Genomic DNA, 56,041 nt, shown 5'->3' with positions numbered 1-56,041 from the left:
CCGTGCACCACGTGCGCGGCGTGCCGGGTCGCGCCGACGGATGAATATCGTTCACGCGTTCGATTCTAGTGAATTCCGGCCGGGCAGGCACCCACCCCCAGGGTCCTGTGACATCGAACCTTGACCGCGTGCCATCGAATTTTGATCACGCGCCGCACATGCCGTCCGTGCCGGTCATGTCCAGGCACTCGATCCGGGCAAACTCCGCCAGGTTGTCGTGCGGCGGGGAGTCACGCGCGTGATGATCGCATAGAAAGATCAGATTTCGCCCCATAGTTCCGCATGCAGTCGGCTCGCTGATGGAGTGTGCGCCGACGGAGGGATCGCGATGAAGGCCGTGACCGACGCCGACTTCGAAGCCGAGGTACTCAAGAACGACAAGCCGGTACTCGTCCAGTACTGGGCCCAATGGAGTGCACCCAGTCGCACGGCCACCGACCTCCCCACCCTGCTCCTCTTCCAGAACGGTGAGGTGGTCAAAAAGATCGTCGGGGTCAAGTCCAAGAGCGCGCTGCTCCGCGATCTGGCCGAGTTCATCTGACCGAGCCCGGTGCGCGGCCGCCGCTGGCCGAGCCGCTCACCTCGGGGCTCGGCGGACGCGTCAGGCCCCTGGCCAGCGCGCCCAAACTTCGATGGCACGTGATCATGGTTCACCGGCACAGGACACCCGGCCCCCTATGATCATGACCATGTCCGCCCTCCACGAGCGATCCGCCCTCAGCCAACTGTCCCCCGGTGAGCAGCTCTTGGGATACGGCACCGTCGTTCCCGCGAAGAGCGCCAAGGGCATCAGCGTGAACATCGGCGGGGCCATCGCCAACCAGCTGGTCGGCGCCGTCGGCGCTCGCTCCGGCGCAGCGGGCAGCATCGCCTCGGACATGCCACGCACCTCCGGCGCGCTGCTGCTGCGCGTGACCGACCAGCGCATCGGACTGGTCCAGCCCCTGAACGGCACGCCGGTGTGGGAGGTGCCGCGGACCTGGGTGGCCCGGGTCGAACGCCGCCCCCGCATGCAGCTGATGGCCCGCTTCCGCCTGCACTACGCCGACGGTTCCTGGCTCGCCTTCCTCACCATGCGGCGCCGCACGATCGAGCAGTTCCACTCCCTCATCGGCTGACCTCCGGGCGGACCGAGCCGGCCCTCGGCCGCGGGCTCCGCCGCGTCCGGGCTAGGCCAGATCGATGCCCAGTTCGGTGTCCGGTCGGCAGAACGCGCATGGCTGGACGGTCGGGTCGGCGAGCGCGGCGCGCGCCTCGTCGGCCCTGACGCGGTGGGGCGTGCCCTCGATCATGGCGCAGTCCGCCAAGTGGACGACGGCGGGCTCGGGCCCGCCCGGCGTCCGCTTCTGCTGGACGACGTAACCGGTGTTCGCGGGCGGCGGATTGAAGCCGGGCAGCGGACCGGCGCCCTTCGCCTTGCGCCCCGGCCGCCGCCGCTCCGCCGGGCGCTCGGCGCGGGCGAGTGCGGCGAGCACGGCGTCCCGCTGGAGCCGGAGGTAGACGGCGACGGTCTCGTTCGCGGCGAGCTGCTCGTCGATGTACGCGAGGATCGCCCTCAGCCTGCGCGGGTCAGGCGGCAGCAGGGACATGGCGCACACCGTCCGCGCCCGGCACGATGCCGCTCACCGTAGGCTCCGCCCTCCCCGAGGGGAGGCGAACAGTGCCGCCCTGGCCGCCGGCCCACGCTCCCGCCAGTACGGATGGAACAGCACCTCCGCCGACAGACGGATCAGCCGCCGCCGCAGCGTGGTGCCGGGACAGGCGGCGAGCCGCCGGTAGGTGACGTGCCACTCCTCTTGCGCGTGAGCGAGATCGTCGGGAATCCGTCGCATGACTGAATTCAAGCATGTGTTCGATTTTCTACGCGAGCATGGCGTCACCCGCGCACCGACTCCGGCTCCGGCTCCGGCTCCGGCTCCGGCTCCGGCTGGACGCGACGACGATTCCCCCTCGCAGGACAGCTCCACTCGCCCGGGACGGGTGCCGAGGTGGTGCGCTACGGCGGGCGGCATCGGAGGCCCTGGCGGCGGCCGGCCCGGCCAGCCCCTGAACCCTGCCCCGCGCGGGCTGGCCGACACCCGAGTCAGGGTGAGACAGAATGGAGAAAACGCCGCAAACCGGCATGGCGCCGCCTGAGAACGACGAAAGGGTCTGTGATCAGCATTGCTGCTGATCACAGACCCTTTCGGTCGTGTGGCGGCGCCAGGATTCGAACCTGGGAAGGTAAAACCGGCAGATTTACAGTCTGCTCCCTTTGGCCGCTCGGGCACACCGCCGGGTTGCGCTGCCGATCGAACCCGCTTTCGGCGGTGCTCCCTGGCAACGACGTAAACAATACCCGATGCAGAGGGGTGCTTCGCCACCCGATTGATCGCCACCTGTCGGGTCGCGGGGTGGCTAGGCTGGTGCGGATGCGGCCCGGCACGGTACCGGGCTCGTGGCCGCCGCCGCGCACGCCGGCATCGCACCGATACGCACCCCGATACAAGGAGCCACAGGACATGGCCGACTCCAGTTTCGACATCGTCTCGAAGGTCGAGCGGCAGGAGGTCGACAACGCCCTCAACCAGGCCGCCAAGGAGATCTCGCAGCGCTACGACTTCAAGGGCGTCGGTGCCTCGATCTCGTGGTCCGGTGAAAAAATCCTGATGGAGGCGAACTCCGAGGACCGGGTGAACGCAGTCCTCGACGTCTTCCAGTCCAAGCTGATCAAGCGCGGCATCTCCCTGAAGGCGCTGGACGCGGGCGAGCCCCAGCTGTCCGGCAAGGAGTACAAGATCTTCGCCTCGATCGAGGAGGGCATCTCCCAGGACAACGCCAAGAAGGTGGCGAAGATCATCCGCGACGAGGGCCCGAAGGGCGTGAAGGCCCAGGTCCAGGGTGACGAGCTGCGGGTCAGCTCCAAGAGCCGCGACGACCTGCAGGCCGTGATCGCCCTCCTGAAGGGCAAGGACTTCGACTTCGCACTGCAGTTCGTGAACTACCGGTAGGACACCGGGCGGCAGGCCGACAAGACCTCAACAAGCAGGAAGGGTGGGCTCCCCCCGAGCGGGTGCCCACCCTTCCGTGCTGCCGACGCCCTGTTCAGTCGCGTGAGTTGCCGAACAGGATGCGGTAGGCGATCAGCAGCACCAGGGAGCCGCCGATCGCCGCCGCCCAGGTGGCGCCGTCGTAGAAGTTCTTGGTGACGGGGTGGTGCAGCCAGCGGGCCGAGATCCAGCCGCCGATGAACGCACCCGCGATGCCGATGAGGGTCGTGCCGATGAAGCCACCGGGGTCCCGCCCCGGCAGGAGGAACTTGGCGATGGCTCCGGCCAGCAGCCCCAGGATGATCCAACCGATGATGCCCATACCGCGAACCTTCCCTTCCGCGCCGTGTCCGCACTGCCCGATCCCTGAGAACTCGGTGAGGACTTGCTGTCCGTAGCGCGCATGTTCGTGCCTTGTCGATGAACAGGACGTCGCGAGTCCACTACCCGGTTGCCGTCTCAGTAGGGTGCGATCCATGACACGCACCGACGCGGCCCTGCGGCGCACCCTGGGCGTGCGGGACGCCGTGGTCGTGGGGCTCGGCTCGATGATCGGCGCCGGTGTCTTCTCGGCCCTGGGACCGGCCGCCCGTGCGGCGGGATCCGGGCTGCTGCCCGGGCTGGCCGCCGCGGCCGTGGTGGCCTACTGCAACGCCATGTCCTCGGCCCGGCTCGCCGCCCGTTATCCGGCCTCCGGCGGCACGTACGTGTACGGGCGGGAGCGGCTGGGCGCCTTCTGGGGGTATCTCGCCGGCTGGGCGTTCGTGGCCGGCAAGACGGCCTCCTGCGCCGCCATGGCGCTCACCGTCGGCGCGTACGTCTGGCCGGGGCAGGCGCATGCCGTGGCGGTCGCGGCCGTGGTGGCCCTGACGGCCGTGAACTACGGCGGGATCCAGAAGTCCGCGTGGCTGACGCGGGTGATCGTGGCCCTGGTACTGGCGGTTCTGGCCGCCGTGGTGGTCGCGTGCCTCACCTCCGGGCAGGCCGGCGCGGGGCGGCTCGGCATCGGGCTGTCGTCGGGTGCGGACGGGGTGCTTCAGGCGGCCGGGCTGCTGTTCTTCGCGTTCGCGGGGTACGCCCGGATCGCCACCCTCGGGGAGGAGGTCCGGGATCCGGCGCGCACCATTCCGCGCGCGATCCCGCTCGCCCTGGGGATCACTCTGGTGGTGTACGCGTGCGTGGCCGTCTCGGTGCTGGCCGTCCTCGGTGCGGACCGGCTGGGGCAGGCGGCAGCGCCGCTGGCCGACGCGGTGCGGGCCGCCGGGGTGCCGGGGCTCGTGCCCGTGGTGCGGGCGGGAGCGGCGGTGGCCGCGCTGGGCTCGCTGCTCGCGCTGATCCTCGGGGTGTCCCGTACGACGCTCGCCATGGCCCGGGACGGCCATCTGCCGCGTGCTCTGGCGGCCGTGCACCCGCGGTTCCAGGTTCCCCACCGGGCGGAGTCGGCGGTGGGCGTGGTGGTCGCCGTGCTGGCCGCGACGGTGGACGTGCGCGGCGCGATCGGCTTCTCCTCCTTCGGGGTGCTGGCCTACTACGCCGTGGCCAACGCCTCCGCCTGGACGCTCGATCCTGCGCCGCTGTCCCGCGTGGTCCCGGTGGTGGGCCTGCTGGGCTGCGCCACGCTGGCGTTCGCCCTGCCCGTGCTCTCGGTGGCCGTGGGCACGGGCGTGCTCGTCGTGGGTGTGGCCGCCTACGCCGTACGGCGGTGGCGGCCGGGGCGGCACACGCCGTGACGGGCCGCCAGGAGGCCTGAGCCGGCCCGTACTTGCCCGCGCCGCCGGTCCGCCGCGCGGCTCAGCGGGGCGCGAACGGCTCGTCCGTGGGGACGATCTCGCGGCCCAGCGGCAGCAGGGAGACCGGGATCAGCTTGAAGTTGGCGATGCCGAACGGGATGCCGATGATCGTGACGCACAGGGCGATGCCGGTCACGATGTGCGCGAGCGCCAGCCACCAGCCGGCCAGGACCAGCCACAGGACGTTGCCGACACACGAGGGGGCGCCCGCGTCATGGCGCTCGATCGTCGTGTACCCGAAGGGCCACAGGGCGTAGACACCGATACGAAAAGCAGCGATACCGAACGGGATGCCGATGATCGTGATGCACAGCAGGACACCCGCGAACAAGTAGCCGAGGAACAGCCAGAAGCCGCTCAGGATCAGCCAGATGATGTTCAGGATGGTCTTCACTGGTAACGACCTGCCATCTTCTCGAGCCGGGCGATGCGGTCCGCCATCGGCGGGTGGGTCGAGAACATCTTCGACAGTCCCTGGCCCGGACGGAACGGGTTGGCGATCATCATATGACTCGCCGTCTCGATGCGCGGCTCGGGCGGCAGGGGGAGCTGCTGGGTGCCGGTCTCCAGCTTGCGCAGAGCGCCGGCGAGGGCGAGCGGGTCGCCGGTGAGCTGGGCACCCGACGCGTCCGCCTCGTACTCGCGGGAGCGGCTGATGGCCAGCTGGATCAGGGAGGCGGCGAGCGGGCCGAGGATCATGATCAGGAGCATGCCGAGCAGGCCGGGGCCGTCGTCGTCGTCCGAGCGGCCCACCGGAATGAGCCAGGCGAAGTTCACCAGGAACATGATCACCGAGGCGAGCGCGCCGGCCACCGAGGAGATGAGGATGTCCCGGTTGTAGACGTGGCTGAGTTCGTGGCCGATGACGCCGCGCAGCTCGCGCTCGTCCAGCAGGCGCATGATGCCCTCGGTGCAGCACACGGCCGCGTTGCGCGGATTGCGGCCCGTCGCGAAGGCGTTGGGCGCCTCCGTCGGGGAGATGTACAGCCGGGGCATGGGCTGGCGGGCCTGCGTGGACAGCTCGCGCACCATCCGGTAGAGCGTCGGGGCCTCGAACTCGCTCACGGGGCGGGCGCGCATGGCGCGCAGGGCCAGCTTGTCGCTGTTCCAGTACGCGTACGCGTTCGTGCCGAGCGCGATCAGCACCGCCACGATCAGCCCGGTGCGGCCGAAGAAGCTGCCGATGAGGATGATGAGTGCGGACAGTCCCCCGAGGAGTACTGCGGTCCTGAGCCCGTTGTGCCGGCGGTGCACGGTACGCCCTCCAAGTGGTGCGGCAGGGAACCCTTCGGTCCAGTGGACCCTCCCGCTCTGGTCAACGCCAGGCGGCGGTCACGAGTTCCCTGGTGGACACGGCTGTACGCGGCGGCCGTACGGGTGACGTGCCGTTTTCGGCCACGCGCGCGTGGCGGCACGGGTGCCCACGCGCGCGCGTGCCGAGTCCTCAGAACAGGCCGGTGGCGGCGAACCGGAGGACCAGCTGGGGCGCTCCGGACAGGGCGACGCCGACGACACCGGTGAGGGCGATCGCGGCCGTGAGGGGGGCCGGGACGTGGTGCCGCGCGGCCTCGCCCTCGGGGGCGCGGAACAGCAGGGCCGTCCACTGGAGGTAGTAGAAGAGAGCGATCACCACGTTGACGGCCATGACGACGGCGAGCCAGCCCAGGCCCGCGTCGACGGCGGCCGAGAACACGGTCACCTTGGCGAACAGGCCGATGACACCCGGCGGCAGCCCGGCCAGGCACAGCAGGAAGAAGGCCATGAGGAGGGCCGTCAGCGGGTTCGTGGCGTACAGGCCCCGGTAGTCGCTGATCCGGTTCAGGGCCCGGCTGCGGCCCACCACCGCGGCCACCGCGAAGGCGCCGAGGTTCACGGCGGCGTACATCAGGGCGTAGGCGACCGTGGAACCGATCGCCTTCTGGGCGTCCTTGGCGTATCCGGCGGCGGCGATCGGCACCAGGAGGTAGCCGGCCTGGCCGACGGAGGACCAGGCGAGCAAACGTACGGCGCTGTACGCGCGCGTGGCCCGCTGGCGCAGGGCGCCGACGTTGCCGACGGTCATGGTGAGGGCGGCCAGGGCGGCGAGCGCGGGCCCCCAGACGTCGGCGTACGACGGGAAGGCGACGACGGTGACGAGGATCAGGCCGGTGAAGCCGACGGCCTTGCCGACGACCGACAGGTAGGCGGCGACGGGCAGCGGCGCGCCCACGTAGGTGTCGGGCACCCAGAAGTGGAAGGGCACGGCGGCCGTCTTGAAGGCGAAGCCGACGAGGGTGAGGACGACGCCGGTCTGGGCGAGGGTGTGCAGCTGTCCGCCGACGTGCGGGAGGCGCTGGGCGACCTGGGTGAGGTAGAGGGTGCCCGTGGAGGCGTAGACGAAGCTGATGCCCATGAGGCTGACCGCGGTGGCGGTGACCGAGGACAGGAAGAACTTCAGGGCCGCCTCGGAGGACCGCTTGTCGCCGTGCCGGATGCCGACGAGGGCGAAGGCGGGCAGGGAGGCGACCTCCAGGGCCACGATCAGGGTGGCCAGGTCGCGGGAGGCGGGCAGCAGGGCGGCGCCGGCCGCGGAGGACAGCAGCAGGAACCAGAACTCCCCCGCCGGGACGCGCCGTCGCTCGTCGTCGAGGCTGGTGACGGACAGCAGCGCCGCCAGCAGGGCGCCGCCGAGGACCAGGAACTGGATGACGAGGGTGAAGTGGTCGGCGGTGTAGCTGCACGCGCGCGCGTTGCCGGTCACGCAGAAGGTGCTGCGGTCGCCGTCGAGGATCGGCAGCAGCATCAGCGCGGCCGCGGCGAGACCGGCGACCGAGATCCAGCCCAGGACGGGCTTGCGGGCCTCGGGCAGGAACAGGTCGGCGACGAGCACGACGATCGCCACGACGGCGGCGATGGTGGGCGGGGCGACGGCGAGCCAGTCGACGGACTGGACCAGCGACTCGGCGAGGGGCTGGGCGCTCATCGGGTGCCTCCTGCGAGGAGCTGGTGCACGGCCGGGTCGGTCAGTCCGAGCAGGGTCCTCGGCCAGAGTCCGGCGACGACGGTGAGGGCGACGAGCGGGGTCCAGGCGGCGAACTCGTAGCCGTGGACGTCGGCGAGCTTCGGGACCTCCCGCTCCACGCCGCCCATGCAGACCCGGCGGACCACGATCAGCATGTAGGCGGCGGTCAGCAGGGTGCCGAACGCGCCGATCGCCATGAAGGTGAGGAAGGCCGGGCGGCTGAGACCGGAAGCGGGCTCGAACGCGCCGAACAGGGCCAGCATCTCGCCCCAGAACCCGGCGAGGCCGGGCAGGCCGAGCGAGGCGACGGCGCCGAAGGCGAGCAGTCCGCCGAGCCGTGGCGCCCTGCCGTACAGGGCGGCGCCCGTCTCCTCGGCGAGGGTGTCGAGGTCGGTGCTGCCGGTGCGGTCCTTCAGCGCGCCGACCAGGAAGAAGAGGAGGCCGGTGATGAGGCCGTGGGCGATGTTGGCGAACAGGGCGCCGTTCACTCCGGTCGGTGTCATGGTGGCGATGCCCAGCAGGACGAAGCCCATGTGGCCGACGGAGGAGTAGGCGATCAGGCGCTTGAGGTCGCCCTTCGCGCCCCGTTTGGCGAGGGCGAGGCAGGCCAGGGATCCGTAGATGATCCCGACCACGGCGAACGCGGCGAGGTACGGAGCGAAGGTGTGGAAGCCGTGCGGCGCGATGGGCAGCAGGATCCGGACGAACCCGTACGTACCCATCTTCAGCAGGACACCGGCCAGCAGTACCGAGCCGACGGTCGGCGCGGAGGTGTGGGCGTCGGGCAGCCAGCTGTGCAGGGGCCACATCGGCGCCTTGACCGCGAGCCCGATCCCGATCGCCAGAACGGCGATGACCTGCACGGATGCGGTCAGTGACCGGCCGTTGTCAGTGGCGAGTGCCACCATGTCGAACGTGCCCGCCTTGATTCCGATCAGGAGCAGGCCGAGCAGCATGACGACGGAGCCGAGCAGCGTGAACAGGATGAACTTCCACGCGGCGCGGGTCCGGCCCTCGCCGCCCCAGCGGGCGATGAGGAAGTACATCGGGATGAGCACCGTCTCGAACGCGAGGAAGAACAGCAGCAGGTCGAGGACGGCGAAGGTCGCGAGGGTGCCGGACTCGAGCAGGAGCAGGAGCGCGACGAACGCCTTCGGGGACGGGCCCGTGGGCGGCTTGAAGTAGGAGTACAGCGCGCAGAGGAAGGTCAGCAGCGCGGTCAGGACGACGAGGGGGAGGGAGATGCCGTCGATGCCGAGGTGGATCCGCACGTCGAGTGCGGGGATCCAGCTGATGTCGGTCGTGGCCTGCATCCTCGACGGATGGTCGTGGTCGAAGCCGAGCGCGAGGGCGATCGCGGCGATGAGGATCACGCCGGTCACGGTCACGCCGTGGCGCAGCACGGCCTGCTCGGGCGACTTCCCCTTCAGTCCGGGGGGTGCCGGCAGGAGGGCGGCGACGGCGCCGAGGAGCGGGCCGGCGACGATGAACGCCAGAAGGAACTGCATCACGGACTCGTTGATATCGATCACGCCTGCTCACGCTCCCGTGGCGACGAGGACGACGGCGACCGCCAGGACGACGGTGCCGGCGAGCAGCGCGCTCACATAGGTCTGCACATTGCCGGTCTGGGCGCGCCGCACCGCGGCCCCGAGCAGCCGGGGCAGGGCGGCGGCGCCGCGCACGTAGGTCTCGACGACCTCGCGGTCGAGGAACCGGACGAGGCTCGCGCCGGCCTGGACCGGGCGGACGAACAGCGCCGAGTACACGGCGTCCAGGTGGAATCCGGCGGCCGCGTGCCGGCGCAGCGGGCCGAGCAGCAGCCGTGCGGGGTCCGCCGGGTCGGGTGCGTAGGCGATGTCGCCGTACGCCGGCTCGTGGGTGGCGATGGCCTCGGCCTCGACCAGTCCGGCGTCGGCCTCGGGGTGGGCGGCGACCGCGCCGAGCGGGGCGCGTGCGGCGAGCTGGGTGGTGCGCTGCCAGGCGCCGTAGGTGAGCAGTCCGCCGACCACGGCGAGGCCCGTGCCGAGGATGGACGTGAGGAGGGTCGGGGTCAGGTCGCGGCCGTCGAACCAGGCGGGCAGCGCGCGGTAGGCGAGCCCGCCGAAGGCGAGGGAGGGGACGGCGAGGACCCAGAGCACCACGGTCATGGACAGCGGCTGGCGGCCGTGGTCGGGGGCCTCGGCGCCCTTGCCGCAAAACGCCAGCAGCCACAGCCGGGTGGCGTACGCGGCGGTCAGCAGGGCCGTGGCCAGTCCGGCGACGAGGACGATCCAGCCGGCCGTGCCGGGCACGTGCGCGGTGTGACCGCCGGCCGCGTGCTCGGCGGCGCCGAGCACGGACTCCTTGGAGAAGAAGCCGCTGAAAGGCGGGATCGCGGCGAGCGCGAGGAGCGCCACGGTCATCGTCCAGTAGGCGTCCGGGATGCGGTCGCGCAGGCCGTGCATGCGGGACATGGCGGCCAGTGAGTTGGTGCCGGCGGCGTGGATGATCACGCCGGCCGCGAGGAAGAGCAGCGCCTTGAAGGCGCCGTGGGACAGGAGGTGGAAGACGGCGGCACCGCGGTCGCCGACGGCGAGGGCGCCGGTCATGTAGCCGAGCTGGCCGATCGTCGAGTAGGCGAGGACGCGTTTGATGTCGTCCTGGGCGAGCGCGGCCAGACCCGAGCCGGTCATGGTGACGGCGGCCATGACGGCGAGGACCAGCATCGCGGCCTGGGAGGCCTCGAACACCGGGAGGAGGCGGGCGATGAAGTAGACGCCGGCGGCGACCATCGTCGCGGCGTGGATGAGCGCCGAGACGGGCGTCGGGCCCGCCATCGCGTCCGGGAGCCAGGTGTGCAGCGGGAACTGGGCCGACTTGCCCGCAACGCCCGCGAGCAGCAGCAGGGCGACCACCGTCGGGTGGTGCAGGTTGCCGCTCGCGACGGTACCGAGGACGCGGGGGATGCTGAACGACCCGGCGTCGGTGCCGAGGGCGAACAGGCCGATGAGGAACGGGACGTCGCCGAGCTTGGTGACCAGGAAGGCCTTGAGGGAGGCGGCGCGGGCCTCGGGGGTCTCCCAGTAGTGGCCGACCAGGAAGTAGGAGCAGATGCCCATGACCTCCCAGCCGACCAGCAGCACGATCAGGTCGCCGGAGTAGACGACGAGGAGCATCGCGGAGGTGAACAGGGAGACGAGGGCGGCGTAGGAGGCGTAGCGCGGGTCGTCGCGCAGGTAGCCCGTCGAGTAGATATGCACGCAGGCCGCGACGAAGGCGACCAGGATCGCGACGAGGGCCGCGAAGCCGTTGATGTACAGGGACAGGTCGATCGGGACCGAGCCGGTGGGCGTCAGTTCGGTGTGGGCGTCGATGGGCCGGCCGCCGCCCTGGTGCACGGCGACGAGCGCGGCCAGCACGAGCGAGGCGAGGGTCGGCAGCACGGCGAGCGGGCGGACGAAGCCGGGAGCGGTGCGGCCGAGCAGCAGGCCGGCCGCGGCGCCCAGGAACGGCAGAAGGGGGACGAGGACGGCGAGGGTGGTCGTGGTCACGCGGTGGCCTCAGCCTTCTCGGCCGCGGAGGTGTCCGGGCCCGTGGTGTCGGGGCCTTCGGCGGTGTCGCGGAGCTTGTCGATGTCGGAGGTGCCGCGGTTGCGGTAGACGGCGAGCACGATCGCCAGGCCGATGCCGATCTCGGCGGCGGCGATGGCGATGGTGAACAGGGTCAGCGCCTGGCCGGAGTGCAGGGTGTCGCGGGCCGTGCGGCTGAGCCAGACGTCGAAGGCGACGAGGTTGAGGTTGACGGCGTTGAGCATCAGCTCGACCGACATCAGGACCAGGATCGCGTTGCGCCGGGCGAGGACGCCGTACAGGCCGGTGCAGAACAGGAGGGCGGAGAGCACGGCGGGATAGGCGAGGTGCATCAGCGGGCGCCTTCCTTCTCACCGGGGGCGTCGACGGCGGCGGGGACGGTGCCGGTGTCCGCGTCCGTGTTGGCCTTGCGGGACAGGACGATCGCGCCGACCAGGGCCGCGAGGAGCAGGACGGACAGCGCCTCGAAGGGCAGCACCCAGTTCCGGAACAGGCTCGCGCCGGTGACGCGGGTGCTGCCGGCGGCCGGCCCGCCGAGGTCGATCCAGGTGGTGCGGAAGGCGTCGACGACGACCCACACCAGGGCGACGGCGGCGGCGACCGCGACGGACAGCGCGGCCCAGCGGTTGCCGGAGTCGGCGTCCGGGGAGCGGCCGATGGGGGCCCTGGTGAGCATCAGTCCGAACAGGAGGAGGACGACGACGGAGCCGACGTAGATCAGGACCTGCACCCAGGCGATGAACTCGGCCGTGAGCAGCAGGTACTCGACGGCGAGGCCGCCGAGCGTGACGACCAGCCACAGGGCGGCGTGCACCAGCTGCCGGGTGGTTACGGTGACCAGCGCGGCGCCGAAGGTGACCAGGCCGACCAGGAGGAAGGCGATCTCGACGCCGGTCGGGGACAGGAAGCCGTGCGCGCCGGAGGCGGCCGCGGCTGTCGTTGCTGCGGCGAGGCTCACGACTCGCCCTCCTGGGGTTCGGCCTGCGCGGCGGCCAGCTTCTCGGCGGTCTTGCGGGCGGCGGCGATCTCCTTCGGCTCCTCCGCGCCCGGGTCGAGGGCGGGCGGGGCCGGGACGGTCCACATCCACTCGCGGAGCTTGTCGCGCTCGTGGGTGAGGTCGCGGATGTCGGTCTCGGCGTACTCGAACTCCGGGGACCAGAACAGCGCGTCGAAGGGGCAGACCTCGATGCAGATCCCGCAGTACATGCACAGGGCGAAGTCGATCGCGAACCGGTCGAGGACGTTGCGGCTGCGCTCGCGGCCGCCGGGGGCGGCCGGCGGGACGGTCTCCTTGTGGGAGTCGATGTAGATGCACCAGTCGGGGCACTCGCGGGCGCAGAGCATGCAGACGGTGCAGTTCTCCTCGAACAGGCCGATCACTCCGCGGGTGCGGGGCGGCAGTTCGGGCAGGGTGTCCGGGTACTGCTCGGTGACCGTCTTCCTCGTCATCGTGCGCAGGGTGACGGCCAGGCCCTTGGCGAGGCCGCGGCCGGGGATCGACGGGCGGGACATCAGGAGATCACCACCTTGACGATGCCGGTGAGGGCGATCTGGGCGAGGGAGAGGGGGACGAGGAGGGTCCAGGAGAACTTCTGCAGCTGGTCCTCACGCAGCCGCGGGTAGGTCACGCGGAGCCAGATGACGACGAAGGCGAGGATCGCGGTCTTCAGCAGCGTCCACAGCCAGCCGAGTCCGCCGGTGCCCCAGGGGCCGTGCCAGCCGCCCAGGAAGAGGACGGTGGTCAGGCCGCACAGGACGACGATGCCGGCGTACTCGGCGAGCAGGAACAGGGCGAAGCGCAGGCCCGTGTACTCGGTGTAGGCGCCGAAGATGATCTCCGAGTCGGCGACGGGCATGTCGAACGGCGGGCGCTGCAGCTCGGCGAGTCCGGCGACGAAGAAGACGACCGCGCCGACGATCTGCCAGGGCACCCACCACCAGTGGAAGGCGTGCAGGATGCCGGGCAGGGAGACGGTGCCGGCCGCCATCGCGACCGAGGCCGCGGCGAGCAGCATCGGGAGTTCGTAGGCGAGTAGCTGGGCGGCGGTGCGCAGGCCGCCGAGCAGGGAGAACTTGTTCGCGCTCGCCCAGCCCGCCATGAGCGAGCCGAGCACGCCGACGCCCATCACCGCGAGTACGAAGAACACACCGGCGTCCAGGACCTGCCCGACCGCGCCCTCGCTCGGGCCGATCGGGATGGCGAGCAGGACGAGGAGGTACGGCAGCAGAGCCACGGCGGGGGCGAGCTGGAAGACGCGACGGTCGGCGCCCGCCGGGACCACGTCCTCCTTCTGCGCGAACTTCACGCCGTCGGCGATCAGCTGGGCCCAGCCGTGGAAGCCGCCCGCGTACATCGGGCCGAGGCGGCCCTGCATGTGGGCCATCACCTTGTGCTCGGTCTGGCCCACGATCAGCGGGAAGGTGAGGAAGACGACGAACACGGCCAGGAGTCGCAGGGCGACGTCCAGCGTGTCGTTCACTGCGGGCCTCCTGTGGTGTCGTCGGGGGTGGGCTCTTCTTGCGGCGCACGGGGTTCGCCGGACGCGCCTGGTTCGCGGGACTCGCCGACTTCCCTCGGCGCGCCGGACTCCGTGGGCTCCGCGGACCCCGTGGGTTCGGCGGACTCCGTGGGTTCCGCGGACTCCGTAGGCTCCGCGGACTCCGTGGGCGTGCCGGTCTCCTCGGGTTCCTCAGCCGTGCCCGGCTCGCGGGGTTCCTCCGCCGCTGCCTCGGGCGTCCGCCGTTCCGGCTCGTCGAAGGCCGGGCGCGCGTGGTGCCAGGGGGCGTCCGAGCTGCGCGAGGCCGTGCTACGGCGGGCGGGCACGTCGGCGCCGCCGGGTTCCGCGGACGCGGCGGGAGCCGGGGCCGATTCGGCGGACTCGGCCGGCTCCGGCTTCGATTTCGCAGAACCGGTGGATTCCGCAGAGCCGGTGGGTTCCGCAGAGCCTCCGGGTGCCGGTTCCGCCTGCTTGGCCGGGGCCGGTTCCGTCGGCTCGGTCTCCGGTGGTTCCGCAGTCCGGGGCCGCTGTGCGGCCGAGCCCCCCGAGGCACTGCGTGCGCGGCGCGGACGTGCCGGGGCCGGGGCAGGACCGGGCTCGTGCGCCACCGAGGCCTCGGCGGCGGGTCCTTCCGCCGTCGCCCGGTCGGCATCGCCCTCGGCCGCGGCCTGCTTCCGCGTCGCCGCGTCCTCGGGCCGCGCCGGAGCCTGGCTCGCCGAGCCCTCGCTCGCACTGCGCATACGACGCGGCCGAGCAGAAGCGCCGGCAACGGCACCGGCGCCCGCACCCGCGGCGGCCTCGCCGGCCGTGTCGGTCCGACCGGTCTCGGTGACCTCGGTGGCCTGGCTCGCCGAGCCCTCCGCCGCCGTGCGTGTCCGTCGTACCGGACGGTCCCCGGCGGCGCGTGCCGGGCGCTCGCCCGCCGCGCGGCCCGCGGTCCGTGCCGGGCGGGCCGGGGCGGGCGGCAGCTGGCCCTTCAGGGGGCCCCACTCGTTCGGGTCCGGGACGCCCGGCGGCAGCATCTGGCGGCGCTTGGGGCCGCCGTGCTCGGACTCCCCGGGCTCCTTGGCGCCGGGCCAGGCCTTGGCGACGCGGGCGGCGAGGACGAAGTCCTTGCGCAGTGGGTGACCCTCGAAGGTCTCCGGGAGGAGGAGGTGCTCCAGGCCCGGATGGCCCTCGAAGACCACGCCGAACATCTCGTGGGTCTCGCGCTCGTGCCAGGCCGCGCCCGCGTAGACGCCGACGGCGGACGGCAGGACCGGCGCCTCGTGCGGGACGGTCGTGCGCACGAGGAGGCGGCGGACCGGGTGCAGGGCGGCGAGGTGGGCGCAGACGCGGAAGCCCGTGCCGGGCTCGTCGACCGCGCTGAGCCAGTCGAAGTAGGTGCAGGACAGGGTCGTACGGGCCGTCTCCAGGGCGGTGAGCCAGGCGGACGGCGGGACGTCGACCGTCAGGACCTCGTAGGACTCCTCGGCCGTGGCGTCCGTACCGAAGAGCTCCTCGGCGGAGGCAGGCAGCCAGCCGACCGTGTTCATCGGGAGTCCCCCTCACCGGCCGGCGCCGGGGGCCGCACCAGACCGCTCTGGAGGGCGGCCGTGGACGGCCGGTGGCTCGCGTACCGCTCCCCCAGCGACTCGCGGGCGATCTTCTCCTGGAGCTTGAGGATGCCCTGGAGCAGTGCCTCGGGGCGCGGCGGGCAGCCGGGGACGTACACGTCCACGGGGATGATCTGGTCGACGCCCTTGGTGACGGAGTACGAGTCCCAGTACGGGCCGCCGCAGTTGGAGCAGGCGCCGAAGGAGATGACGTACTTCGGCTCGGGCATCTGCTCGTACAGGCGCTTCACGGCGGGGGCCATCTTGTCCGTGACCGTGCCGGAGACGACCATCAGGTCGGCCTGGCGGGGGCCCGGCGCGAACGGGATCACGCCGAGCCGGATGAAGTCGTGGCGGGCCATCGACGCGGCGATGAACTCGATCGCGCAGCAGGCGAGGCCGAAGTTGAAGACCCAGAGCGAGTAGCGGCGGCCCCAGTTCAGGACCACCTTCATCGGCTCCGGGGCCAGACGGGCGAGGGCGCCCAGCCGCTTCGGCTCGGGCAGCAGAACGGGCTCGGGGGCCGTCTCGGGGGCCGGCCCGGAGACCGCGGGGTTCACGTCCATGCCAGGACGCCCTTCTTGTATGCGTACAGCAGGCCGACGGCGAGGAAGCCCAGGAAGATGAACATCTCGACGAGGGTCGTCGCGCCGTAACCGGGGGCGGCGAAGACCGTCGCCCAGGGGAACAGGAAGATCGAGTCGACCGCGAAGATCACGTAGAGGAAGGCGTAGACGTAGTAGCGGACCTGGGTGTGGGCCCAGCCCTCACCGACGGGGTCGACGCCGCACTCGTAGGTCAGCAGTTTCTCGGGCGTCGGCACCACCGGGCGCAGCAGGCGGCCGGCGCCGAAGGCGACCGCGACGAACAGCACGCCGACGAGGGCGAGCAGTCCCACCACCGAGTAGGACCGGAAGTAGCCGGCCGCGATGACGTTCGCCGCGGCGGCCGTCGAGTCCCCCAACGTCTCCCGCACGGTCCGTCCCTCGCTCCCTGACCTCGTGACCTTAGTGAACTCTGTGATCCCACGATGATTCGAGGATCTGTACGCACGGGAGTCTAGGCCCTGATAAAGAACCGGTAAGCAGCCCGTCACGCCGTGAGACGCCGGGGGCGGTCAAGGGTGGGGTTTTCCCCAGTCGGCGGAGGGCGGCGCACCGCATGGCGCCGCAGGGGCCGGGCACGGCAGGCTGGCCGGTATGACCGCTCCCAGCAGATCCGTCGCCGACCGGCCCGACGGCACCGACCACCTGCCCCGGCCCCGGCCGGCCTACGACGTGCACACCTGGAAGGAGATCGCGCATCTCCTGCTGAACCTGCCGGTGGCGGTGTTCGGGTTCGTCTACGCGGTCACGGTGCTGGCCGTCGGCGGGGGCCTCGCCGTCACCGTGATCGGTCTGCCGCTGCTCGCGGTGTCCCTGATCGGCGCGCGGCAGCTGGGGAAGCTGGAGCGGGCCAGGGCCCGGGCGCTGCTCGGGGTCCGGGTGGAGGAGCCGACGCCGCTGCCGCTCGCCAGGGGCGGCGGGCTGCTCCAGCGGCTGTGGATGGCGCTGAAGGACCCCGTGGGCTGGCGGACGCTGCTGTACGACGCGATCCGGCTGCCCTGGGGCATCCTCACCTTCTGCACCGTGCTGGTCTCCCTGTTCGTGCTGTGGCCGGTGCTGCCGTTCCTCGCCCGGGCTCTGGCGAACGTGGACCGGGCGATGGTGCGCGGGCTGCTGTCGCCCTCGGACGAGCTGGAACGCCGGATCGCTGAGCTGGAGTCGGACCGGGGGGTCGTGGTGGACACGGCCGCCGCCGATCTGCGGCGCATCGAGCGGGACCTGCACGACGGGGCACAGGCCCGGCTGGTGAACCTGGCCATGGGGCTGGGCCTGGCCAAGGAGAAACTGCTGGAGGACCCGGACGCCGCGGCGGCGATGGTGGACGAGGCGCACGGCGAGGTGAAGCTGGCCCTGCAGGAGCTGCGGGACCTCGCCCGGGGCATCCACCCGGCCGTGCTCACGGACCGGGGCCTGGACGCCGCCCTGTCGTCGGTCGCCTCGCGCTGCACGGTGCCGGTGAAGGTGACCGCCGATCTGCCGGCCCGCCCGGCGGCCGCCATCGAGGGCATCGCCTACTTCACGGTCTCCGAGCTGCTGCAGAACGTCAGCAAGCACAGCGGGGCCCGTTCCGCCTCGGTCGACGTGTGGCGGTCGGACGACCGGCTGCTCATCCAGGTACGGGACGACGGCCGGGGCGGTGCCCGGCTGGACGCCGGCAGCGGTATGCGGGGCCTGGCGGACCGGCTGGGCGCGGTGGACGGCCTGTTCGTGGTCGACTCACCGGCCGGCGGCCCGACGGTGGTCACGGCGGAACTGCCCTGGCGGGACCGCCAGGAGTAGCCGGCGGTCGCCGGGGCGGGGTACGGCTCCGGTCGCCGGGGCGAGGGCCGGGCCGGTCTGGGGACGGGGGCCGGCTCCGGTCGGGGGGTGGGGAAAACCCCCGGTCCGAGACGCCGACGGTCTCCATGGCGGACACAGGGGCCGCGCACGACCCTTGAACTGCGGCTGAACCGCCGTGCGGACGAGCAGAACGGGACGGCATTCGATGGCCACGGAGTACGGACACGGGTACGGACAGGCATACGGGCCGGGTCCCGGGGAGCCCGCCGGGACCGGTCACAGGATGTCGGCCGCGCTGCGGGCGCCGGTCGAGGCGCGCGCCTGGCGGGAGTTCGGTTACGTCCTGCTGGGCCTGCCGGTCTCGGTGCTGCTGTTCACCTGGGCGGTGACGATGGTGTCGCTGGGGGCGGGCCTGCTGGTGACGTTCCTCGGCGTCCCGGTACTGGCGGCCGCGCTGGCCGGCTGCCGTGGGTTCGGCGCGATGGAGCGGGCCCGGGCGCGGGCGCTGCTGCGGCTGGACGTGGCCGAGCCGGAACCGCTGCGGGTGGCCAAGCCGGGTGCCCTCGCCTGGGTGGGCGCGGTCCTCAAGAGCGGCGGCTCCTGGCGCAACCTGCTGTACGCGCTGGTGCAGTTCCCCTGGTCGGTCTTCTCCTTCACGGTGGCGGTGAGCTTCTGGACGTCCGGCTGGGCGCTGCTGACGTACCCGCTGTGGTTCTGGGTCTTCCCGATGTACGGCGGCCAGGGCGGTATCCAGCTGTACGGCGACGAGCACCACGCCGTCTACCTCGACAACCCGTTCGAGATCACCGTGACGGCTCTGGTCGGGCTCCTGTTCACGCTGGCCACGCCGTGGCTGGTGCGGGCGCTGACGACCGTGGACGGGCTGCTCGTGCGCGGGCTGCTGGGCCCGTCGCCGCTGTCGGCGCGGGTGGTGGAGCTGGAGTCGGACCGGGGGGTCGTGGTGGACACGGCCGCGGCGGACCTGCGGCGCATCGAGCGGGACCTGCACGACGGGGCGCAGGCCCGGCTGGTCGGTCTGGCGATGGATCTGGGGCTGGCGAAGGAGAAGCTCCAGGAGGACCCGCGGGCGGCGGCGCGCATGGTGGAGGACGCGCACGGCGAGGTGAAGACGGCCCTGCAGGAGCTGCGGGACCTCGCCCGGGGCATCCACCCGGCCGTGCTGACCGACCGGGGCCTGGACGCGGCCCTGTCGTCGGTCGCCTCCCGCTGCACGGTGCCGGTCCGGGTCGAGGTCGACCTGCCGGCCCGGCCGGCCCCGGCCATCGAGGGCATCGCCTACTTCACCGTCTCCGAGCTGCTCCAGAACATCAGCAAGCACAGCGGGGCCCGCTCCGCCTCGGTCGACGTGTGGCGCGCCGACGACCGGCTGATGCTCCAGGTCGTCGACGACGGGGTGGGCGGCGCCGACGCCTCCGCCGGCTCGGGCCTCGCCGGTCTCGCCGGACGCCTCGACGCGGTCGACGGCATCCTCCTGGTCGACTCCCCCGCGGGCGGCCCCACCCGCGTGACCGCGGAACTGCCCTGGCGGACGACGGCGTGAACCGGCACTGACGGAACTCGCCGCAGCGCCCGGGCCCACCCCGGGCGCGCCCCCGCCACACCGGCCACGCCCCCGCCCCGCGCCCGCCGCACCACCGTCCCGCGCCCTCCACACTCCGCCCCGCGCCCGGCACGTCACCGGCATCCCACCGGTATTCCCGAAGGTGCGGCGGCGGAGTGGGCCGGATGCTGGAATGCTGGAGTTTCGTACGGGCGCGCGTCATCGGAGGACGTCGTCGCGGATGGGGCTGCGGGGGGCCGGAAGATCGTGGAGGACAGGGTGCGTGTCGTCATCGCCGAGGACTCGGTGCTGCTCAGGGAGGGCCTGACCCGGCTGCTGACCGACCGAGGGCATGACGTGGTGGCCGGCGTGGGAGACGCGGACGCGCTGGTGAAGACCATCGCCGACCTGGACGCCCAGGGCGAGCTGCCGGACGTGGTGGTGGCGGACGTGCGGATGCCGCCGACCCACACCGACGAGGGCGTACGGGCGGCCGTGGCACTGCGCAGGTCGCACCCCGGGCTCGGCGTGCTGGTGCTGTCGCAGTACGTGGAGGAGCGTTACGCCACCGAACTGCTGGCCGGTTCGAGCAGGGGCGTGGGCTACCTGCTCAAGGACCGGGTCGCCGAGGTCCGCGAGTTCGTCGACGCGGTGGTGCGGGTCGCCGGGGGCGGCACGGCGCTGGACCCCGAGGTGGTCGCGCAGTTGCTCGGCCGCAGCCGCAAGCAGGACGTGCTGGCGGGGCTCACCCCGCGCGAGCGCGAGGTGCTCGGGCTGATGGCGGAGGGGCGCACCAACTCGGCTATCGCCCGGCAGCTGGTGGTCAGCGACGGCGCCGTGGAGAAGCACGTCAGCAACATCTTCCTGAAGCTCGGACTGGCGCCGAGCGACGGTGACCACCGGCGTGTTCTCGCCGTACTGACCTACTTGAACTCCTGATCGAACGACACTGTGTCAGCACGGCGTCAGACCGTCCGGCTTCTGTTGGGAGGCGGGTACCCGGGTGGAGACCGGAGGAGTGAACCGGGCAGGAAGCCCTGACACGTCAGCGCGACATGCCGACCCGAAAGGCCGTCCAATCTGTGGATGGCCCCGGGAAGGCGACCCTAACCGACGTAGGGTTGATCCTGGGATGGTCCGTGGGACGACCACGCCCCGGACAGCCGCCTCGAAGGAGGTCCAGTTCAGTGACCAGCCAGGTCAGCAGCCCAGCGGAGCAGACCGACGGAACCGTCGTAGGAGAGCAGCGCAAACCGGGCGGCGCGAAGGACGTTCGGCGCCTGGACCGGGTGATCATCCGGTTCGCGGGGGACTCGGGTGACGGCATGCAGCTCACCGGGGACCGGTTCACCTCGGAGACCGCTTCCTTCGGCAACGACCTCTCCACCCTGCCGAACTTCCCCGCCGAGATCCGTGCCCCCGCAGGCACCCTGCCCGGCGTCTCCTCGTTCCAGCTCCACTTCGCCGACCACGACATCCTGACCCCGGGCGACGCGCCGAACGTGCTGGTGGCGATGAACCCGGCCGCCCTGAAGGCGAACATCGGCGATCTGCCGCGTGGCGCCGAGATCATCGTGAACACCGACGAGTTCACCAAGCGCGCCCTGCAGAAGGTGGGCTACGCGACCGACCCGCTGGGCGACGGTTCGCTCGACGGCTACGGCCTCCACCCCGTGCCGCTGACCACGCTCACGGTGGAGGCCCTGAAGGAGTTCGACCTCTCCCGCAAGGAGGCCGAGCGCAGCAAGAACATGTTCGCGCTGGGCCTGCTGAGCTGGATGTACCACCGGCCCACCGAGGGCACCGAGAAGTTCCTGCTGTCGAAGTTCGCGAAGAAGCCGGACATCGCGGCGGCCAACATCGCCGCGTTCCGCGCGGGCTGGAACTTCGGCGAGACCACGGAGGACTTCGCGGTCTCCTACGAGGTCGCCCCGGCCGCCAAGGCCTTCCCCGTGGGCACCTACCGGAACATCTCCGGGAACCTCGCCCTGGCCTACGGCCTGGTCACCGCCTCGCAGCAGGCTGATCTGCCACTGTTCCTGGGCTCGTACCCGATCACGCCGGCCTCGGACATCCTGCACGAGCTGAGCAAGCACAAGAACTTCGGTGTGCGGACCTTCCAGGCCGAGGACGAGATCGCGGGCATCGGCGCGGCGCTGGGCGCGGCGTTCGGCGGTTCGCTGGCGGTGACCACCACGTCCGGTCCCGGTGTCGCGCTCAAGAGCGAGACGGTCGGCCTCGCGGTCTCCCTGGAGCTGCCGCTGCTGGTCGTCGACATCCAGCGCGGCGGCCCGTCCACCGGTCTGCCGACCAAGACCGAGCAGGCGGACCTGCTCCAGGCGATGTTCGGCCGCAACGGCGAGGCGCCGGTGCCGATCGTGGCGCCGAAGACCCCGGCCGACTGCTTCGAGGCGGCCCTGGAGGCGGCCCGGATCGCGCTGACGTACCGCACGCCGGTGATGCTGCTCTCCGACGGCTACCTGGCCAACGGCTCCGAGCCCTGGCGCATCCCGGACCTGGACGAGCTGCCCGACCTCAGGGTCCAGTTCGCCTCGGGCCCGAACCACACGCTCGAGGACGGCACCGAGGTCTTCTGGCCGTACAAGCGGGACCCGCAGACCCTGGCCCGGCCGTGGGCGGTCCCCGGCACGCCCGGCCTGGAGCACCGCATCGGCGGCATCGAGAAGCAGGACGGCACGGGCAACATCTCCTACGACCCGGCCAACCACGACTTCATGGTCCGCACCCGGCAGGCCAAGGTCGACGGCATCGAGGTCCCGGACCTCGAGGTCGACGACCCGCACGGCGCGAAGACCCTCGTCCTCGGCTGGGGTTCGACCTACGGGCCGATCACGGCGGCCGCACGGCGGCTGCGCGCGGCCGGCGAGTCGATCGCGCAGGCGCACCTGCGCCACCTCAACCCCTTCCCGCGCAATCTCGGGACGGTGCTGGGGCAGTACGACAAGGTGGTGGTCCCCGAGATGAACCTCGGGCAGCTGGCCACCCTGATCCGGGCGAAGTACCTGGTCGACGCCCGCTCGTACAACCAGGTCAACGGCATGCCGTTCAAGGCGGAACAGCTCGCCACGGCTCTGAAGGAGGCCATCGATGACTGACACCGGCAACGGGCTGCTGCAGCTCGTCCCCAAGGCCGAGGCCAAGCAGTCGATGAAGGACTTCAAGTCGGACCAGGAGGTGCGCTGGTGCCCGGGCTGCGGTGACTACGCGATCCTCGCCGCCGTACAGGGCTTCATGCCCGAGCTGGGCCTGGCCAGGGAGAACATCGTCTTCGTCTCCGGTATCGGCTGCTCGTCCCGCTTCCCGTACTACATGAACACCTACGGGATGCACTCCATCCACGGCCGCGCCCCGGCGATCGCGACCGGTCTGGCCACTTCCCGCCGCGACCTGAGCGTGTGGGTCGTCACCGGTGACGGCGACGCGCTGTCCATCGGCGGCAACCACCTGATCCACGCCCTGCGCCGCAACGTCAACCTCAAGATCCTGCTCTTCAACAACCGGATCTACGGCCTGACCAAGGGGCAGTACTCGCCGACCTCCGAGATGGGCAAGATCACCAAGTCGACGCCGATGGGGTCGCTGGACGCCCCGTTCAACCCGGTGTCGCTGGCGATCGGCGCGGAGGCGTCCTTCGTGGCGCGGACCATCGACTCCGACCGCAAGCACCTGACCGAGGTGCTGCGGGCCGCCGCCGGCCACCCGGGCACGGCCCTGATCGAGATCTACCAGAACTGCAACATCTTCAACGACGGCGCCTTCGACGCCCTCAAGGACCGGCAGCAGGCCGAGGAGGCGCTGATCCGCCTGGAGCACGGCCGGCCGATCCGGTTCGGTCCCGACGGCTCCCACGGCGTCGTCCGCGACAAGGCCACCGGCGATCTGGAGGTCGTCACCGTGACGCCGCAGAACGAGGCGGACATCCTGGTCCACGACGCGCACGCCGCGTCCCCGACCACGGCCTTCGCGCTCTCCCGGCTGGCCGACCCGGACACCCTGCACCACACCCCGATCGGCGTCCTGCGTTCGGTGGAGCGCCCGGTCTACGACACGGCGATGGCCGACCAGCTCGACGCGGCCGTCGAACAGCGCGGCAAGGGCGACCTGGCCGCGCTGCTGGCCGGCGGGGACACCTGGACGGTCGTCGGCTGAGACCGCCGTCGCATCACGAGGCCCGGGAACGCCCTTCCCGGGCCTCGTCGTACGCCAGCCGGGCCTGCTCCACCTCGCCCATGCGGAGGTGGGTCCAGTGGGCCAGGGCCCGTACCTGCTCCGCCGCCTCCCGGCCGAGACCGGTGAGCGAGTAGTCGACGCGGGGCGGGATCACCGGCTTGGCGTCCCGGTGGACCAGGCCGTCGCGCTCCAGCGTCTGCAGGGTCTGGGTGAGCATCTTCTCGCTGATGCGGCCCACCTGGTCGATGGCCCGGCGCAGTTCGCTGAACCGCCGCGAGCCCTCCAGCAGTTCGATCAGGACGAGCACGCCCCAGCGGCTGGTGACGTGTTCCAGGACGAGCCGGTAGGGGCACAGCGCCTCGGCCTCGGCTCCGCTGCGCGCCCGCGCATTACTTACCGCCATGCCAGTACCTTACTTCAAAGTGGGTACTTTCGCTTGGTTAGTGCCCTCCCTAGAGTGAGTGCCATACGGCATCCCGAGCCACCCCGCGCCATTCCGGGGCCACACGGGCACCCCCAAGGAGTTCTGAAGCATGAGCATCGTCGTCACCGGAGCCACCGGACACCTCGGCCGGCACGTCGTGGAACAGCTGCTGGAGAAGGTTCCGGCGGAGCGGATCACCGCCGTCGTGCGCGACGAGCAGAAGGCCGCCGACCTCGCGGCCCGCGGTGTGCGGCTGGCCGTCGCCGACTACAACGCGCCCGAGACCTTCGACGGCCTGTTCGCCGCGGGCGACAAGGTGCTGCTGATCTCGGGCAACGAGTTCGACAAGGGCCGGGTGCGGCAGCACACGGTGGTCATCGAGGCGGCGAAGGCGGCCGGCGTGGCGCTGCTCGCGTACACCAGCGCGCCGGGCAGCCTGACGGCCGCCCTCGCGGACGACCACCGGGCCACCGAGGAGGTGCTGCTCGCCTCCGGCCTGCCGTACACGCTGCTGCGCAACGGCTGGTACCACGAGAACTACACCGAGAACCTGGCGCCGGTGCTGGAGCACGGCGCGGTCGTGGCGGCCGCCGGCGAGGGCCGGATCTCCTCGGCCTCCCGCGCCGACTACGCGGCCGCCGCGGTCGCGGTGCTGACCGGCGAGGGCCACGAGAACCGGACGTACGAGCTGGGCGGCGACGAGGCCTGGAGCTTCGCCGAGTACGCGGCCGAGCTGAGCCGGCAGACCGGCAGGGAGATCGTCTACAACCCGGTCTCGGTGGAGGCCTTCACCGGCATCCTGACCGGCGCCGGGCTGCCGGCCCCGCTGGCCGGGATCCTGGCCGGCGTGGACGCCTCGGCCGAGAAGGGCGAGCTGGTGGTCTCCTCCGGCGACCTGTCCCGGCTGGCCGGCCGCCCGACCACACCGCTCTCGGAGGCCGTCGCCGCCGCCCTCAAGGGCTGACCCCGTCCGCCCCTCCCGCCTGTCATGACCGTATGGCGATACGGGCATGACAGGCGGGGGTGCCCGGCGCTACCTTCTTTTTCGCGTGCGTCGGGCGAGTAGGAGGGGCCGTGGCCGTGACATCCAAGGGTGAACACCGAATAGGCCTGCTGAACGGCTTCGCCGCCTACGGCATGTGGGGCCTGGTCCCCCTGTTCTGGCCGCTGCTGAAACCGGCCGGGGCCGTGGAGATCCTCGCCCACCGCATGATGTGGTCCCTGGTCTTCGTCGCCGTGGCCCTGCTCTTCGTACGGCGCTGGGCCTGGGCCGGCCAACTGCTGCGCCAGCCGCGCCGGCTGGCGCTCGTCGCGGTGGCCGCGACCGTCATCACCGTGAACTGGGGCGTGTACATCTGGTCCGTGAACTCCGGCCGGGTGGTCGAGGCGTCCCTCGGGTACTTCATCAACCCGCTGGTCACCATCGCGATGGGCGTGCTGCTCCTGAAGGAGCGGCTGCGGCCCGTGCAGTGGGCCGCGGTCGCGACCGGTTTCGCCTCCGTGGTCGTCCTGACCGTCGGCTACGGCCGCCCGCCGTGGATCTCGCTCTGCCTCGCCTTCTCCTTCGCCACCTACGGTCTGGTGAAGAAGAGGGTCGGCCTCGGCGGGGTGGAGTCGCTGGCCGCCGAGACCGCGATCCAGTTCCTGCCCGCGGTCGGCTACCTGGTGTGGCTCACCGCGCACGGGCACTCGACCTTCACGACCGAGGGCGACGGCCACGGGGCCCTGCTCGCCTCCACCGGCTTCGTCACCGCCCTGCCCCTGGTCTGCTTCGGCGCCGCGGCGATCCGCGTCCCGCTGTCCACGCTGGGCCTGCTGCAGTACCTGGCCCCCGTCTTCCAGTTCCTGCTCGGCATCCTGTACTTCCACGAGGCCATGCCGCCCGAGCGCTGGGCCGGGTTCGCGCTGGTGTGGCTGGCGCTGATCCTGCTCACGGGCGACGCGCTGCGCTTCGCGCGCAGGCCCCGGGAGCCGAGGCTGCCGATCGCCCTGCCCCAACTGGAGACACCGGGCTCCGCCCCGGTGGACGTCTGACCGGATCCCGGGCCCGGGTGCCGGCGCCGCCGCCATGAAGCGGCGCCGGGCCTGAGCGGCGCGGGCGACGCATGCGCAGGCCGACAGCCGACACCGGCCGGTCGCCGCCTCAAGAGGACTGCGCTCGGGCCGGTCGCGGGGCTCGGCCAGGCGTGACGCGGGCGCGCGGGCCGGTAGCGGGGTCGGGTCTTTGCGGTGCGGGCCCGTCGTGGGGCTCAGGCCTGTGCCGCGCGGGCCGCCCTGTCGGTGAGGCGGACCATGCGGGCGCGGGCGGACTCCAGGGGCCGGAGGTCGTCGGCCGCCGGGCCCGGCTCCGCGGTGAGGTCCGTCCACAGGTCGATCAGGTCGCGGCCCATCCGCAGGCCCTCCTCCGGGTCGCGGACGGCCCGCCAGGCGGTCGCAGCGCTCTGCACGTCGCCGTAGGCCGCCTCGGCGTCCCGCGCGCTCCTGCGCGCGCGGGCGGACTCCAGGGACAGCCGGAACGCACGGACCGGGTCACCCGCCAAGTAGGCGATGTAGGCGGCCAGTTCCTGCAGGTGCAGCACCTCGGGGTGGCGGGGGCCCAGCACGGCGGACGCCTCGCCGACGGTGCGGTCGACGAGTTCCGCCGCCGTGTCGATCCGGCCCGCCCGCACGGCCTCGTTGATCCGCGTCATGGGCCCGGTGAGCAGCTCGGCGCCCTCCGCCGTCTCGGTCAGCGGCCCGTCCCCGAGCACCTCCTCGGCGACGGCGTCGAAACCCCGGGGCGGGGTGGGGGTGGACGTGGTCGCCGGGGCGGGGTCGGCGACGGCGCCGAAGAGGTCATGGGGTGCCACTTGCGCCGGAACGACCGCCGCGGGGGCCGCCACGTCCACGGCAGGGGCCGACCGGGCCATCACGGGCGCCGGTCCGAACGTTCCCGTCGGCGCCGGCGCGGCCACGGACGGCACGGCGTCGGCCGCCCCCGGGGACGGCATGTTCCGGCCCGTCGCCGCAGGCACCCGCACCGGCTCCCCCGTGACCCGGCTGGAGCCGTCCGCCGAGACCTCCAGGGGTACGACGCAACCGGCGCAATCGTCCTGGATCGTGGCCCGTATGGGTGCGCCAAGGCTGATGGCGAGGCGCTGGAGGTGGTCGAGGACGGCCTGCTGGATCTCCTCCCCCGCTGCCGCCACGACCGACGACCCGCCCACCGACGCGGTACCCGCGCCGAACACCCGGACGGATACCACCGCCGGGTGCGCCGCGGGCTGCTGCGCCCGCTTCTTCTCGAAGCTGAGTCGGGACATCGGCTTTTCCTCACTCCTCCGGCGTCGCGATCCGGTCGTAAGCGTCGTGCCAACCAGTCTGTCCGGTTCCCTCGCCTTCCGCGTAACCGCGACGTCACAGCATCGCACCAGCCGTGCCCACCGGAACCCCCTGGAGAAAAGTGATTGCGTATGCATAAAATGCATGCGCCTGTAATTGTGGTACGACACCGCTCACCTGGGGGACCCATGAGCCGCCGCTTCCTGTTCGTCCTGGGCAGCGCCCGCGCCGAGAGCAACACCGAACTGCTGGCCCGCGGGGCCGCCGAGCAGCTGCCCGGTGACGTCGAACAGCGCTGGATCCGCCTCGCCGAACACCCGCTGCCCGACTTCTCGGACCTGCGCCACGACAGCGACCACGTCCGGCCGGCACCGGACGACACCACCGGCATGCTGCTGGACGCCACGCTCGCGGCCACGGACATCGTGATCGCCTCGCCGCTGTACTGGTACTCGGTCTCCAGCCTGACCAAGCGCTACATGGACTACTGGTCCGCCTGGCTGCGCACCCCCGGCGTCGACTTCAAGGCCACCCTGGCCGGCCGCACTCTCTGGGGCGTCGCCGCGCTCGCGCACGACGATCCCTCGGTCGCCGACCCCTACGCCGGGACGCTCAACAACTCCGCCGCCTACCTGGGGATGCGCTTCGGCGGGGTCCTGCTGGGCAACGGCAGCGCGCCCGGTGACGTGCTGAACGACACCGAGGCGCTGACCCGCGCGAAGACCTTCTTCGCACAGGACCCGCCGCTCGCCCGCTTCCCCTACGAGATCGCCTGAGAGCCGCCGCTCACGCGCTGATGTCCTTCGTCGTGAACCGCGCCCAGGCCGCCGATCCGAACACGGCCGCGTACAGCGCCTGGAGGCCGAGGTTCTTCTCCAGGTCGTCCCAGTAGACGGGGTCGCGCATCAGGTCGGCGAAGGACAGCCAGTAGTGCGGGAAGAAGTACGGCTGGAGCGCGTGCAACTGGGGTATCTGGTCGAGGATCTGAACGGTGATGACCAGCCCCACGGTGGTCGCCATCGCCGCGATGCCGCTGCTGGTGAGGGTCGACACGAACAGGCCGAGGGCCGCCACGCCGACCAGTGAGGCGGCGACGACCAGGGCGATCAGCAGGGCCCGGCCGAGTCCCTCGGCGAAGCTGATGCGCGTGCCCGAGATGGTCATCAGGTCGCCGAGCGGGAAGAGCAGCGCCCCGACGATCAGTGCCGAGGCGATGACGACCAGGGTGGCCAGCAGGCAGAAGGCCATCACGGTCGCGTACTTGGTGAGCAGCAGCCGGGTGCGGCCGGCCGGCGCGACCAGCAGGTAGCGCAGGGTGCCCGCGCCGGCCTCGCCCGCTATCGCGTCGCCCGCGACGACTCCGACCGCCATCGGCAGGAAGAACGGCAGCGTCGCGGCCAGCGCCGTGAACACCAGGAACAGGCCGTTGTTGGTGATCTGGCTGATGAAGGCCGGTCCCGCGCCGCCCCGGCCCGCGCCCGAGCCGCCGTGCGTCTCGATCTTCACCGCGATCCCGACCAGCACCGGCACCGCGGCCAGCACCCCGAGCAGCGCGAGCGTGCGCCAGCGGCGGACGGTGGTGACCAGTTCGCTGCGCAGCAGCCCGAACGTCCACAGCGGACCGGGCCGCCGGGCATCGCGTGCGGCGGGTGCCGGGGGTGCCTCAGCCCGCGACATCGAAGCCCTCCCCCGTCAGTGCCACGAACGCGTCCTCCAGGGAGGCCCGTTCGAGCGTGAAGCCCCTCACCCGCACCCCGGCGGCGACCAGGGCCGCGTTCACCTCGGCGAGGTCCCGCGCGGGCGGTTCGCCGGTGACCCGGTCGCCCTCGGCGGTGACGTCCCCGACGCCCTGTTCCTTCAGCACGCGGGCCGCCTCGGCCGGGTCCGGGGTGGTCACCACCAGCCGGCCCCGCGCCCCGGCCGCCAACTCGCCCACCGCGCCCTGCACGACGAGCCGGCCCTGCGTCATCACCGCGGCGTGCGTGCACACCTGCTCGATCTCGTCGAGCAGGTGGGAGGAGAGGAAGACGGTCGTGCCGTCGGCGGCCAGTTCCCTGATCAGGGTGCGGATCTCGCGCATGCCCTGCGGGTCGAGGCCGTTGGTCGGCTCGTCCAGCACGAGCAGCCTGCGCGGCTGGAGCAGAGCGGCGGCCAGGCCCAGCCGCTGCTTCATACCGAGCGAGTACGCCCTGGCCTTCTTGCCGGCGGCGGCCGCGAGACCGACTCGGTCCAGCGCCGCCGCGACCCGGACGCGCCGGGTGCGCGGGTCGGCGGTCGGGTCGGCGGCGTCGTAACGCAGCAGGTTGTCCCGGCCGGAGAGGAAGCCGTACAGGGCGGGCCCCTCGATGAGCGCGCCGACCTGCGGCAGGACCGCGCGGGCGGACCGTGGCATGGGCCGGCCCAGGACGCGGGCCGTGCCGGAGGTCGGCTCGATGAGGCCCATCAGCATGCGGATGGTGGTGGTCTTGCCGGAGCCGTTCGGACCGAGGAAGCCGAAGACGCTGCCCGCCGGGACGGTCAGATCGAGACCGTCGACGGCGAGCTGTCCGCCGCGGTAGCGCTTGGTGAGGCCGCGCGTGGCGATGACGCTCGCCGCCGCGTCGCCCCGGTCCGGCTCCGTGGCGGACGGTTCGCCCATCGGCTCCCCCTGTGTCTCGTCGTACCCCCGGGGACCGGGGAAGGTCACTTCCCGGCGTCCGCCGCCTTCACCAGGGCGTCCTTGGTCACCGCGCCGGCGTAGACCTTGCCGTCATCGGTGATCAGGGCGTTGACCAGGCGGGTGGAGAAGACCGTGCCCTTGCCGAACTTCCCGGAGACCTTGTCGCCCAGCGAGCCGAGGAAGCCGCCGAGGTCGCCGCCCTTGGCGCCGGTCGGCATCCCGCCCTTGGCACCGGTGTCGAAGGTGGCGACGGAGGTCCAGCCCTTTCCGAGGACATTGGCGCCGTCCATGCCCTTGGCGAAGTCCTTGCCGGACCCCGGGGCGTGCTCACGCGCCTTGGGCTGCTTCTTCTCCTCGGTGACCTTCGCGCCCTTGGGCGGGGTGAAGGCGAAGGCCGAGGCGGCCGGCTTGGCGAAGGAGACCTGGGTGAAGCCCGCGTCGATCACGGCGGCCCCGCCGCTCTTCGGGGTCAGCGTGAACTTCAGCGGCATGCCCGTCTTCGCGTCCACGGCGATGCTGATCGCGCCGACGGTGGTGCCGGACTGCCGGGGCTTGATCAGCAGCTTGTAGGCGTCGCGCCCGGCGACCTGGGCGGTGCCGTCGACGGTGACCGACGTGGTGTCGTCCACCGACTTCAGCGCCTGGTCGGCGAAGTCCTTCGGGGTGGCCGGGGTCTCGGTCCGCCGGTCCTTGCCGGAGCCGGCCGCGGTGCTGTGGGAGACCTCGTTGCTCTTGCTGTCGTAGCCCCAGACGTCCTTGCCGTTGTGGACGAGGCTGTACTCGGCGCCCTGCTCCAGCAGCGAGAGCTTCTGCCGGTCGGGGCCGTCGGCCGCGACGCGCAGGGTGTGCGTCCCGGAGGCCAGCTCGGTGAGCCTGGCCTGCGGGTCGGCGGAGGAGCCGTCGCCGGAGCCCTTGGCCGCGCCGGAGGCGGTGCTGCTCCCCAGGCCGCCGAGGTCGGGCAGGCCGAGGTCGGTGCTGATCTTCACGGTGCCGGACAGCTGCTGCACGTCCGACTTGGCGATCTTGTCGATGAGCTGCTGTGCGGTGATCCTGGGCAGGTCGGGGTCACCCGAGTCGGCGAGCGCCGGGACGAGCCCGATCGTGGCCGCCGCCACCCCCACCACCGCGACCGGGACGGCGTACCGGGCGGCCTTGCGGCGGCCGGAGCTACGGTCCTCGTCCCCCGCGGCGCCCAGTGCGTCGTCGGTTTCGTACGGTGCCATGTGTGCCTTACCTCCGTCGTCGGCGGCGGCTGTCCTCACGCTGGTCCACCTGAGCCGCCATTCTCACCCGAATCGGTGAGGAGTGCTGATTTCCGTGGTGTCCATCTGACCAAATCGGCCATGAGGAATCGTCAGACCACGGAGCCAACTCCGTGTACGCCTGCGGTATGACACGTAGGGGTTGCGGCTCCCCCGACCCGTAGGGGTCGCACGCATCGCACGGGGCGCGTACGACCGTTGTACGGCCCGCGCGGGATGGCTGCAACCGTCCCGGGCAGCGGTCGCGGGGACGCCCGGACCGGATCCGTGTGCGGGCTGCCCGAGGCGCGCGGGGCCCGTCGTACGAGGTGGGCGTGACGCCGTCTTACGGCCGCGCGGGTCCCGTCCGTACGACGTGGGCGTGACGCCGTCGCACGGGGCGTGCGGAGCCGTCGTACGGGGCGTGCGGGGCGGCGTGGGCCCGTCCGGCCCGTCCCGTTGGTGGCGGGCGGCACGTGGCCTCCGTGCGGGAGGCCGCCGCCCGTCCGGGGTGGCTAGCCGGCTCGGTGGACCACCGCGTCGCACAGCTGGATCAGCGCCGCCTTGGCGTCGCACTCCCGCAGCGGTGCCAGCGCGGCCCGGGCCTCCTCCGCGTACCGCACGGTGTCCCGGCGAGCCTGCTCCAGCGCGGGGTGCGCGCGCAGCGCGGCCAGTGCCTCGGCGTGCCGGGCGTCGTCGCTGAGGTCGGAGTCCAGCAGCTCGCACAGGGCGATGTCCTCGGGCAGTCCCAGCCGGGCCGCCCGCTCGCGCAGCCGGAGCACGGGCAGGGTCGCGATGCCCTCGCGCAGGTCGGTGCCCGGGGTCTTGCCGGACTCGTGGGAGTCGGAGGCGATGTCCAGGACGTCGTCGGCGAGCTGGAAGGCCACCCCGAGGCGCTCGCCGTACTGGGTGAGCACGTCCACGACCGTCTCGTCGGCGCCGGACATCATCGCGCCGAAGCGGCACGACACCGCCACCAGCGAGCCCGTCTTGCCGCCGAGCACGTCCAGGTAGTGGTCGACCGGGTCGCGGCCGTCGGTGGGGCCCGCCGTCTCCAGGATCTGGCCCGTGACCAGCCGCTCGAACGCGAGGGCCTGCACCCGGACCGCCTCGGGACCGAGGTCGGCGAGGATCTGGGAGGCGCGGGCGAAGAGGAAGTCACCGGTGAGGACGGCGACGGAGTTGCCCCAGCGGGTGTTGGCGCTGTCCACGCCGCGCCGCACGGCCGCCTCGTCCATCACGTCGTCGTGGTACAGCGTGGCCAGGTGGGTCAGCTCCACCACCACGGCCGACGGCACGATGCCCGGCGCGTAGCGGTCGCCGAACTGCGCCGCGAGCATCACGAGCAGCGGCCTGAACCGCTTCCCACCGGCCCGTACGAGGTGCTGCGCGGCCTCCGTGATGAACGGGACCTCGCTCTTGGTGGCCTCGAGCAAGCCTTCCTCGACAGCCGTCAATCCGGCCTGGACATCGGCTTCCAGAGCCTGGTCCCGCACGCTCAGCCCGAACGGCCCGACGACGGTCACGAGGGGTCTCCTGTCTGCTGGTGTCTGCTGGCGCTTACACGGTTTGTCGATAGGTCGCTGCCATCACTCAAGTCAGCGTATCCGGTCCTGTTTCGATCACCGATAGCGCCCACGGGTCCGGCCCGGGCGGTATCGGATCATGACGGCATGTTTTTGATCAGAGGGTAAGAACGGACATTTATCGACTTAACAGGAATTCAGACGCTTTGTCGCGAATCGACAGGTGAGTGGGCCAATCGCACCCCCGGACGGGCCCCCACCGGGCATCCACCCGGACATCCCGCGCCCTCCACCCCTTCCACGCTCCGGTCGCCGACCCAATCCCCCATGTCCGACTTGGCACAATTTGCTATTTCGTGAGTTGGGTCACCCGCGCCCCTCGGCACCCCGGCTGCCCGACCAGCCGTTCTCCCCTTGTCCCGTTGGCGAGTTGAGGATTGGCAACCGCAAAGGATCAAGTACCCCATACGGCACAGACCAAGGTCAAATAGTGCGTTGTGTGATTCAGGCACTTGTTCCCGACATGTGCTCTCGCATACGTTCCGGACCCGTCGGGCGGAACGCCGAATCCTGCCGCCGCCCGCGTCACCCATCGAACTCACTCGTACGGCAGGAGCGGGGGACCCAGGTAAGTCGCCGGACCGGACGGCACAAGTCGCACCGGAACGGCTTGGGGTGAAGTCGTGTCCCTTCGGGGCACGGCCGGGCACCTCCCCGCCCGAACCCGACAGCTCACCTCGCAGGCGACGGAGAGGAACACCCCCATGCCTGCTGCCGCTCAGCCCCGCCGCACCCGCCTCGTCCGCATGATCGCCGTCGCCGGTACCGGCGCAGCCGTCCTGGCCATGCCGCTCATCGGCGCCACCAGCGCCTCCGCGGCCACCCCCACCTCGGCCCCTGCGGTCTCCACCACCCCCGCCGGCTACCCGAACAACCTCGACGGCTGGATCCGCGAGTCGCTCGCGATCATGGCCCAGAAGGGCATCCCGGGCTCCTACAACGGCATCCACCGCAACGTCATGCGGGAGTCCTCGGGCAACCCGAACGCCATCAACCTGTGGGACTCCAACGCGGCCAAGGGCATCCCGTCCAAGGGCCTGCTGCAGGTCATCGACCCGACGTTCAACACGTACCACGTGGCCGGAACCTCGTTCAACATCTACGACCCGGTCGCCAACATCACCGCCGCCTGCAACTACGCGGCCGCGCGCTACGGCTCGATCGACAACGTCAACAGCGCGTACTGACCGGCACCCGCGGCAGGCGTTACTGATATCCCGGTCAGTCGGTCGGGAACAGTCTTTCGAGGACGACGGCGATGCCGTCGTCCTCGTTCGACAGGGTGACCTCATCCGCGACGGCCTTGAGTTCGGCGTGGGCGTTGGCCATGGCGACCCCGTGTCCCGCCCAGTCGAGCATCGGGATGTCGTTGGGCATGTCGCCGAACGCCAGGGCCCGTTCGGCACGCACCCCCAGCCGCTCGGCGGCCAGCGCCAGCCCGGTCGCCTTGGTCACCCCGGACGGCTGGAGTTCCACCGTCCCCGGCCCCGACATGGTGACCGTCGCCAGCGAGCCCACCACCGCACGCGCGGTGGCCGCCAACTCGTCGTCCGGCACGGTGGCATGGCGCAGCAGCACCTTGCTGATGGGCTCGCACCACAGGTCGTCGCGCCGCCCCACCCGCACCGCGGGCAAGGTCGGGTGGGGCATCAGATAGCCGGGTTCGATGAGCGTGAGCCCGTCGACACCGTCCTGGTCGACCGCCGCGTACACCTGCCCCACCTCGGCCTCGATCTTGCCGAGCGCGGTCTCGGCCAGCTCCCGGTCCAGCCGTACCGACCACAACAGGCGGTCGGCCCCGGCGTCGTAGACCTGTGCGCCCTGCCCGCACACCGCGAGCCCGGTGCAGCCGAGGTCCGCCAGCAGGGGCCGCACCCTGGGGGCCGGGCGGCCGGTCACCACCAGGTGCCGGGCACCGGCCCGCGCCACCCGCGCGAGCGCGGCGAGCGACCGTTCGGAGACGGTGTCGTCGCCGCGCAGCAGCGTCCCGTCCAGGTCGGTGGCGATCAGTGAATACGCGGGGGAGGGTGCCATGATCAGAGAATACGGACACCACGCCCCACCGACTCACGCCTCTTTCCAGGCACTTACGTGCTGATCGGCCCCAAGTACTGTTCGTAGGCCTCCTGATGGCGACGCCTCGGACGCCTGAGGCTCCGGAACAGAGCTGAGCCCCGCCCCGGACCCGGCCGTCACCGTGCAGCGCGCGATCGTCGCCGTACAGGTCGGGGCGCCCCCTCGGGCCACGACCGTCGCCGTGCCGGGCGCGGCCGCCGTACCGCGTGGTGGGGGGCGGGACCGCACGGACCGGCCGCGGCCGCACACGGAGTACGGCCGGAAACGTGCCCGCTCCCTCGTTGCCGCCGCAGGTCAGCCGTGGGCTGCGGCCAGGTGCTTCGCCAGGCGCGGGGAGGCGAACTCCGTGCCGCAGACGAAGCGCATCACCGGGCCGTACGAGGACGCCGCCGGCAGACCGGTGAAGTACACGCCGGGCACCGAGGAGACATAGCCGGGGCCGAGCTTCGGCGCGCCGCGGCTCACCGCGAGCCGGGTGCGCAGTTCGCTGCCGAGGAAGTCCATCGCCGCGATGTCGACGCGGTAGCCGGTCGCGGCGATGACATGGTCGCCGGCGATCCGTTCGGTACGGCCCCCGTGGGTGCGGACGGTGAGGACCGGGCTGCCGTCCTGGGCCTCGGCGCCCACCACCCGCTCGACGTCCTGCACCTGGACGGCGCTCTCGAAGCGTTCCCGCAGCCACCAGGCGCCGAGCGGGCCGAGGACCCGCCGGACCAGGTAGTGGCGGGTCGCCTCGGGCAGGTAGCGGTAGGGGTGCGGGTAGTAGCTGAACGCCCACAACGACCAGGCACGGCCGAACGGGGACTCCGGGCGGAGCTTGGGCTGTTCCCAGGGCGGGGCGCCGAAGGCGACCCGGCCGCGGCCGCGCGCGACCACGCGCACCCGGGCGCCCACCTCGGCTGCCAGCGCCGCCGTCTCCAGCGCGGACTGCCCGGCGCCGACGACGATCAGGTCCTTGCCGGCGAAGCGCTTGAGGTCGTGGTGCTGGGAGCTGTGCGAGACGGGCCCCGTCGCCGCGGGTCCGTCGGCCGCGGCTCCCGCCAGCTCCGCGGGCAGGTGCTCCAGGCCCGACAGCCCGGTCGCGACGACGACCGCACGCGCCGTGAACAGCTCTCCCGAGTCCAGCTTGAGCTCGAAGCCGCCGCTCTTGTCGCGGTCCACGGACACCACCCGCACCTGCTCCAGGTCGGGTATCAGCTGCTGCTGGAACCACTCCCCGTAGCCGATGAAGGTCTCCACCGGGATGATGTCCTCGTCGGTCACCAGCCGGCGGATCCCGGCCGCATCGCAGTAGTCGGCGAGGGTGTGGCCGGGCTGCGGGCAGTCGAAGCTCGATGCGGTGGGCGTGGACTTCAGGAGCATGCCCTCGGGCATGTGGTCGCGCCAGCTGACCATGGGGTCACCGAAGACGCGGACGGGGACGCCGCGCGCCCGCAAATGGGCGGCGGTCGACAGGCCGAACGGCCCGGCCCCGATGACTGCAACCGGTCGAATCACGAAGTCCCTCCCCAGGACGCGTGGTGCGCCACCTTCGTGGCCTTGCCTACTTCGTGGATGTGCTGCTGCCGCGGCGGTTGGTCCGCCACAGCTGGTAGAGGTGCTTCGCGCCCGGGCGTACGAAGCGGGCCATCATCGTGAGGAACGGCATCGGGTCGTCACCCGCGAGCCAGGCCAGTTCCGTCCCACTCGCCTTCACCGGTGCGTGCGGCGTGGTGTAGCCGCTGCGGCGGTAGGCGAGGAGGGCGGGGAGGTCGATGTTCTCCACGATGTATCGGTGGCCGGCGCGCTGCTCCCCCTCCGGTACGGCGCGTCCGGTCAGATTCAGGTGCATGGCACGCACGACGTCCACGCCCGACTCGTTCTCGAAGAGGCGGAACTGGGCGCCCATGCGCGGGTTGAAGTCGAGGAGTTTGTACTGTCCGTCGCGCCGGTCGAAGCGCAGGTCGAGGTCGATGATGCCGCTGAAGCCGATCTGCTTGATGAAACGAGCGGCGAGGTCGGCGAGTTCCGGATTGTCCACGACGTACGCGTTCGCGGTCATGCCCGCGTGCGGCGGCCACGAGCGGACCTTGACTCCGGTGAACAGCGCGAGCGGGCTGGAGTCCTGGTCGAAGCAGGCGTGCACGATCCAGTCCTCGGCCTCCTCGCGCGGCAGGTATTCCTGGAGGATCACGCCGGGTTCCTCGCCCCAGTCACGGGCGAGGGTGAGCAGGCCCTCCCGGGTGGCGATCCTCGTGGTGCCGTTGACGGCGGGTCGTCTGCGCCGGACGAACGCCTCCCGGTTCTTGGCCACCACCGGGAAGCGCGCCGTGTCGGCGAAGGCCACGATCTCGTCGTACGACTGCGGGAACGCGGCCGACGGGCTCGCGATGCCGTGCTCCACGCACAGCTCGTGCAGGCCCTGCTTGCTGGCCAGCCGACGGGGCAGCGCGGGGTCCACGCGCGGGAAGAGGAAGGATCCGGCCAACTCGTCCTGATGCTCGGCGATCAGGACGGCCGCCTCCTCGTCCGTCGGAATCAGGACAGTCGGGCGGCCGATCCGGCGGCCGATGCGCAGCATGCCCTCGATCAGCCGGCCCGGGTCCTCCGCACCCGTCGTCGGCCACACGAACGCCTTCTTCAGATAGCGGGAGGAGGCCGCCGGCGTGTACGGATCCTCGGTGATGGCGTACATGGGCACACCGAGGCGCCCCAGGCTGCGGATCGCGCCGACACCGCCGTGATGCAACGGGTAGTCGCCGAACTTGACGATCATCCCCGGCACGTCACGATCGGCCTCGAACGGCACGCTGACAGCGTTTCTGGCCACGGGTCCCCCCACGTGTCCCCCCAATGGAACGGACCCACCCCGTCCGTTGCCCCAAAGGACGCTAAGCCGGAATTGCCGCCTCCGACAAGGCCTATTCGGACATTGCGAACTCTTTAGACACTGCACGAGCAACCACGCGGAACTCCGCGGCGTCCTCTTCGGAACGCTCCCGGCGCACGCCCGCGGTCCTGGCCGGGATGCGTCCCAAGTCCCGCCCTGGCGCACTGCCCAAGAGCGGCGTCCCGGCCGTAACGTGTGGCGCGACCACGTGGAACGCATCGCCATGCATGGCCCGGATGAGAGCGAGGCAGTACCCCATGCCCCCCTTCGACGTCCCCGAGGGCGACCCCTTCGGCCCGCACAACCTTCCCTATGGCGTGTTCTCGCCTTCCGGCAGCACGGAGCGGAGGGTCGGCGTCCGGCTCGGGAACCACGTCCTCGACGCGGGCGCCGCGGCCGCCGCGCTCGGCTCGCCGCATCACTCGCTGCTCGCCCGGCCCACCCTGAACGCACTGCTGGCGGCCGGCCGCGCGACCTGGTCCCAGGTGCGGAGCGCCGTCACCGCCTGGGTCACCGACCCCGCGCACCGCGAGGCGGTCGAACCGCTCTTCCACCCCCTGTCCGAGGTGACCCTGCACCTGCCCTTCGAGGTGGCGGACTACGTCGACTTCTACGCCTCGGAGAACCACGCCCGCAACGTCGGGCAGATCTTCCGCCCGGACGCCGAGGACTCCCTCACCCCCAACTGGAAGCACCTGCCGATCGGTTACCACGGCCGCTCCGGCACGGTGATCGTCTCCGGCACGGACGTCGTACGGCCGTCCGGGCAGCGCAAGGGACCCGGCGACCCCGCTCCCGTCTTCGGACCGTCGATCCGGCTGGACATCGAGGCCGAGGTCGGCTTCGTCGTGGGCGTGCCGTCCGAGATGGGCCGGCCGGTCGCGCTCGGCGACTTCCGCGAGCACGTCTTCGGGCTCTGCCTGCTGAACGACTGGTCCGCCCGGGACATCCAGGCCTGGGAGTACGTCCCCCTCGGCCCCTTCCTGGGGAAGTCCTTCGCGACCTCGGTGTCGGCATGGATCACTCCGCTGGAAGCGCTGGAGCACGCGCGCGTGGAGCCCCCACAGCGCACCCACCCGCTGCTGCCCTACCTGGACGACTCGGCGTCGGGGATCGAGCCCGGCGGTTACGACCTGCGGATCTCGGTCGCAATCAACGGCCATGTCGTCTCCGAGCCGCCGTTCTCCACCATGTACTGGACCGCCGCCCAGCAGCTCGCCCACATGACGGTGAACGGCGCCTCCCTGCGCACCGGGGACCTGTACGGTTCCGGCACGGTCAGCGGGGAGCGCGAGAACCAGCGGGGCTCCCTCCTGGAACTGACGTGGAACGGCCGCGACCCCCTCGAACTCCCGGACGGCAAGCGCGCCTTCCTGGAGGACGGTGACGTGGTGACCCTGTCGGCCTGGGCACCCGGCACGGACGGGACCCGGGTCGGCCTCGGCGAGGTCAGCGGGCGGATCGTCTCGCGCTGAGCCCGCGTCAGGGACCGGTGGACCCGGGGTCGGTGGTGCGGCCGCCGGCCCCGGTCCCGGTCCCCGGGACGCACGGCGAGAGCGGGGCGCGCGACGGTGTGCACAGCCGCGCGCGGTGCCGCGGGAGCGGTCCTCCAGGTGGTGCGCGATTGGGCGTGCGCCGTGTTGCGTGAGCGGGCGCGCACGGACCGTGCGGAGTGGGGCCGTGTGGCACGGCCGGGTGCGGTCGGTTCGGCTCCGACACCTGACTCACGGCGCCCGTCTTCGTCATACTGACGGGACACGCACCACCGCCACCACCGCGCGCCACGCACGCGCGCGTCGCTCCTCCGGCACCACCGACACCCGCACGCCTCTCCGACCAGGAACCGGAGCCCCGGCATGACCGTCTGCCTGCTCCTGCTGAGCGTCGTCGCCCTGACGGCAGCCGTACCGGCGCCGCGCGCGCTGACCCGTGCCTCCTGGCCCGAGCGGGAACCCGTGGTCGGGCTGTGGGTGTGGCAGTGCCTGGTCGCCACCGTCCTGCTCTGCTGCCTGGCCGCGCTCGTCCTGGGCGCGGCGGCCGTCTTCCACACCGTGCGCGACCACGTGTTCGCCCCCGCGCCGCCCGCCGTCACCGCCGCCTACGACCTGTCCGCGGCACCGGTGTGGGCGGCCGCCTTGACGGTCCTGCTCGCCTGTGGCGCCGCATGGACGACCACGATGCTCGGCCGGGAACTCGTCGAGGCCCGCCGCAGCCGCGGCCAGGCCCGGGCGCATCTGCGCGAGCGCGCCCCGGACCTGCCCGCCGGGCTGCCGGCGGCGCGCGGCCCGATGCTGGTGCTGGAGGACGAGTACCCGGACGCCTGGTGGATGCCGGGGCACCCGCCGCAACTGGTCGTCACCACCGGGGCGCTGCAGCGCCTCACCGACCACCAGCTGGACGCCGTCCTGACCCACGAACGCGGGCACGCGCGCGCCCATCACGACTGGCTACTGCACCTGTCCACGGCGCTCGCCACGGGCTTCCCGCGCGTGCCGCTCTTCTCCCACTTCTGCGACCAGACCCACCGCCTGGTGGAACTGGCCGCCGACGACGCGGCGTCCCGGCGCTGCGGGCACCTCACCACGGCCCTCGCGCTGATCGAGCTGAACCAGCACCGCGGCGTCCTCTCCTGCGCCTCCAGCCGCCGTCTCCTCGGCGAGCGCGTGGACCGCCTGCTCGAACCGCCGCCGCGGCTGCTGCGCCGGCACCGGGCCCTGACCACGACGGTGGCCGCGCTGGTACCGCTGCTGCCGCTGCTGATCACGTTCGCACCGGGACTCAAGGCACTGTCCTGAGGAGACCGCCGGGTGGCAGATCTTCCCGGAACGGAAGAGAAGACCCCAGCTCAGCGAGCCATTCGACACTCCCTCACCTGGCGCAACATTCCAGCAACACCTCTTTCCCTACCTACTCGGTATGGTTCCAGCCATGCCAGCCACCGACCGCCCCCGCGACCACGCCGGTCAGGGCGCCGCGACCACCGTCGCCGCCCACCGCACGCGTCGCCGGCTGCGTGCGGACCAGGCCCGACAGCTCGCCGACCTGCTGCGCCACCAACTCCTCACCGGCGCTTTCCATGACGGCACCCTCCCCCACGAGTCGATCCTCGCCACCGACTACCGCGCCTCCCGCAACACCGTCCGCCAAGCCCTGGACCTGCTCCGGGCGGAGGGCCTGGTGGAGCGGCTGCCCGGAGTCGGCACCGTGGTCGTCGCCCGCAAGTACCCGCACGGGCTCGACCGTCTGATGGGCCTCGCGGAAACCCTCCGCGAACACGGCCGCGTCACCAACGAGGTCCGCACCATGGGCCCCTCCCCCGCACCCGCCCCCGTGGCCGAACGCCTCCACGTCCCGGCCGGCACCGACGTCCTCTACATCGAGCGCCTGCGCCGGCTGAACGGCCTCCCGCTCTCCCTCGACCTCACCTACATCCCGCTCGACATCGGCACCGCCCTGCTCGGCGCCGACCTGGAGAACACCGATGTCTTCCGCCTCCTGGAAGCCATCACCGGCCGGCCGCTCGGCCACGCCGACATCACCCTGGAGGCGGTGAACGCGGACGCCCACTCCGCCGCCGTCCTCCAGGCCCCCCGCGGCGCCGCCGTGCTGATGCTGGAACGCCTCACGCACCTCGCCGACGGCCGCCCGGTCGACCTGGAGTTCATCCGCTTCCGCGGCGACCGCATCACCATGAGCGGCCTGCTCCACCGGTCGTAGAACGCCCCCCTGCCTGCACGCTTCCTGGAGACAGCCATGCCCTTGGCGCCCCAGCGGGCCGACGTGCCCGTGACCATCGACGAGTCGAAGTGCATCGACGGCTGCACCCTGTGCGTGGACATGTGCCCGCTGGACTCCCTCGCCATCGACGAGCGCAACGGCAAGGCGTACATGCACGTCGACGAGTGCTGGTACTGCGGCCCGTGCGCCGCGCGCTGCCCCACCGGGGCCGTCACGGTCAACATGCCCTACCTGCTCCGCTGACCCTCCGACCAGCACCGGCGAGAGGCCGAACCACCATGAAACGCACGGCAGTCGCCCTGTCCGCCGCGACGCTCCTCCTGCCCCTGTCCGCCTGCGGCGGCAGCGCGGAGGCGGGCAGCGGCTCCACGGTCACCGTGACCGTCGGCTACCAGTCCAGGACCATCAACACCGTCACCGCGGGCACGCTGCTGCGCTCGCTCGGGTACTTCGAGAAGCAGCTCGATTCCCTGCACGACGGCCACACCTACAAGGTCGACTGGCAGGACTACGCCACCGGCGCCCCGATCACCGCCCAGATGACCGCCGGGAAGATCGACATCGGCTCGATGGGTGACTTCCCGCTGCTCATCAACGCGGCCCGTGGCAGACAGCTCGGCCAACCCACCCATCTGGTGTCGATCACCGGCTACAACCTGCGCGGCGGCCTCAACACCATCGTCACGGCCCCGAACTCCAGGCTGACCTCCTTGAAGGACCTCAAGGGCAAGAAGGTCTCGACGAGCATCGGTTCCGCGGCCGATGGCACCCTCGTACGGGCCCTGCAGCGCGCCGACATCGACCCGGATTCGGGAGTGTCCAAGCTCAACCAGCAGCCCGCCGTGGGCGCCTCGGCGCTCTCCGCCGGCAGCGTGGACGCGCTGTCGCAGTTCGTCGCCTGGCCGGGCCTGCTCGCCTACCAGAGCAAGGCGAAGGCCTTGTACGACGGCGCCCAGCTGAACCTGCCCACCTTCCACGGCGTCACCGCCCGCGAGGCCTTCGCCAAGCAGCACCCGGCCGTCCTGGAGGCCTTCCTCAAGGCTCAGGAGCAGGCGACGGACTACCTCGACGGGCATCCCGTCGCCGCGGCCGAGAAGGTCGCGAAAGCCACCGGCCTCCCCGCCGAGGTCGTCTACCTCTACAACGGCGCCCACGGCATCGCCACCTTCGACCCGGCCGTGAAACCGCAGCTCGTCTCCGCCCTCGAGCAGGACGTGTCCGTGCTGAAGGCCGCCAAGCTGACGGGTGACATCGATGTGGACTCCTTCGTCGACGACCAGTACGTGAAGAAGGCCCTCGGCAACTCCTACGCCCGACGGCTCGCCGCCCCGCCTCCGCCGGCAGCGAGCGAGGTGTGGCCCAAGGGCAGCGAGAAGACCGTCTCCTTCAAGTCCGCGAAGGAGCTGCTGGCCTATGTGGCCAGGCACCGGAACGGCGTCCGCGCCGCCTACGTGCCGGACGCCACCACCGGCACCCTCTGGTTCGCCGACAAGGCGGTCTGGGTGACCGACGGCGACCGACTGCTGCCGTTCGTCGCTCCCGCGACCGCGCAGGCCTACGTCTCCGCCCACGGCGGCGCCCGGACGGTGTCGTACCGCGAGGCGCTGGAGCGGGCCTCATGACCCGGCGGCCCCTGGCCCGGTATGCGCTGCGGGCGGCGTCCCTGGCCGGCGCCCTCGGCCTGTGGCAACTGCTGACCAGCCTGGATGTGGACCTGTGGCTGCGCTTCTCGCAGTTCCCGACGGTCGCCGACGTGGCCCGCGCCTTCGCCGGCCGGCTCTCCGGCCGCGACTACTGGACCGACCTCACCGACAGCCTCACCCGGATCCTCGCCGGCTTCGCGCTGGCGGCGGTCCTGGGCGTGGCGACAGGCGTGCTCGTGGCCCGTTCGCGGCTCGCCGAGGACCTGCTCGGCCCCGTCCTGGAGGTGGTCCGCCCGATCCCTGCCATCGCCCTTGTCCCGGTGGCGATTCTCCTCTTCCCCTCCAACGAACAGGGCATCGTCTTCATCACGTGCACCGCCGCGTTCTTCCCCGTGATGGTCTCGACCAGGCACGCGGTCCGGGCGCTGACCCCGGTCTGGGAGGAGGCGGTGCGCACCATGGGCGGCGGCCGGTTCCGGATCCTCCGCTCGGTCGTGCTGCCGGGCGCGCTGCCGGGCATCTTCGGCGGGCTGTCGGTCGGGATCGGCGTGTCGTGGATCTGTGTGATCTCCGCCGAGATGATCTCCGGCCAGTACGGCGTCGGCTACCGCACCTGGCAGGACTACACGGTGGTGAACTACCCCGGCGTGTTCGTCGGCATGGTCACCATCGGCGTACTCGGCTGGGTCACCTCCACGGCCGTGGAACTCCTCGGCCGTCGCCTGACCCGTTGGCTGCCCCGCACCTCGTACGTCCCCGGCGGCCGGGCCCGCGCGTCCCGGCCGGTCGCCGTTCCCGCTCACTCCGAAGGCGAGTCCGAGCACAAGGCCCAGAGCCAGCAGCAGAGCAAGAACCACACCGAGGAGGCCCGCGATGAGCACCTCGTCTGAGACCGTCACCGCTCCAGCTACGCCGGTACCAGAGACGGTGCGCGGCACCCGGCTCACCTTCCGTTCGGCCGTGCTCGGCCGCCCGGACGCCCCGGTGCTGCACGACGTCGACCTGGACGTCGCCCCGGGTGAGATCCTCACCGTCGTGGGCCCTTCGGGCTGCGGCAAGTCCACGCTGCTGCGCACGCTCGCCGGGCTGTTGCCACTGCTGGGCGGCGTGGCAGAGGCGGACGGCAGCCCGCTGGCGGGGCCGTCGGCCGACCGCTCGCTGGTCTTCCAGGAGGACGCCCTCCTGCCCTGGCGCACGCTGCGCGGAAACGTCGAACTGCCGCTCGCCATCAGGGGGGTTCCCCGCGCCGAGCGCCGCGCCCGGGCCGAGTCCTGGCTCGCCCGCGTCGGCCTGACCGCACAGGCGGGGCAGTTGCCGCACCGGGTGTCCGGCGGGCAGCGCCAACGCGCCCAGTTGGCGCGCGCCCTGGGCGACAGCCCGCGCGCGGTCCTCATGGACGAGCCCTTCGGCGCCCTCGACGCACAGACCCGTTCCGGCATGCAGGACCTGCTGGTGGAGGTGTTGCGCGGCACGGGCGCGACGGTCGTCTTCGTCACGCACGACGTGGACGAGGCCCTCCTCCTCGGCGACCGCGTGGCACTGCTCGGCTCCGGTCGGGTGGCCGCCGTACGCGAGGTGCCGCGCCCGCGCGACCGCGCGGCCTTAGACGACCCGGCCCGCGTGGCGCTGCGCCGCGACATCCTCACCTCGCTCGGCACCTGAAAGGCACCCCGGTGACCACGCCCGCTTCCCTGGAGATTCCCGCCGTCGCCGACGTCGAGGAGCTGACCTGCGACGTCCTCGTCATCGGCGGCGGCACGGCCGGCACCATGGCCGCCCTGACCGCCGCCGAGCGCGGCGCGAACGTCCTGCTGCTGGAGAAGGCCCACGTCCGCCACTCCGGCGCGCTCGCGATGGGCATGGACGGCGTCAACAACGCGGTCGTCCCCGGCCGCGCCGAGCCCGACGACTACGTCGCCGAGATCACCCGTGCCAACGACGGCATCGTCGACCAGTCCACCGTCCGCCAGACCGCCACCCGCGGTTTCGCGATGGTCCAGCGGCTGGAGTCGTACGGGGTCAAGTTCGAGAAGGACGAGCACGGAGAGTACGCGGTCCGCCAGGTCCACCGCTCCGGCTCGTACGTACTGCCCATGCCAGAGGGCAAGGACGTCAAAAAGGTCCTGTACCGGCAGCTGCGGCGGCGCGAGATGCGGGAGCGCATCCGGATCGAGAACCGGGTGATGCCGGTGCGCGTGCTGACCGCGCCGGACGACGGGCGGGCCATCGGCGCCGTCGGCCTCCACACCCGCTCGGGCGCCTTCGTCACCGTCCGCGCGGGCGCGGTGATCCTCGCCACCGGTGCCTGCGGCCGGCTCGGCCTGCCCGCCTCCGGCTACCTCTACGGCACCTACGAGAACCCCACCAACGCCGGTGACGGCTACGCCATGGCCTATCACGCGGGTGCCGAGCTGACTGGCATCGAGTGCTTCCAGATCAACCCGTTGATCAAGGACTACAACGGGCCGGCCTGCGCCTACGTCGCCAACCCGTTCGGCGGCTACCAGGTCAACCGGCACGGCGAGCGCTTCGTCGACTCGGACTACTGGTCCGGGCAGATGATGGCCGAGTTCGCCGCGGAGGTCGCGAGCGACCGCGGGCCGGTCTACCTCAAGCTCAGCCACCTGCCCGAGGAGTCGGTCTCCGCCCTGGAGTCGATCCTCCACTCCACCGAGCGGCCCACCCGCGGCACCTTCCACGCCGGCCGCGGGCACGACTACCGCACCCACGACATCGAGATGCACATCTCCGAGATCGGCCTGTGCGGCGGGCACTCCGCCTCCGGCGTCCGGGTCGACGACCACGCCCGTACGACCGTCCCTCGCCTGTACGCCGCCGGCGACCTCGCCTGCGTCCCGCACAACTACATGATCGGCGCCTTCGTCTTCGGTGACCTCGCGGGCGAGGACGCCGCCCGGTACACGGCGTACGACGGCGAGCTTCCCGCGGACCAGGTGCGTGAGGCGCACGAGCTGATCTACCGCCCGCTGCGCAACCCGGAGGGCCCACCGCAGCCCCAGGTCGAGTACAAGCTGCGCCGCTTCGTGAACGACTACGTGGCACCACCCAAGTCCGGTGCGCGTCTCTCCCTCGCCCTTGAGGCCTTCGAGCGGATGCACGCCGACATCGCCGCGATGGGTGCCCGCACCCCGCACGAGCTGATGCGCTGCGCCGAGGTCACCTTCATCCGCGACTGCGCCGAAATGGCCGCACGCGCCTCGCTCACCCGCACCGAGTCCCGCTGGGGCCTCTACCACGACCGCCTCGACCATCCGAGGCGCGACGACTCCTCCTGGTTCCACCATCTCGATCTGCACAAGTCCCCCTCTGGTGCGATGGAGTTCACGGCCCGTCCCGTGGCTCCGTATCTGGTTCCGGTCGAGGAGTTCACCCCGGTCGGCGGTCGCTCCCGGCGACTCGGCGAGGTCCGTCCCGAGCCCGTGGCCACGGCGGGGCCGCGCGAGGTGGCACCGGTCGCCGCAGGACCGACGTCCGCCCGCGCCACCGGTTCCTCCGACCGGGGCGGCGACCGGGGCACGGCCTCGCCCCGGCTCGTGGAACTGCTGAACCTGGCCGAGGTGGAACCCGAACTCGCCTCCCTTGAGCCCTACTTGGCTGACCCCGATCCGGCCGTCCGCCGTACGGCGGTCTCGGTCCTGACCGAGACACTGCCGTCCGGCACCGCACAGGCCCTGGCCGGTGCGCTCGCCGACTCCGACGCCGAGGTCCGCGCCGCCGCCGCGGCCTCAATGCGTGAACTCGTCGAGACCCTGCCGCCCGACTCCGCCCTAGAAGCCGCCCTCACCGGCGCGCTCGCCGATGCGGCCGATCCCGTGGTCCGCGCCGCCGCCCTGGACGTGCTACGGGCCCTGCGCCTGGGCAGGACCGGGGTGTTCGCCGCCGCGCTGGACGACCCCGACATCGGCGTCCGCACCGAGGCCGTCCGCGCACTCGTCTCCGTCGACGCGGCCCGGCCGCTGGCGGGCGCCGCGGACGATCCCTCCCGCGAGGTCCGGGTCACCGTGGCCAAGGCCCTCGCCACCGTCGGTTCAGCGGCCCTGACCACGGCCGACCGGGAGTTGCTCACCAGCACCCTGGGCCGGCTGACCGAGGACGCCGACCCTCTGGTGCGCGGTGCCGCGCTCGGTGCGCTGGCCGCCACCGGCTGCCCGGCGCCCCTGGCCGACCGGGCCGTGGCCGCCCTGTCCGATCCCGCGTGGCAGGTGCGGTCCGGTGCCGCCACCGCGCTGTCGGTCGCGGCCACCCACGTGGCCGTCCCGGCCCTGGCCGAGGCGCTCGCCGACCCGAACGCCGACGTGCGCAAGGCCGCGGTGTTCGCTCTCACCCGGCATCGGGCCTCGGCGGAAGCCCGCGCGGCCCTCGCCACCGCCACAGCCGATCCGGACGCCGACGTCAGGGCCTATGCGGTGCGGGGACTGTGACACGTCCCCGCAGTCGCACCGGGCCGGTCCGCTATATCCAGTCGTCCGGCTCCGGCTCGTCATCCGCCTCGGAGGCGTCGGCCGCCGGAGCGGGCACGGCGGGCGCGGACGGGCTGTCCAGGGAGGCAAGCACCTCCAGCACGCCTTCCCCGTAGGTCAGCAGCTTCTTCTCGCCGACGCCGCCCACCGCGCCCAGCTCGCGCACCGAACCGGGCCACTGGGTGACGATCTCCCGCAGGGTGGCGTCGTGGAAGATGACGTAGGCCGGGACGCCCTGCTCCCGGGCCTGTTCGGCGCGCCAGGCCCGGAGCGCCTCGAAGGCGGGGAGCAGTTCGTCGGGCAGTTCGGCCGCGGCGGCCTTGGCCTTGCGTTCGCCGCCGGAGGCACCGGCCGACCGCGACCGGGCGCCCGCCGGCTTCTTCGGCTCCTTGCGCAGCGGCACCTCCCGCTCGCGCCGCAGCACCGTGCCGCTCTCCTCGGTGAGCACCAGCGTGCCGTAGTCCCCTTCGACCGCGAGCAGTCCCTGGGCGAGCAGCTGCCGGATGGCGCCGCGCCACTCGGCCTCGCTCAGGTCCTGGCCGATGCCGAAGACGGACAGCTGGTCGTGGTCGAACTGGATCACCTTGCCGGTGCGCTTGCCGAGCAGGATGTCGACGATCTGCACGGCACCGAACTTCTGTCCGCGCTCCCGCTGCAGCCGTACCACCGTCGACAGCACCTTCTGCGCGGCGACGGTGCCGTCCCAGGTCTCCGGCGGAACGAGGCAGGTGTCGCAGTTGCCGCAGCCCGTCCGGTCGGGGTCCTGGCCGAAGTAGGCGAGCAGCTGGCCGCGGCGGCACTGGGCCGTCTCGCACAGGGCGAGCATCGCGTCGAGGTGGGAGGACGCCCGGCGGCGGAACGCCTCGTCTCCCTCACCGGACTGGATCAGCTTGCGCTGCTGTATGACGTCGTTGAGGCCGTACGCCATCCACGCCGTGGACGGCAGACCGTCGCGGCCGGCGCGGCCGGTCTCCTGGTAGTAGCCCTCGATGGACTTGGGCAGGTCCAGGTGGGCGACGAAACGCACGTCGGGCTTGTCAATGCCCATGCCGAAGGCGATGGTCGCGACCACGACCAGGCCCTCCTCGCGCAGGAAGCGGGACTGGTGCGTGGCGCGTGTGCCCGCGTCCAGGCCCGCGTGGTACGGCACCGCCTCGATGCCGTTGGCGGTCAGGAACTCCGCCGTCCGTTCCACCGAGTTGCGGGAGAGGCAGTACACGATCCCGGCGTCCCCGGCGTGCTCCTCCCGGAGGAAGCCGAGCAGCTGCTTCTTCGGGTCGGCCTTGGGCACGATCCGGTACTGGATGTTGGGGCGGTCGAAGCTGGCCACGAAGTGGCGGGCCGTCGGCAGGCCGAGCCGCTGGGTGATCTCCTCGTGGGTGGTGCGGGTGGCCGTGGCGGTGAGGGCGATCCGGGGGACGTCCGGCCAGCGCTCGCCGAGGAGGGACAGAGCGAGGTAGTCGGGGCGGAAGTCGTGGCCCCACTGGGACACGCAGTGCGCCTCGTCGATCGCGAAGACGGAGATCTTGCCGCGGGAGAGCAGGTCCAGGGTGCTGTCCAGGCGCAGCCGTTCAGGAGCCAGGTACAGCAGGTCCAGCTCACCTGCCAGGAACTCGGCCTCGACCATGCGCCGCTCGTCGAAGTCCTGCGTGGAGTTGATGAAGCCGGCCCGCACGCCGAGGGCGCGGAGGGCGTCGACCTGGTCCTGCATGAGCGCGATGAGCGGGGAGACCACGACACCGGTGCCGGGTCTGACCAGGGCCGGGATCTGGTAGCACAGCGACTTGCCGCCGCCGGTCGGCATGAGCACGAGGGCGTCGCCGCCCGCCACCACGTGCTCGATGATCGCCTGCTGCTCGCCCCGGAAGGCTTCGTACCCGAAGACACGGTTGAGCGTGGCCAGTGCCTCGCTCCCGGCCAGGTCCGGCCCTTCGGTCACCCTTGGCATCTCGCTGATCCCGCCCGTCGCATCCATCGTCCGGTCCCCGTCTGTCCCCCGTGTGCCGTCCCTCGACCACTGCGTCAACGATAGGGGTCCCTGCCGACAGTGCCGGAAGTTGTCCACAGGTGGGGGTGTGGTTGTCGTACCAATGTGCGCTCAACCCCACCGGTAGCTTCCGTACGGCCGGGGCTCGGGGTCCGGGGGAAGGCTGCTGGAGCAGGCCGGGAAGTGGCCCGTCCTTCGCACGCAGATCACCCTTCGGTGCCCCTTTCACACACCCGTCCAAATGCTCTGGCCCCGGTCCCCCACTCGGGAACCGGGGCCGGCACGACCACTGCCAGGGGGCTCAGCGCACGAACACGCTCGCCTGGTTCGCCAGGTCCAGGAAGTACTGCGGCGCCACACCCAGCACCAGCGTCACCGCCACGCCGACGCTGATCGCCACCATGGTCAGCGGCGAGGGCACGGCCACGGTCGGGCCCTCGGGCCTCGGCTCACTGAAGAACATGAGCACGATGACGCGGATGTAGAAGAACGCCGCGATCGCCGAGGAGATCACACCGATCACGACCAGCGGGGCCGCGCCGCCGTCCGCCGCCGCCTTGAAGACGGCGAACTTTCCGGCGAAACCGGAGGTCAGCGGGATACCGGCGAAGGCGAGCAGGAACACCGCGAAGACGGCCGCCACCAGCGGCGAGCGGCGGCCGAGCCCGGCCCACTTGGACAGGTGTGTCGCCTCGCCGCCCGCGTCGCGCACCAGCGTGACCACCGCGAACGCACCGATCGTGACGAACGAGTACCCGGCCAGGTAGAAGAGGACCGACGACACGCCGTCCTTCGAGGTCGCGATGACACCCGCAAGGATGAAGCCGGCGTGCGCGATGGACGAGTAGGCGAGCAGCCGCTTGATGTCGGTCTGCGTGATCGCGACGATGGCACCGCCCAGCATCGTGATGATCGCCACCGCCCACATCACCGGCCGCCAGTCCCAACGCATGCCGGGCAGGACGACGTACAGCAGCCTCAGCAGCGCGCCGAACGCGGCCACCTTCGTCGCCGCCGCCATGAAGCCGGTCACCGGGGTCGGCGCGCCCTGGTAGACGTCGGGCGTCCACATGTGGAACGGCACCGCGCCCACCTTGAACAGCAGGCCCATCACGATCATGGCGCTGCCGATGAGGAGCAGCGCGTCGTTGCCCATCGTGTTGGCCAGGGCCGGGTTCACGTCGGTGACCGAGCCGTCGACGACCTGCGCGATACGGCCGTACGACACCGAGCCCGCGTAGCCGTACAGCATGGCGATGCCGAACAGGGTGAACGCAGAGGCGAACGCGCCGAGCAGGAAGTACTTGACCGCGGCCTCCTGCGACATCAGCCGCTTGCGGCGGGCCAGTGCGCACAGCAGGTACAGCGGCAGGGAGAAGACCTCCAGGGCCACGAAGAGCGTCAGCAGGTCGTTCGCCGAGGGGAAGACCAGCATGCCGGAGATGGCGAAGAGGAGGAGCGGGAAGACCTCGGTGGTGGTGAAGCCGGCCTTCACCGCGGCCTTCTCGCTGTCGCTGCCGGGCACGGACGCGGCCTGCGCGGCGAACGAGTCGACCCGGTTGCCGTGCGTCTCCGGGTCCAGGCGCCGTTCGGCGAAGGTGAACAGACCGACCAGGCCGGCCAGCAGGATCGTGCCCTGCAGGAACAGCGACGGCCCGTCGACCGCGATCGCGCCCATGGCCGCGATGTGCGCCTTCGTGGTGCCGTAGCCGTCGGCCGCGAGCGCCACGACCGCGGCGAACGCGGCGCAGAGGGCCACGACGGACACGAACACCTGCGCGTAGTAGCGGGACTTGCGCGGGACGAAGGCCTCGATGAGCACCCCGACCAGCGCCGCGCCGAGGATGATCAGCGTCGGCGACAATTGTCCGTATTCGATCTTCGGTGCGCCGATCTTCGAGATGGGATCGGCGGCGGTTGTCCACAGGCTGTGGACGGCTGCTGTGCTCACTTGACCGCCTCCACCGCAGGCTTGGGGTCCTTCTTCTGGACGTCGGACATGGTCTGCTTGACCGCCGGGTTGACGATGTCCGTCACGGGCTTCGGATAGACACCCAGGAAGATCAGCAGCACGATCAGCGGGGCGACGACCACGAGCTCACGCGCGCGCAGGTCGGGCATCGCGGAGACCGCGGGCTTCACCGGGCCCGTCATCGTCCGCTGGTACAGCACGAGGGTGTAGAGCGCGGCGAGGACGATGCCGAAGGTGGCGATGATCCCGATCACCGGGTAGCGCGTGAACGTGCCCACCAGGACCAGGAACTCGCTCACGAACGGCGCGAGTCCGGGCAGGGAGAGGGTGGCGAGGCCGCCGATCAGGAAGGTGCCGGCGAGCACCGGGGCGACCTTCTGCACGCCCCCGTAGTCGGCGATGAGCCGCGAACCGCGCCGGGAGATCAGGAAGCCGGCGACCAGCATCAGCGCGGCCGTGGAGATGCCGTGGTTGACCATGTAGAGCGTGGCACCGGACTGGCCCTGGCTGGTCATCGCGAAGATGCCCATGATGATGAAGCCGAAGTGGGAGATCGACGCGTAGGCCACCAGGCGCTTGATGTCCCGCTGGCCGACGGCCAGCAGCGCGCCGTAGACGATGCTGATCAGGGCCAGGACGAGGATCACGGGCGTCGCCCACTTGCTTGCCTGGGGGAACAGCTGGAGGCAGAAGCGAAGCATCGCGAAGGTGCCCACCTTGTCGACGACCGCCGTGATGAGGACGGCGACCGGCGCGGTGGACTCCTGCATGGCGTTGGGCAGCCAGGTGTGCAGCGGCCACAGCGGCGCCTTCACCGCGAACGCGAAGAAGAAGCCCAGGAACAGCCAGCGTTCGGTGCTGGTCGCCATGTGCAGCGAGCCGTTCGCCCGTGCCTCGGCGATCTGCTGGAGGGAGAAGTTCCCGGCGACCACGTAGAGGCCGATCACCGCGGCCAGCATGATCAGACCGCCGACCAGGTTGTACAGCAGGAATTTCACCGCCGCGTACGACCGCTGCGTCGAGGCCGCCTCCTCGCCGTGCTCGTGGGCACGGTCCCCGAAGCCGCCGATGAGGAAGTACATCGGGATGAGCATGGCTTCGAAGAAGATGTAGAAGAGGAAGACGTCGGTGGCCTCGAAGGAGATGATCACCATCGCCTCGACGGCGAGGATCAGGGCGAAGAAGCCCTGGGTGGGGCGCCAGCGGCGGCTGCCGGTCTCCAGCGGGTCGGCGTCGTGCCAGCCCGCGAGGATGATGAACGGGATCAGCAGGGCGGTCAGCGCGAGCAGTGCCACCCCGATGCCGTCGACCCCCACCTCGTACCTCACCCCGAAGCTCTTGATCCAGGCGTGGGACTCGGTGAGCTGGTAGCGGGAGCCACCCGGGTCGAAGCGGACGAGGACGATGATCGCCAGGGCCAGCGTGGCGAGCGAGGCGACCAGCGCCAGCCACTTGGCGGCGGTGCGCCGTGCGGCCGGTACGGCGGCCGTGGCGACGGCCCCGAGGGCCGGGAGCGCCGCCGTCGCTGTCAGCAGAGGAAAGGACATTGGTATCAGACCGCCCTCATCAGCAGGGTCGCGGCGACGAGGAGTGCCGCACCGCCGAACATCGAGACCGCGTAGGAGCGGGCGAAGCCGTTCTGGAGCTTGCGCAGCCGCCCGGACAGGCCGCCGAAGCCGGCCGCCGTGCCGTTGACGACTCCGTCGACCAGGGTGTGGTCGACGTAGACCAGGGAGCGCGTCAGGTGTTCGCCACCGCGCACCAGGACCACGTGGTTGAAGTCGTCCTGGAGCAGGTCGCGGCGGGCCGCCCGGGTGAGCAGCGAGCCGCGCGGGGCGACGACCGGGACGGGCTTGCGGCCGTACTGCGCCCAGGCGATCGCCACACCGATCACGAGGCACACCATCGTGGCGCCCGTGACGACACCGGCGCTGACCGGGGAGTGGCCCTCGCTGTGCCCGGTGACCGGCTCCAGCCAGTGCAGGAAGCGGTCGCCGATGCTGAAGAAGGCACCGCCGAAGACCGAACCGACGGCCAGCACGATCATCGGGATCGTCATGATCTTCGGGGACTCGTGCGGGTGGGGCTCGGCGTGCTCGCCGTGGTGCTCGGCGGCCGGCTCGGCGCTCGACGCCTCCGGGGAGCGAGTGGGTTGGTTCCTCCAACGCTCCTCTCCGAAGAAGGTCATCAGCATCACGCGCGTCATGTAGAAGGCGGTGATGGCCGCGCCCAGCAGAGCCGCGCCGCCGAGGATCCAGCCCTCGGTGCCGCCCTTCGCGAAGGCTGCCTCGATGATCTTGTCCTTGGAGAAGAAGCCGGACAGGCCCGGGAAGCCGATGATGGCGAGGTAGCCGAGCCCGAAGGTGATGAAGGTGACCGGCATGTACTTGCGCAGGCCGCCGTACTTGCGCATGTCGACCTCGTCGTTCATGCCGTGCATGACGGAGCCTGCGCCGAGGAACAGCCCAGCCTTGAAGAAGCCGTGCGTCACCAGGTGCATGATCGCGAAGACGTAGCCGATGGGGCCGAGGCCCGCGGCCAGCACCATGTAGCCGATCTGCGACATGGTCGAACCGGCCAGGGCCTTCTTGATGTCGTCCTTCGCGCAACCGACGATCGCACCGAACAGCAGCGTGACCGCACCCACCACGGTGACGGCCAGCTGGGCGTCGGGCGCCGCGTTGAAGATGGCGGCGGAACGGACGATCAGGTAGACGCCCGCGGTCACCATGGTCGCCGCGTGGATCAGGGCCGAGACCGGGGTCGGGCCCTCCATGGCGTCCCCGAGCCAGGACTGCAGCGGCACCTGGGCGGACTTGCCGCAGGCGGCGAGGAGCAGCATCAGCGCGATCGCGGTCAGCTTGCCCTGGGAGGCGTCGCCGGCGTGGCTGAAGACCGGACCGAAGGCGAAGCTGCCGAAGGTGGTGAACATCAGCATGATCGCGATCGACAGGCCCATGTCGCCGACGCGGTTGACCAGGAAGGCCTTCTTGGCCGCCGTGGCGGCGCTGGGCTTGTGCTGCCAGAAGCCGATCAGCAGGTAGGAGGCGAGACCGACGCCCTCCCAGCCGACGTACAGCAGCAGGTAGTTGTCGGCGAGGACCAGCAGGAGCATCGCCGCGAGGAACAGGTTCAGGTAGCCGAAGAAGCGGCGGCGCCGCTCGTCGTGCTCCATGTACCCGACCGAGTACAGGTGGATCAGGGAGCCGACGCCCGTGATGAGCAGGACGAAGGTCATCGACAGCTGGTCGAGGCGGAAGGTGACGTCCGCCTGGAAGCTGCCGACCGAGATCCAGGTCCACAGATGCTGGGTCAGGGTGCGGTGGTCGGCGCTCCTGCCGAGCAGGTCGGCGAAGAGGATGACGCCGAACACGAAGGAGGCGGCCGACAGGAGCGTGCCGATCCAGTGGCCGACGCGGTCCAGGCGCCGGCCGCCGACCAGCAGGACGGCCGCTCCGAGCAGGGGCGCCGCGATGAGCAGCGCGATCAGGTTCTCCACGATTCTTCCGACCCCTTACAGCTTCATCAGGCTGGCGTCGTCGACCGAGGCCGAGTGGCGGGTCCGGAACAGCGACACGATGATCGCGAGGCCCACCACGACCTCCGCGGCGGCGACGACCATCGTGAAGAAGGCGATGATCTGGCCGTCGAGGTTGCCGTGCATCCGGGAGAAGACGACGAACGCGAGGTTGCAGGCGTTCAGCATCAGCTCGATGCACATGAAGACCACGATGGCGTTGCGCCGGATCAGTACGCCCGTCGCGCCGATCGTGAACAACAGGGCCGCGAGATACAGGTAGTTGACCGGGTTCACTTCGACGCCTCCTCGGACCGCTTGAACGCCGTCGGTTCGACCGCCCTGCGCTCCAGCCGCTCCTCCGCGCGCTGCTCCAGTGCGCGCAGGTCGTTGAGCGCCTCGGTGGACACGTCACGGATCTGGCCGCGCTCACGGAGCGTCTTGCTGACGGTCAGCTCGGACGGGGTGCCGTCGGGGAGCAGGCCCGCGATGTCCACGGCGTTGTGCCGGGCGTAGACACCGGGAGCGGGCAGCGGCGGAATGTACTTGCCCTCGCGGATGCGCTCTTCGGACAGCTCGCGCTGGGTCTTGGCGCGTTCCGTTCGCTCGCGGTGGGTGAGCACCATGGCGCCGACGGCGGCCGTGATGAGCAGGGCGCCGGTGATTTCGAAGGCGAAGACGTACTTCGTGAAGATGAGGGCGGCGAGGCCCTCGACATTGCCGTTGGCGTTGGCCTGGCCGGTGCCGGCGAATTCCTTCAGGGAGGCGTTCCCGATGCCGGCGAACAGCAGGACACCGAAGCCGACCCCGCAGAGAAGGGCCAGCCAGCGCTGGCCCTTGATGGTCTCCTTCAGCGAGTCCGCGGCCGTGACGCCGACGAGCATCACCACGAACAGGAACAGCATC

51 protein-coding genes, 1 tRNA gene and 1 riboswitch (1 of these 53 running past the window's edge) are annotated in these 56,041 nt (G+C 71.5%); of the genes, 21 read left to right on the top strand and 31 right to left on the bottom strand.

Annotation, left to right across the window (positions count from 1 at the left end):
* Window positions 1–328: 328 nt before the first annotated feature.
* Both ACZ7FF_RS33375 and ACZ7FF_RS33370 read left to right on the top strand, forming a co-directional pair.
* Window positions 329–541: a thioredoxin family protein gene (locus tag ACZ7FF_RS33375; RefSeq protein WP_470817030.1), complete on the top strand. Its 213-nt coding sequence runs from the start codon at window positions 329–331 to the stop codon at window positions 539–541.
* A gap of 148 nt (window positions 542–689) precedes the next feature.
* Entirely contained in the window at window positions 690–1,118 is a 429-nt protein-coding gene (locus ACZ7FF_RS33370; RefSeq protein WP_470817028.1) for a hypothetical protein, read from the top strand.
* Window positions 1,119–1,169: 51 nt separating this feature from the next.
* Here ACZ7FF_RS33370 and ACZ7FF_RS33365 read toward each other — a convergent pair whose 3' ends face one another.
* The 3 genes from ACZ7FF_RS33365 to ACZ7FF_RS33355 all read right to left on the bottom strand — a co-directional run bounded on the left by ACZ7FF_RS33365 (window position 1,170) and on the right by ACZ7FF_RS33355 (window position 2,276).
* A complete protein-coding gene (locus ACZ7FF_RS33365) occupies window positions 1,170–1,589 on the bottom strand; it encodes a DUF6233 domain-containing protein (RefSeq protein WP_470817026.1) in 420 nt (139 codons plus the stop codon).
* 33 nt (window positions 1,590–1,622) lie between these two features.
* On the bottom strand, window positions 1,623–1,832 hold the full coding sequence (locus ACZ7FF_RS33360) for a hypothetical protein (protein ID WP_470817024.1): 210 nt from the start codon (window positions 1,830–1,832) through the stop codon (window positions 1,623–1,625).
* 362 nt (window positions 1,833–2,194) lie between these two features.
* Window positions 2,195–2,276, bottom strand: a tRNA-Tyr gene (locus ACZ7FF_RS33355).
* Between the two features lie 225 nt (window positions 2,277–2,501).
* Between ACZ7FF_RS33355 and ACZ7FF_RS33350 the strand changes: the two genes are divergently transcribed.
* Entirely contained in the window at window positions 2,502–2,990 is a 489-nt protein-coding gene (locus tag ACZ7FF_RS33350; RefSeq protein WP_062721659.1) for a YajQ family cyclic di-GMP-binding protein, read from the top strand.
* A 94-nt stretch (window positions 2,991–3,084) separates the two neighbouring features.
* Here ACZ7FF_RS33350 and ACZ7FF_RS33345 read toward each other — a convergent pair whose 3' ends face one another.
* Entirely contained in the window at window positions 3,085–3,351 is a 267-nt protein-coding gene (locus ACZ7FF_RS33345) for a GlsB/YeaQ/YmgE family stress response membrane protein (protein ID WP_452983028.1), read from the bottom strand.
* Window positions 3,352–3,505: 154 nt separating this feature from the next.
* On the opposite strand from ACZ7FF_RS33345, the gene ACZ7FF_RS33340 reads away from it, so the two are divergent.
* A complete protein-coding gene (locus tag ACZ7FF_RS33340) occupies window positions 3,506–4,759 on the top strand; it encodes an APC family permease (RefSeq protein WP_470817021.1) in 1,254 nt (417 codons plus the stop codon).
* A gap of 61 nt (window positions 4,760–4,820) precedes the next feature.
* Here ACZ7FF_RS33340 and ACZ7FF_RS33335 read toward each other — a convergent pair whose 3' ends face one another.
* The 12 genes from ACZ7FF_RS33335 to ACZ7FF_RS33280 form a co-directional block, all read right to left on the bottom strand.
* Complete coding sequence (locus ACZ7FF_RS33335; protein WP_470817020.1) at window positions 4,821–5,213, bottom strand: YccF domain-containing protein; 393 nt, start codon at window positions 5,211–5,213, stop codon at window positions 4,821–4,823.
* Complete coding sequence (gene htpX / locus ACZ7FF_RS33330; RefSeq protein WP_470817018.1) at window positions 5,210–6,073, bottom strand: zinc metalloprotease HtpX; 864 nt, start codon at window positions 6,071–6,073, stop codon at window positions 5,210–5,212. The genes ACZ7FF_RS33335 and htpX overlap by 4 nt, the downstream gene beginning before the upstream one ends.
* 190 nt (window positions 6,074–6,263) lie before the next feature.
* Window positions 6,264–7,781: an NADH-quinone oxidoreductase subunit N gene (locus tag ACZ7FF_RS33325; RefSeq protein WP_470817017.1), complete on the bottom strand. Its 1,518-nt coding sequence runs from the start codon at window positions 7,779–7,781 to the stop codon at window positions 6,264–6,266.
* Window positions 7,778–9,352, bottom strand: a complete 1,575-nt coding sequence (locus ACZ7FF_RS33320) for a complex I subunit 4 family protein (RefSeq protein ID WP_470817015.1) — start codon at window positions 9,350–9,352, stop codon at window positions 7,778–7,780. The genes ACZ7FF_RS33325 and ACZ7FF_RS33320 overlap by 4 nt, the downstream gene beginning before the upstream one ends.
* A gap of 6 nt (window positions 9,353–9,358) precedes the next feature.
* Entirely contained in the window at window positions 9,359–11,353 is a 1,995-nt protein-coding gene (locus ACZ7FF_RS33315) for an NADH-quinone oxidoreductase subunit 5 family protein (RefSeq protein ID WP_470817014.1), read from the bottom strand.
* On the bottom strand, window positions 11,350–11,724 hold the full coding sequence (gene nuoK / locus ACZ7FF_RS33310; RefSeq protein WP_470817012.1) for an NADH-quinone oxidoreductase subunit NuoK: 375 nt from the start codon (window positions 11,722–11,724) through the stop codon (window positions 11,350–11,352). The genes ACZ7FF_RS33315 and nuoK (ACZ7FF_RS33310) overlap by 4 nt, the downstream gene beginning before the upstream one ends.
* Complete coding sequence (locus tag ACZ7FF_RS33305; protein WP_470817010.1) at window positions 11,724–12,350, bottom strand: NADH-quinone oxidoreductase subunit J family protein; 627 nt, start codon at window positions 12,348–12,350, stop codon at window positions 11,724–11,726. Before ACZ7FF_RS33305 ends, nuoK (ACZ7FF_RS33310) begins: the two co-directional genes overlap by 1 nt.
* Entirely contained in the window at window positions 12,347–12,904 is a 558-nt protein-coding gene (locus tag ACZ7FF_RS33300) for a NuoI/complex I 23 kDa subunit family protein (RefSeq protein ID WP_470817009.1), read from the bottom strand. Before ACZ7FF_RS33300 ends, ACZ7FF_RS33305 begins: the two co-directional genes overlap by 4 nt.
* On the bottom strand, window positions 12,904–13,872 hold the full coding sequence (locus ACZ7FF_RS33295; RefSeq protein WP_470817007.1) for a complex I subunit 1/NuoH family protein: 969 nt from the start codon (window positions 13,870–13,872) through the stop codon (window positions 12,904–12,906). The genes ACZ7FF_RS33300 and ACZ7FF_RS33295 overlap by 1 nt, the downstream gene beginning before the upstream one ends.
* Window positions 13,869–15,425 carry an NADH-quinone oxidoreductase subunit C gene (locus ACZ7FF_RS33290; protein WP_470817005.1) on the bottom strand — a complete coding sequence of 519 codons (1,557 nt, stop codon included), beginning with the start codon at window positions 15,423–15,425 and terminating at the stop codon, window positions 13,869–13,871. Before ACZ7FF_RS33290 ends, ACZ7FF_RS33295 begins: the two co-directional genes overlap by 4 nt.
* A complete protein-coding gene (locus ACZ7FF_RS33285; RefSeq protein ID WP_470817001.1) occupies window positions 15,422–16,051 on the bottom strand; it encodes an NADH-quinone oxidoreductase subunit B in 630 nt (209 codons plus the stop codon). The genes ACZ7FF_RS33290 and ACZ7FF_RS33285 overlap by 4 nt, the downstream gene beginning before the upstream one ends.
* A complete protein-coding gene (locus ACZ7FF_RS33280) occupies window positions 16,042–16,461 on the bottom strand; it encodes an NADH-quinone oxidoreductase subunit A (protein ID WP_470816999.1) in 420 nt (139 codons plus the stop codon). Before ACZ7FF_RS33280 ends, ACZ7FF_RS33285 begins: the two co-directional genes overlap by 10 nt.
* Before the next feature lie 223 nt (window positions 16,462–16,684).
* Here ACZ7FF_RS33280 and ACZ7FF_RS33275 point away from each other — a divergent pair, with 223 nt between their 5' ends.
* The 5 genes from ACZ7FF_RS33275 to ACZ7FF_RS33255 all read left to right on the top strand — a co-directional run bounded on the left by ACZ7FF_RS33275 (window position 16,685) and on the right by ACZ7FF_RS33255 (window position 23,600).
* On the top strand, window positions 16,685–17,869 hold the full coding sequence (locus ACZ7FF_RS33275; protein WP_470816997.1) for a sensor histidine kinase: 1,185 nt from the start codon (window positions 16,685–16,687) through the stop codon (window positions 17,867–17,869).
* A 205-nt stretch (window positions 17,870–18,074) separates the two neighbouring features.
* Window positions 18,075–19,430 carry a sensor histidine kinase gene (locus ACZ7FF_RS33270; protein WP_470816996.1) on the top strand — a complete coding sequence of 452 codons (1,356 nt, stop codon included), beginning with the start codon at window positions 18,075–18,077 and terminating at the stop codon, window positions 19,428–19,430.
* Between the two features lie 279 nt (window positions 19,431–19,709).
* Window positions 19,710–20,369, top strand: coding sequence for a LuxR C-terminal-related transcriptional regulator (locus ACZ7FF_RS33265; protein WP_470816994.1), 660 nt, complete (start codon window positions 19,710–19,712; stop codon window positions 20,367–20,369).
* Window positions 20,370–20,617: 248 nt separating this feature from the next.
* Window positions 20,618–22,546 carry a 2-oxoacid:acceptor oxidoreductase subunit alpha gene (locus ACZ7FF_RS33260; RefSeq protein ID WP_470816992.1) on the top strand — a complete coding sequence of 643 codons (1,929 nt, stop codon included), beginning with the start codon at window positions 20,618–20,620 and terminating at the stop codon, window positions 22,544–22,546.
* The gene (locus tag ACZ7FF_RS33255; RefSeq protein ID WP_470816991.1) at window positions 22,539–23,600 is read left to right on the top strand and encodes a 2-oxoacid:ferredoxin oxidoreductase subunit beta; all 1,062 of its coding nucleotides are present in this window, start codon (window positions 22,539–22,541) and stop codon (window positions 23,598–23,600) included. The genes ACZ7FF_RS33260 and ACZ7FF_RS33255 overlap by 8 nt, the downstream gene beginning before the upstream one ends.
* A 13-nt stretch (window positions 23,601–23,613) precedes the next feature.
* Here the strand turns inward: ACZ7FF_RS33255 and ACZ7FF_RS33250 are convergent, their stop codons facing one another.
* Entirely contained in the window at window positions 23,614–24,024 is a 411-nt protein-coding gene (locus ACZ7FF_RS33250) for a winged helix-turn-helix transcriptional regulator (RefSeq protein ID WP_470816990.1), read from the bottom strand.
* A gap of 130 nt (window positions 24,025–24,154) precedes the next feature.
* On the opposite strand from ACZ7FF_RS33250, the gene ACZ7FF_RS33245 reads away from it, so the two are divergent.
* Together ACZ7FF_RS33245 and rarD are read left to right on the top strand one after the other, a co-directional pair.
* A complete protein-coding gene (locus tag ACZ7FF_RS33245) occupies window positions 24,155–25,009 on the top strand; it encodes an SDR family oxidoreductase (protein ID WP_470816989.1) in 855 nt (284 codons plus the stop codon).
* A gap of 110 nt (window positions 25,010–25,119) precedes the next feature.
* Window positions 25,120–26,079, top strand: a complete 960-nt coding sequence (rarD, locus tag ACZ7FF_RS33240) for an EamA family transporter RarD (RefSeq protein WP_470816987.1) — start codon at window positions 25,120–25,122, stop codon at window positions 26,077–26,079.
* A 215-nt stretch (window positions 26,080–26,294) separates the two neighbouring features.
* On the opposite strand, the gene ACZ7FF_RS33235 is transcribed toward rarD, so the two are convergent.
* A complete protein-coding gene (locus ACZ7FF_RS33235; RefSeq protein WP_470816985.1) occupies window positions 26,295–27,347 on the bottom strand; it encodes a hypothetical protein in 1,053 nt (350 codons plus the stop codon).
* Between the two features lie 207 nt (window positions 27,348–27,554).
* Between ACZ7FF_RS33235 and ACZ7FF_RS33230 the strand changes: the two genes are divergently transcribed.
* Window positions 27,555–28,142: a flavodoxin family protein gene (locus ACZ7FF_RS33230; RefSeq protein ID WP_470816983.1), complete on the top strand. Its 588-nt coding sequence runs from the start codon at window positions 27,555–27,557 to the stop codon at window positions 28,140–28,142.
* A gap of 10 nt (window positions 28,143–28,152) precedes the next feature.
* Here ACZ7FF_RS33230 and ACZ7FF_RS33225 read toward each other — a convergent pair whose 3' ends face one another.
* The 4 genes from ACZ7FF_RS33225 to ACZ7FF_RS33210 all read right to left on the bottom strand — a co-directional run bounded on the left by ACZ7FF_RS33225 (window position 28,153) and on the right by ACZ7FF_RS33210 (window position 32,792).
* Window positions 28,153–29,043 carry an ABC transporter permease gene (locus ACZ7FF_RS33225; protein ID WP_470816981.1) on the bottom strand — a complete coding sequence of 297 codons (891 nt, stop codon included), beginning with the start codon at window positions 29,041–29,043 and terminating at the stop codon, window positions 28,153–28,155.
* Entirely contained in the window at window positions 29,030–30,004 is a 975-nt protein-coding gene (locus tag ACZ7FF_RS33220) for an ABC transporter ATP-binding protein (protein WP_470816979.1), read from the bottom strand. Before ACZ7FF_RS33220 ends, ACZ7FF_RS33225 begins: the two co-directional genes overlap by 14 nt.
* A 44-nt stretch (window positions 30,005–30,048) precedes the next feature.
* Complete coding sequence (locus ACZ7FF_RS33215) at window positions 30,049–31,248, bottom strand: LolA family protein (protein WP_470816977.1); 1,200 nt, start codon at window positions 31,246–31,248, stop codon at window positions 30,049–30,051.
* Between the two features lie 533 nt (window positions 31,249–31,781).
* Window positions 31,782–32,792, bottom strand: coding sequence for a polyprenyl synthetase family protein (locus ACZ7FF_RS33210; RefSeq protein ID WP_470816976.1), 1,011 nt, complete (start codon window positions 32,790–32,792; stop codon window positions 31,782–31,784).
* Window positions 32,793–33,377: 585 nt separating this feature from the next.
* A riboswitch (cyclic di-AMP (ydaO/yuaA leader) is annotated at window positions 33,378–33,551 on the top strand.
* Between the two features lie 5 nt (window positions 33,552–33,556).
* Here ACZ7FF_RS33210 and ACZ7FF_RS33205 point away from each other — a divergent pair.
* Window positions 33,557–34,039 (top strand): transglycosylase SLT domain-containing protein, encoded by a 483-nt coding sequence (locus ACZ7FF_RS33205; RefSeq protein ID WP_470816974.1) that lies wholly within the window; start codon window positions 33,557–33,559, stop codon window positions 34,037–34,039.
* Between the two features lie 34 nt (window positions 34,040–34,073).
* On the opposite strand, the gene ACZ7FF_RS33200 is transcribed toward ACZ7FF_RS33205, so the two are convergent.
* From ACZ7FF_RS33200 to ACZ7FF_RS33190, 3 genes are all read right to left on the bottom strand, one after another.
* Entirely contained in the window at window positions 34,074–34,886 is an 813-nt protein-coding gene (locus tag ACZ7FF_RS33200) for an HAD family hydrolase (RefSeq protein WP_470816972.1), read from the bottom strand.
* A gap of 336 nt (window positions 34,887–35,222) precedes the next feature.
* Window positions 35,223–36,425 (bottom strand): FAD-dependent oxidoreductase, encoded by a 1,203-nt coding sequence (locus ACZ7FF_RS33195; protein ID WP_470816970.1) that lies wholly within the window; start codon window positions 36,423–36,425, stop codon window positions 35,223–35,225.
* A gap of 46 nt (window positions 36,426–36,471) precedes the next feature.
* Complete coding sequence (locus tag ACZ7FF_RS33190; RefSeq protein ID WP_470817118.1) at window positions 36,472–37,716, bottom strand: carboxylate--amine ligase; 1,245 nt, start codon at window positions 37,714–37,716, stop codon at window positions 36,472–36,474.
* Between the two features lie 338 nt (window positions 37,717–38,054).
* Between ACZ7FF_RS33190 and fahA the strand changes: the two genes are divergently transcribed.
* From fahA to ACZ7FF_RS33150, 8 genes are all read left to right on the top strand, one after another.
* Window positions 38,055–39,272 (top strand): fumarylacetoacetase, encoded by a 1,218-nt coding sequence (gene fahA, locus ACZ7FF_RS33185; RefSeq protein WP_470816968.1) that lies wholly within the window; start codon window positions 38,055–38,057, stop codon window positions 39,270–39,272.
* A gap of 381 nt (window positions 39,273–39,653) precedes the next feature.
* Window positions 39,654–40,592 (top strand): M56 family metallopeptidase, encoded by a 939-nt coding sequence (locus tag ACZ7FF_RS33180; RefSeq protein WP_470816966.1) that lies wholly within the window; start codon window positions 39,654–39,656, stop codon window positions 40,590–40,592.
* Window positions 40,593–40,725: 133 nt separating this feature from the next.
* Complete coding sequence (locus ACZ7FF_RS33175; RefSeq protein ID WP_470816964.1) at window positions 40,726–41,514, top strand: GntR family transcriptional regulator; 789 nt, start codon at window positions 40,726–40,728, stop codon at window positions 41,512–41,514.
* A gap of 36 nt (window positions 41,515–41,550) precedes the next feature.
* The gene (locus tag ACZ7FF_RS33170; protein WP_003992261.1) at window positions 41,551–41,778 is read left to right on the top strand and encodes a 4Fe-4S dicluster domain-containing protein; all 228 of its coding nucleotides are present in this window, start codon (window positions 41,551–41,553) and stop codon (window positions 41,776–41,778) included.
* A 35-nt stretch (window positions 41,779–41,813) separates the two neighbouring features.
* Window positions 41,814–43,157, top strand: coding sequence for an ABC transporter substrate-binding protein (locus ACZ7FF_RS33165; RefSeq protein WP_470816963.1), 1,344 nt, complete (start codon window positions 41,814–41,816; stop codon window positions 43,155–43,157).
* A complete protein-coding gene (locus ACZ7FF_RS33160) occupies window positions 43,154–44,068 on the top strand; it encodes an ABC transporter permease (protein ID WP_470816961.1) in 915 nt (304 codons plus the stop codon). The genes ACZ7FF_RS33165 and ACZ7FF_RS33160 overlap by 4 nt, the downstream gene beginning before the upstream one ends.
* Entirely contained in the window at window positions 44,052–44,840 is a 789-nt protein-coding gene (locus tag ACZ7FF_RS33155; protein ID WP_470816959.1) for an ABC transporter ATP-binding protein, read from the top strand. Before ACZ7FF_RS33160 ends, ACZ7FF_RS33155 begins: the two co-directional genes overlap by 17 nt.
* 11 nt (window positions 44,841–44,851) lie before the next feature.
* Window positions 44,852–47,620, top strand: a complete 2,769-nt coding sequence (locus tag ACZ7FF_RS33150) for a fumarate reductase/succinate dehydrogenase flavoprotein subunit (protein ID WP_470816957.1) — start codon at window positions 44,852–44,854, stop codon at window positions 47,618–47,620.
* A gap of 31 nt (window positions 47,621–47,651) precedes the next feature.
* Here the strand turns inward: ACZ7FF_RS33150 and recQ are convergent, their stop codons facing one another.
* From recQ to ACZ7FF_RS33120, 6 genes are all read right to left on the bottom strand, one after another.
* Window positions 47,652–49,634, bottom strand: coding sequence for a DNA helicase RecQ (gene recQ / locus ACZ7FF_RS33145; RefSeq protein ID WP_470816956.1), 1,983 nt, complete (start codon window positions 49,632–49,634; stop codon window positions 47,652–47,654).
* Window positions 49,635–49,947: 313 nt separating this feature from the next.
* A complete protein-coding gene (nuoN, locus tag ACZ7FF_RS33140; RefSeq protein WP_470816954.1) occupies window positions 49,948–51,597 on the bottom strand; it encodes an NADH-quinone oxidoreductase subunit NuoN in 1,650 nt (549 codons plus the stop codon).
* Entirely contained in the window at window positions 51,594–53,165 is a 1,572-nt protein-coding gene (locus ACZ7FF_RS33135) for an NADH-quinone oxidoreductase subunit M (protein WP_470816952.1), read from the bottom strand. The genes nuoN and ACZ7FF_RS33135 overlap by 4 nt, the downstream gene beginning before the upstream one ends.
* A gap of 5 nt (window positions 53,166–53,170) precedes the next feature.
* Window positions 53,171–55,117, bottom strand: a complete 1,947-nt coding sequence (gene nuoL, locus ACZ7FF_RS33130) for an NADH-quinone oxidoreductase subunit L (protein ID WP_470816950.1) — start codon at window positions 55,115–55,117, stop codon at window positions 53,171–53,173.
* Window positions 55,118–55,132: 15 nt separating this feature from the next.
* Window positions 55,133–55,432 carry an NADH-quinone oxidoreductase subunit NuoK gene (gene nuoK / locus ACZ7FF_RS33125; protein ID WP_073901863.1) on the bottom strand — a complete coding sequence of 100 codons (300 nt, stop codon included), beginning with the start codon at window positions 55,430–55,432 and terminating at the stop codon, window positions 55,133–55,135.
* Window positions 55,429–56,041: the 3' portion of an NADH-quinone oxidoreductase subunit J gene (locus ACZ7FF_RS33120; RefSeq protein ID WP_470816947.1), read on the bottom strand. It continues 230 nt past the right edge of the window; the window shows 613 of its 843 coding nt (coding positions 231–843); its start codon lies beyond the right edge, outside the window; the stop codon is at window positions 55,429–55,431. Before ACZ7FF_RS33120 ends, nuoK (ACZ7FF_RS33125) begins: the two co-directional genes overlap by 4 nt.

Source organism: Streptomyces sp. NPDC037126 (assembly GCF_055605965.1).
This window is presented reverse-complemented; position numbering and strand designations above follow the sequence as displayed.

Coding starts and splice junctions, on each gene's coding strand:
- ACZ7FF_RS33375 (WP_470817030.1), top strand. CDS start 329: ATGAAGGCCGTGACCGACGCCGACTTCGAAGCCGAGGTACTCAAGAAC.
- ACZ7FF_RS33370 (WP_470817028.1), top strand. CDS start 690: ATGTCCGCCCTCCACGAGCGATCCGCCCTCAGCCAACTGTCCCCCGGT.
- ACZ7FF_RS33365 (WP_470817026.1), bottom strand. CDS start 1,589: ATGTCCCTGCTGCCGCCTGACCCGCGCAGGCTGAGGGCGATCCTCGCG.
- ACZ7FF_RS33360 (WP_470817024.1), bottom strand. CDS start 1,832: ATGCGACGGATTCCCGACGATCTCGCTCACGCGCAAGAGGAGTGGCAC.
- ACZ7FF_RS33350 (WP_062721659.1), top strand. CDS start 2,502: ATGGCCGACTCCAGTTTCGACATCGTCTCGAAGGTCGAGCGGCAGGAG.
- ACZ7FF_RS33345 (WP_452983028.1), bottom strand. CDS start 3,351: ATGGGCATCATCGGTTGGATCATCCTGGGGCTGCTGGCCGGAGCCATC.
- ACZ7FF_RS33340 (WP_470817021.1), top strand. CDS start 3,506: ATGACACGCACCGACGCGGCCCTGCGGCGCACCCTGGGCGTGCGGGAC.
- ACZ7FF_RS33325 (WP_470817017.1), bottom strand. CDS start 7,781: ATGAGCGCCCAGCCCCTCGCCGAGTCGCTGGTCCAGTCCGTCGACTGG.
- nuoK (WP_470817012.1), bottom strand. CDS start 11,724: ATGCACCTCGCCTATCCCGCCGTGCTCTCCGCCCTCCTGTTCTGCACC.
- ACZ7FF_RS33300 (WP_470817009.1), bottom strand. CDS start 12,904: ATGTCCCGCCCGTCGATCCCCGGCCGCGGCCTCGCCAAGGGCCTGGCC.
- ACZ7FF_RS33290 (WP_470817005.1), bottom strand. CDS start 15,425: ATGAACACGGTCGGCTGGCTGCCTGCCTCCGCCGAGGAGCTCTTCGGT.
- ACZ7FF_RS33285 (WP_470817001.1), bottom strand. CDS start 16,051: ATGGACGTGAACCCCGCGGTCTCCGGGCCGGCCCCCGAGACGGCCCCC.
- ACZ7FF_RS33275 (WP_470816997.1), top strand. CDS start 16,685: ATGACCGCTCCCAGCAGATCCGTCGCCGACCGGCCCGACGGCACCGAC.
- ACZ7FF_RS33270 (WP_470816996.1), top strand. CDS start 18,075: ATGGCCACGGAGTACGGACACGGGTACGGACAGGCATACGGGCCGGGT.
- ACZ7FF_RS33255 (WP_470816991.1), top strand. CDS start 22,539: ATGACTGACACCGGCAACGGGCTGCTGCAGCTCGTCCCCAAGGCCGAG.
- ACZ7FF_RS33250 (WP_470816990.1), bottom strand. CDS start 24,024: ATGGCGGTAAGTAATGCGCGGGCGCGCAGCGGAGCCGAGGCCGAGGCG.
- ACZ7FF_RS33245 (WP_470816989.1), top strand. CDS start 24,155: ATGAGCATCGTCGTCACCGGAGCCACCGGACACCTCGGCCGGCACGTC.
- ACZ7FF_RS33235 (WP_470816985.1), bottom strand. CDS start 27,347: ATGTCCCGACTCAGCTTCGAGAAGAAGCGGGCGCAGCAGCCCGCGGCG.
- ACZ7FF_RS33230 (WP_470816983.1), top strand. CDS start 27,555: ATGAGCCGCCGCTTCCTGTTCGTCCTGGGCAGCGCCCGCGCCGAGAGC.
- ACZ7FF_RS33225 (WP_470816981.1), bottom strand. CDS start 29,043: ATGTCGCGGGCTGAGGCACCCCCGGCACCCGCCGCACGCGATGCCCGG.
- ACZ7FF_RS33220 (WP_470816979.1), bottom strand. CDS start 30,004: ATGGGCGAACCGTCCGCCACGGAGCCGGACCGGGGCGACGCGGCGGCG.
- ACZ7FF_RS33215 (WP_470816977.1), bottom strand. CDS start 31,248: ATGGCACCGTACGAAACCGACGACGCACTGGGCGCCGCGGGGGACGAG.
- ACZ7FF_RS33205 (WP_470816974.1), top strand. CDS start 33,557: ATGCCTGCTGCCGCTCAGCCCCGCCGCACCCGCCTCGTCCGCATGATC.
- ACZ7FF_RS33200 (WP_470816972.1), bottom strand. CDS start 34,886: ATGGCACCCTCCCCCGCGTATTCACTGATCGCCACCGACCTGGACGGG.
- fahA (WP_470816968.1), top strand. CDS start 38,055: ATGCCCCCCTTCGACGTCCCCGAGGGCGACCCCTTCGGCCCGCACAAC.
- ACZ7FF_RS33180 (WP_470816966.1), top strand. CDS start 39,654: ATGACCGTCTGCCTGCTCCTGCTGAGCGTCGTCGCCCTGACGGCAGCC.
- ACZ7FF_RS33175 (WP_470816964.1), top strand. CDS start 40,726: ATGCCAGCCACCGACCGCCCCCGCGACCACGCCGGTCAGGGCGCCGCG.
- ACZ7FF_RS33170 (WP_003992261.1), top strand. CDS start 41,551: ATGCCCTTGGCGCCCCAGCGGGCCGACGTGCCCGTGACCATCGACGAG.
- ACZ7FF_RS33165 (WP_470816963.1), top strand. CDS start 41,814: ATGAAACGCACGGCAGTCGCCCTGTCCGCCGCGACGCTCCTCCTGCCC.
- ACZ7FF_RS33160 (WP_470816961.1), top strand. CDS start 43,154: ATGACCCGGCGGCCCCTGGCCCGGTATGCGCTGCGGGCGGCGTCCCTG.
- ACZ7FF_RS33155 (WP_470816959.1), top strand. CDS start 44,052: ATGAGCACCTCGTCTGAGACCGTCACCGCTCCAGCTACGCCGGTACCA.
- recQ (WP_470816956.1), bottom strand. CDS start 49,634: ATGGATGCGACGGGCGGGATCAGCGAGATGCCAAGGGTGACCGAAGGG.
- ACZ7FF_RS33135 (WP_470816952.1), bottom strand. CDS start 53,165: ATGTCCTTTCCTCTGCTGACAGCGACGGCGGCGCTCCCGGCCCTCGGG.